General features: G+C 65.6%; 43 protein-coding genes, 1 tRNA gene and 1 rRNA gene (2 of these 45 cut by a window edge). 30 read left to right on the plus strand and 15 right to left on the minus strand.

All coding sequences use genetic code 11. From position 1 onward, the window contains the following. The 8 genes from GRI55_RS13340 to GRI55_RS13375 form a co-directional block, all read left to right on the plus strand. Nucleotides 1-428: the final stretch of a mannitol dehydrogenase family protein gene (locus tag GRI55_RS13340; protein ID WP_160767499.1), read on the plus strand. It extends 943 nt beyond the left edge of the window; the window shows 428 of its 1,371 coding nt (coding positions 944-1,371); its start codon lies beyond the left edge, outside the window; it ends in the stop codon at nucleotides 426-428. A 340-nt stretch (nucleotides 429-768) separates the two neighbouring features. Then, entirely contained in the window at nucleotides 769-1,959 is a 1,191-nt protein-coding gene (locus GRI55_RS13345; protein WP_160767500.1) for a two pore domain potassium channel family protein, read from the plus strand. Further along, nucleotides 1,956-3,299 (plus strand): DUF2254 domain-containing protein, encoded by a 1,344-nt coding sequence (locus GRI55_RS13350; protein WP_160767501.1) that lies wholly within the window; start codon nucleotides 1,956-1,958, stop codon nucleotides 3,297-3,299. The genes GRI55_RS13345 and GRI55_RS13350 overlap by 4 nt, the downstream gene beginning before the upstream one ends. Beyond that, on the plus strand, nucleotides 3,296-6,097 hold the full coding sequence (locus GRI55_RS13355; protein ID WP_160767502.1) for a UPF0182 family protein: 2,802 nt from the start codon (nucleotides 3,296-3,298) through the stop codon (nucleotides 6,095-6,097). The genes GRI55_RS13350 and GRI55_RS13355 overlap by 4 nt, the downstream gene beginning before the upstream one ends. Before the next feature lie 17 nt (nucleotides 6,098-6,114). Continuing rightward, nucleotides 6,115-6,633, plus strand: a complete 519-nt coding sequence (locus GRI55_RS13360) for a hypothetical protein (RefSeq protein ID WP_160767503.1) — start codon at nucleotides 6,115-6,117, stop codon at nucleotides 6,631-6,633. A gap of 4 nt (nucleotides 6,634-6,637) precedes the next feature. After that, nucleotides 6,638-7,249: a hypothetical protein gene (locus tag GRI55_RS13365; RefSeq protein ID WP_160767504.1), complete on the plus strand. Its 612-nt coding sequence runs from the start codon at nucleotides 6,638-6,640 to the stop codon at nucleotides 7,247-7,249. A gap of 37 nt (nucleotides 7,250-7,286) precedes the next feature. Further along, entirely contained in the window at nucleotides 7,287-9,329 is a 2,043-nt protein-coding gene (locus tag GRI55_RS13370; RefSeq protein WP_160767505.1) for a hypothetical protein, read from the plus strand. After that, nucleotides 9,319-9,624, plus strand: coding sequence for a hypothetical protein (locus GRI55_RS13375; RefSeq protein WP_160767506.1), 306 nt, complete (start codon nucleotides 9,319-9,321; stop codon nucleotides 9,622-9,624). Before GRI55_RS13370 ends, GRI55_RS13375 begins: the two co-directional genes overlap by 11 nt. On the opposite strand, the gene GRI55_RS13380 is transcribed toward GRI55_RS13375, so the two are convergent. Next, the gene (locus GRI55_RS13380; RefSeq protein ID WP_160767507.1) at nucleotides 9,621-10,541 is read right to left on the minus strand and encodes a hydrogen peroxide-inducible genes activator; all 921 of its coding nucleotides are present in this window, start codon (nucleotides 10,539-10,541) and stop codon (nucleotides 9,621-9,623) included. The genes GRI55_RS13375 and GRI55_RS13380 overlap by 4 nt on opposite strands. Nucleotides 10,542-10,642: 101 nt before the next feature. Between GRI55_RS13380 and GRI55_RS13385 the strand changes: the two genes are divergently transcribed. From GRI55_RS13385 to GRI55_RS13400, 4 genes are all read left to right on the plus strand, one after another. Beyond that, nucleotides 10,643-10,852: a YdcH family protein gene (locus GRI55_RS13385; RefSeq protein ID WP_160767508.1), complete on the plus strand. Its 210-nt coding sequence runs from the start codon at nucleotides 10,643-10,645 to the stop codon at nucleotides 10,850-10,852. Between the two features lie 67 nt (nucleotides 10,853-10,919). Next, the gene (nhaA, locus tag GRI55_RS13390; protein WP_160767509.1) at nucleotides 10,920-12,110 is read left to right on the plus strand and encodes a Na+/H+ antiporter NhaA; all 1,191 of its coding nucleotides are present in this window, start codon (nucleotides 10,920-10,922) and stop codon (nucleotides 12,108-12,110) included. Continuing rightward, nucleotides 12,107-13,087, plus strand: coding sequence for a calcium/sodium antiporter (locus GRI55_RS13395; protein WP_160767510.1), 981 nt, complete (start codon nucleotides 12,107-12,109; stop codon nucleotides 13,085-13,087). The genes nhaA and GRI55_RS13395 overlap by 4 nt, the downstream gene beginning before the upstream one ends. Nucleotides 13,088-13,106: 19 nt before the next feature. Continuing rightward, nucleotides 13,107-13,832: a carbonic anhydrase gene (locus GRI55_RS13400; RefSeq protein ID WP_082847502.1), complete on the plus strand. Its 726-nt coding sequence runs from the start codon at nucleotides 13,107-13,109 to the stop codon at nucleotides 13,830-13,832. 230 nt (nucleotides 13,833-14,062) lie between these two features. Here GRI55_RS13400 and GRI55_RS13405 read toward each other — a convergent pair. Further along, nucleotides 14,063-14,154, minus strand: a tRNA-Ser gene (locus GRI55_RS13405). A gap of 232 nt (nucleotides 14,155-14,386) precedes the next feature. On the opposite strand from GRI55_RS13405, the gene GRI55_RS13410 reads away from it, so the two are divergent. From GRI55_RS13410 to GRI55_RS13425, 4 genes are all read left to right on the plus strand, one after another. Next, complete coding sequence (locus tag GRI55_RS13410; RefSeq protein WP_160767511.1) at nucleotides 14,387-15,187, plus strand: DUF1134 domain-containing protein; 801 nt, start codon at nucleotides 14,387-14,389, stop codon at nucleotides 15,185-15,187. Nucleotides 15,188-15,298: 111 nt separating this feature from the next. Then, nucleotides 15,299-16,480 (plus strand): amino acid aminotransferase, encoded by a 1,182-nt coding sequence (locus GRI55_RS13415; RefSeq protein ID WP_063505942.1) that lies wholly within the window; start codon nucleotides 15,299-15,301, stop codon nucleotides 16,478-16,480. Between the two features lie 6 nt (nucleotides 16,481-16,486). Next, nucleotides 16,487-17,026 (plus strand): GNAT family N-acetyltransferase, encoded by a 540-nt coding sequence (locus tag GRI55_RS13420; protein WP_063512479.1) that lies wholly within the window; start codon nucleotides 16,487-16,489, stop codon nucleotides 17,024-17,026. 247 nt (nucleotides 17,027-17,273) lie between these two features. Beyond that, complete coding sequence (locus tag GRI55_RS13425; protein ID WP_063506529.1) at nucleotides 17,274-17,783, plus strand: type II secretion system protein GspK; 510 nt, start codon at nucleotides 17,274-17,276, stop codon at nucleotides 17,781-17,783. Here the strand turns inward: GRI55_RS13425 and GRI55_RS13430 are convergent. The 7 genes from GRI55_RS13430 to GRI55_RS13460 are packed head-to-tail and all read right to left on the minus strand — an operon-like array spanning nucleotide 17,768 to nucleotide 22,238. After that, complete coding sequence (locus tag GRI55_RS13430; RefSeq protein ID WP_160767512.1) at nucleotides 17,768-18,355, minus strand: protein-methionine-sulfoxide reductase heme-binding subunit MsrQ; 588 nt, start codon at nucleotides 18,353-18,355, stop codon at nucleotides 17,768-17,770. The genes GRI55_RS13425 and GRI55_RS13430 overlap by 16 nt on opposite strands. 19 nt (nucleotides 18,356-18,374) lie before the next feature. Beyond that, the gene (locus tag GRI55_RS13435) at nucleotides 18,375-18,992 is read right to left on the minus strand and encodes a riboflavin synthase (RefSeq protein WP_160767513.1); all 618 of its coding nucleotides are present in this window, start codon (nucleotides 18,990-18,992) and stop codon (nucleotides 18,375-18,377) included. 13 nt (nucleotides 18,993-19,005) lie between these two features. Beyond that, on the minus strand, nucleotides 19,006-19,977 hold the full coding sequence (gene ribD, locus GRI55_RS13440; RefSeq protein WP_160767514.1) for a bifunctional diaminohydroxyphosphoribosylaminopyrimidine deaminase/5-amino-6-(5-phosphoribosylamino)uracil reductase RibD: 972 nt from the start codon (nucleotides 19,975-19,977) through the stop codon (nucleotides 19,006-19,008). Next, on the minus strand, nucleotides 19,958-20,413 hold the full coding sequence (locus GRI55_RS13445; protein WP_063505448.1) for a hypothetical protein: 456 nt from the start codon (nucleotides 20,411-20,413) through the stop codon (nucleotides 19,958-19,960). Before GRI55_RS13445 ends, ribD begins: the two co-directional genes overlap by 20 nt. A 42-nt stretch (nucleotides 20,414-20,455) precedes the next feature. Beyond that, a complete protein-coding gene (locus tag GRI55_RS13450; protein WP_160767515.1) occupies nucleotides 20,456-21,178 on the minus strand; it encodes a M48 family metallopeptidase in 723 nt (240 codons plus the stop codon). Further along, nucleotides 21,175-21,651 carry a YcgN family cysteine cluster protein gene (locus GRI55_RS13455; protein ID WP_160767516.1) on the minus strand — a complete coding sequence of 159 codons (477 nt, stop codon included), beginning with the start codon at nucleotides 21,649-21,651 and terminating at the stop codon, nucleotides 21,175-21,177. The genes GRI55_RS13450 and GRI55_RS13455 overlap by 4 nt, the downstream gene beginning before the upstream one ends. Beyond that, nucleotides 21,639-22,238 (minus strand): SCO family protein, encoded by a 600-nt coding sequence (locus tag GRI55_RS13460; RefSeq protein ID WP_050599198.1) that lies wholly within the window; start codon nucleotides 22,236-22,238, stop codon nucleotides 21,639-21,641. Before GRI55_RS13460 ends, GRI55_RS13455 begins: the two co-directional genes overlap by 13 nt. A 68-nt stretch (nucleotides 22,239-22,306) precedes the next feature. Here GRI55_RS13460 and GRI55_RS13465 point away from each other — a divergent pair, with 68 nt between their 5' ends. The 8 genes from GRI55_RS13465 (at nucleotide 22,307) to GRI55_RS13500 (ending at nucleotide 29,964) form a co-directional block, all read left to right on the plus strand. Further along, a complete protein-coding gene (locus GRI55_RS13465; protein WP_307020109.1) occupies nucleotides 22,307-22,912 on the plus strand; it encodes an ankyrin repeat domain-containing protein in 606 nt (201 codons plus the stop codon). A 3-nt stretch (nucleotides 22,913-22,915) separates the two neighbouring features. Continuing rightward, nucleotides 22,916-23,575 (plus strand): COQ9 family protein, encoded by a 660-nt coding sequence (locus tag GRI55_RS13470; protein ID WP_160767518.1) that lies wholly within the window; start codon nucleotides 22,916-22,918, stop codon nucleotides 23,573-23,575. 68 nt (nucleotides 23,576-23,643) lie between these two features. Then, nucleotides 23,644-23,883: a FeoA family protein gene (locus GRI55_RS13475; protein WP_063505453.1), complete on the plus strand. Its 240-nt coding sequence runs from the start codon at nucleotides 23,644-23,646 to the stop codon at nucleotides 23,881-23,883. Further along, nucleotides 23,880-25,727: a ferrous iron transporter B gene (gene feoB / locus GRI55_RS13480; RefSeq protein WP_050599202.1), complete on the plus strand. Its 1,848-nt coding sequence runs from the start codon at nucleotides 23,880-23,882 to the stop codon at nucleotides 25,725-25,727. Before GRI55_RS13475 ends, feoB begins: the two co-directional genes overlap by 4 nt. Before the next feature lie 99 nt (nucleotides 25,728-25,826). Next, nucleotides 25,827-26,378, plus strand: coding sequence for a single-stranded DNA-binding protein (ssb, locus tag GRI55_RS13485; protein WP_050599203.1), 552 nt, complete (start codon nucleotides 25,827-25,829; stop codon nucleotides 26,376-26,378). 354 nt (nucleotides 26,379-26,732) lie between these two features. Beyond that, a complete protein-coding gene (locus GRI55_RS13490) occupies nucleotides 26,733-28,298 on the plus strand; it encodes an alkaline phosphatase family protein (protein ID WP_160767519.1) in 1,566 nt (521 codons plus the stop codon). A gap of 68 nt (nucleotides 28,299-28,366) precedes the next feature. Further along, nucleotides 28,367-28,576, plus strand: coding sequence for a hypothetical protein (locus tag GRI55_RS13495; protein ID WP_156488874.1), 210 nt, complete (start codon nucleotides 28,367-28,369; stop codon nucleotides 28,574-28,576). Between the two features lie 134 nt (nucleotides 28,577-28,710). After that, nucleotides 28,711-29,964: a class I SAM-dependent methyltransferase gene (locus GRI55_RS13500; protein ID WP_237452541.1), complete on the plus strand. Its 1,254-nt coding sequence runs from the start codon at nucleotides 28,711-28,713 to the stop codon at nucleotides 29,962-29,964. Nucleotides 29,965-30,052: 88 nt separating this feature from the next. Here GRI55_RS13500 and arsN2 read toward each other — a convergent pair whose 3' ends face one another. From arsN2 to GRI55_RS13515, 3 genes are read right to left on the minus strand one after another with little or no spacing between them, the layout of a single operon-like run. Continuing rightward, nucleotides 30,053-30,484: an arsenic resistance N-acetyltransferase ArsN2 gene (gene arsN2 / locus GRI55_RS13505; protein ID WP_160767521.1), complete on the minus strand. Its 432-nt coding sequence runs from the start codon at nucleotides 30,482-30,484 to the stop codon at nucleotides 30,053-30,055. Continuing rightward, the gene (locus GRI55_RS13510; protein ID WP_063505458.1) at nucleotides 30,481-31,017 is read right to left on the minus strand and encodes a YceD family protein; all 537 of its coding nucleotides are present in this window, start codon (nucleotides 31,015-31,017) and stop codon (nucleotides 30,481-30,483) included. The genes arsN2 and GRI55_RS13510 overlap by 4 nt, the downstream gene beginning before the upstream one ends. Next, nucleotides 31,014-31,541, minus strand: coding sequence for a ubiquinol-cytochrome C chaperone family protein (locus GRI55_RS13515; RefSeq protein ID WP_050599220.1), 528 nt, complete (start codon nucleotides 31,539-31,541; stop codon nucleotides 31,014-31,016). Before GRI55_RS13515 ends, GRI55_RS13510 begins: the two co-directional genes overlap by 4 nt. 161 nt (nucleotides 31,542-31,702) lie before the next feature. Here GRI55_RS13515 and GRI55_RS13520 point away from each other — a divergent pair, with 161 nt between their 5' ends. From GRI55_RS13520 to GRI55_RS13540, 5 genes are all read left to right on the plus strand, one after another. Continuing rightward, on the plus strand, nucleotides 31,703-32,161 hold the full coding sequence (locus GRI55_RS13520; protein ID WP_160767522.1) for an outer membrane protein assembly factor BamE: 459 nt from the start codon (nucleotides 31,703-31,705) through the stop codon (nucleotides 32,159-32,161). Between the two features lie 54 nt (nucleotides 32,162-32,215). Beyond that, entirely contained in the window at nucleotides 32,216-32,776 is a 561-nt protein-coding gene (gene hslV / locus GRI55_RS13525; RefSeq protein ID WP_063505459.1) for an ATP-dependent protease subunit HslV, read from the plus strand. Nucleotides 32,777-32,863: 87 nt separating this feature from the next. Further along, nucleotides 32,864-34,165, plus strand: a complete 1,302-nt coding sequence (gene hslU, locus GRI55_RS13530) for an ATP-dependent protease ATPase subunit HslU (protein ID WP_160767523.1) — start codon at nucleotides 32,864-32,866, stop codon at nucleotides 34,163-34,165. Continuing rightward, entirely contained in the window at nucleotides 34,165-34,566 is a 402-nt protein-coding gene (locus GRI55_RS13535; protein WP_160767524.1) for an ACT domain-containing protein, read from the plus strand. Before hslU ends, GRI55_RS13535 begins: the two co-directional genes overlap by 1 nt. Before the next feature lie 132 nt (nucleotides 34,567-34,698). Beyond that, nucleotides 34,699-35,382 (plus strand): type 1 glutamine amidotransferase domain-containing protein, encoded by a 684-nt coding sequence (locus GRI55_RS13540; RefSeq protein ID WP_160767525.1) that lies wholly within the window; start codon nucleotides 34,699-34,701, stop codon nucleotides 35,380-35,382. A gap of 120 nt (nucleotides 35,383-35,502) precedes the next feature. Here GRI55_RS13540 and GRI55_RS13545 read toward each other — a convergent pair whose 3' ends face one another. The 3 genes from GRI55_RS13545 to GRI55_RS13555 form a co-directional block, all read right to left on the minus strand. Beyond that, entirely contained in the window at nucleotides 35,503-37,008 is a 1,506-nt protein-coding gene (locus tag GRI55_RS13545; RefSeq protein ID WP_160767526.1) for a SulP family inorganic anion transporter, read from the minus strand. Between the two features lie 149 nt (nucleotides 37,009-37,157). After that, nucleotides 37,158-38,960 carry an ABCB family ABC transporter ATP-binding protein/permease gene (locus GRI55_RS13550; RefSeq protein WP_160767527.1) on the minus strand — a complete coding sequence of 601 codons (1,803 nt, stop codon included), beginning with the start codon at nucleotides 38,958-38,960 and terminating at the stop codon, nucleotides 37,158-37,160. Nucleotides 38,961-39,112: 152 nt separating this feature from the next. Beyond that, nucleotides 39,113-40,654 carry a lipopolysaccharide biosynthesis protein gene (locus tag GRI55_RS13555; RefSeq protein ID WP_237452542.1) on the minus strand — a complete coding sequence of 514 codons (1,542 nt, stop codon included), beginning with the start codon at nucleotides 40,652-40,654 and terminating at the stop codon, nucleotides 39,113-39,115. Nucleotides 40,655-41,284: 630 nt separating this feature from the next. Here GRI55_RS13555 and GRI55_RS13560 point away from each other — a divergent pair. After that, nucleotides 41,285-41,549: ribosomal RNA gene (locus GRI55_RS13560) — 16S ribosomal RNA — on the plus strand; it runs 1,224 nt beyond the window's last position.

Here is a 41,549-nt window from a genome sequence, read left to right on the forward strand (position 1 = left end):
CCGAGCGGCTGATGCGCGATGAAGCGCTCCCGACGATCCCCGCCGCACCCGGTCAGGATCTGGCGGCCTATGCCGGCCAATTGATGCAGCGCTTTGGCGACCCCGCGTTAATGCACCGGCTCGACCAGATCGCCATGGATGGTTCGCAGAAGATCCCGCAGCGCTGGCTCGACACGGCCGCCGTCCTGACACGCCGCAGCCTGCCCTGCGACGCGATCGCTGCAGGTTTTGCGGCCTGGGTGCGTCACCTTGCCGATGGCCGCTGCGTCGATGATCCTCACGGTGAAGAACTGCATGCGATTGCCATTACGGGAGGCGCACGCGGTATCGTCGACCGGTGCTTGGGGGCAGGAACCGGCATGACGGCGCTATGGTCCGGCTACCAGCATCTGGCACAGACCCTGTTATCAGCCGAACGGGAAGATTGAGATTTCAATTCCGCTCAGGCTTAAAAAAACCTTTCCGGATACTTACGGCTGCAAACCAGATATTATCCAAAACACGTTTACCGCGATAAGTATTCTGATATTGAGCAAGTACAGGCGATAGTTAATAAGCTAGTACTGATATAACTGCCTCTTAGATGCCGTATAGCGTCAACAATACCAGTCTATACTTCACAATATTGCCGTTTATCGCGATGGTTAAGTCATAACTTTTTCAATCAATATCTTGAGGTTGTTGTTTTACCGCATCTCGAAGGCAGGTTCGGAAGGGGTTCGGACATAACTTGCCCCCTAATCGGGCGTTGGAGGTCAAGGCCCGCCAATGCTCGTTTCTGTAATCGGCATATTGATACTGGCAGTGACAGTGCTCGATGCGCTGCTCACCGTGCTCGATGCGAACGGGCGCAGCCTGTTTTCGACGCGCGCCTACCGTTTGTTCTGGTGGATCGGCCGCCACTGCGCGAAACTGCTGCCCTATCCGGTCGCCCAGCGCGCGCTGAGCATGGCCGCACCACTGATGATCGCGTTGATGATCGTCCTGTGGGTCAGCGGTATCGTGACCGCCTTCGCGCTGATCTTCTTCGGCGGCCTGTCGGTTGGCGATTTCATCACCGGGGGCGGGTCGCAGCCGAGCCTCGCTGCTGCTTTCCGGCTCAGCTGGGTCACGCTTTCGACGATCGGTTTCGTCGAGATCAGCCCGTCGAACATGGCCTATTCGGTCGCAGTGGCGCTCGAGGCGCTGCTCGGCAGCGTGCTGCTCACTTTCTCGATCACCTACTTCCTCAGCGTGCACCGGCGGATACTCGATTACGACCGGGTGGTCGCCGATCTGCACCACCGAATGGACGGCCGCGACGATCCGCTGGAAATCGTCGCCGAGCGTTATGCCGCCGAGGATATCGACGGGCTCGAACGCTGGCTCGAGCGGTTGCATGACGGGCTGATCGGCATGCACCAGGGCCTGGCCCGGTATCCGATCGTCTATTTCTACCGGCCTCAGGAGCGCGGGCGCAGCCTGCAGAAGACCCTGCAGGCGCTGGGCCGGATCGCTGACGGGCTCACCCACTGCCTGCCATCGCCGTCGCGGTCCGACACCAGCCCGGCCTTGCGCGCGCTGACCGCGGGAATGAGCGACCTGGTGGGCGATTTGCGCGAAGCCTATGCGCCGATGCCCGTGGGGCCGACACCGCAGCCGGTATCGCGCGCCGAATTCGAAACCACGATGCGCAGCGACACACTGCAGGGCGCGCCATCGGTCATGCGTTACCGCGAAATATGCCACGCGCTGGGTGACGTCGCCGACACGGACAGTCGTCCCGGCGATGCTTATACCCGCTATCGCAACTGGTTCCTTGCCGATCGGCAGACCCGCGCGTTCGTCGCGGCGGTCAGCCACGATCTCGGCTATGACGAAGACCTGCGCCCGCGGCGATCGTCCTATCTGGCAGCCCTGCTCAACCGCGGGCCCAAGCAAGGTCCCCAGGCGCTGCACGCCCGGCGAGCGCAGCCATGAGAATACCGATCAACTATTCGGCCATTCTGGGACGGCTGCGGATGCGGGTCCATCGCGCGTTCTGGATCGCGCCCATGCTGGCGATTTTCGGGGCGATCGCCACGGCGGCATCGGTCGCGCGGCTGGACTTCACCACTTCCGCAAGCCTTGGCGGCGTGCTGACCACGGGCGGCCCGGTGGGAGCGCGCAATCTGGTCGAGATCGTGGCGACCACCTCGCTGACCGTGGTCACGATCGCCTTCTCGGTGACGATCGTGGCGCTGCAGGTCGCGGCAGCGCAATATTCCCCGCGCGTCCCGCGGCAATTCATCCGCGACCGCGCCACGCAGTTCGTGATGGCGGTGTTCATCTTCACCTTCGTCTACAGCCTCACGGTGCTCCGCTCGATCCACGAGAAGGAGGGGTTCGTTCCCCAATTCGCAGTGACGCTGGCGTTCCTCTTCGCGCTCGCGAGCGTCGTCGCCTTCGTTTATTTCATTCACCACATCGTCCACGCGGTCCGGATCGAGCAGGTGCTGCGGCAGGTCGAAGAGCACACCGTCGCGTCGATTTCCGCCAATTACGAAGCGCTCACCGACGACGACCCCAAACCCCAACTGCCCGACATACCGGCACATGCGGTGCCGGTCCTCGCGCCGGCTTCGGGCATCATCCAGCGGATAAATCCCAGGCTCATGCTGCGCTATGCGCAGAAAGAGGACCTCGTTATCGAATACACCTACCTGCTCGGCGACCAGGCGGTGATGGATACCGCGCTGGCGTGGGTGTGGACGCGAGATCCCGACCGGGAGCAGCCCGATCCCACGGGCGATTTGCGCAAGCGCGTGATCCGGTCGTTGCAACTCGGGCATGAGCGCAGCGTCCAGGCGGATGTCGCCTTCGGGCTGACCCAGCTGGTCGATATCGCCCTGCGCGCGGTTTCGAGCGCCATCAACGATCCCACCACCGCTCGTGCATCGATCCGCTCGGCGGAAATCGTGCTCGTCCAATTGTCCAAGCACCGGCTGGGCGACCGGCTGATCAAGGATGACGATGGGATCGTGCGGGTCGCAGTGCCACGGCGGTCTTTCGGCGACTATCTCGACATGGTCGTCACCCCGCTCAGGAACACCTGCCCGGCCGACATGGCGGTCATGCTGCGCCTGTGCGAAATGCTCGAGGATGTCGGCCGCGCCGCCGCGCATCGCGCCGAGCAGCGCGAACGGATCGCCGCGCAGATCGAACTGGTGAAGCGGGCTGCCATACGCGCCGTCGAAGAACAGGCCGACCTCGACAAGATCTTCCGCGCCGCGCATTCGGTCGAAGTCGCGCTGGCGGGAAAGCCGCCGCAGCTGTCATGACCCTGCGCCCGTCCACCAAGGTTCGCGTGGCGACGTTCTTCCTCCTCGGCGGTGTGACCAGCACGCTGTTCTACTGGATCGTGGGGCTGGCCGCTTTCCTGCTCGCGGTCATCTTCTCCGCCCGTTTCTACACCGAGGTCCTGTGGTTCGACGATATCGGCTATCTCGATGTCTATCTGACCATCGTGAAGACCAAGATCTGGATGGGGGTGGTGCCGTTCCTGTTCATGGCGGCAATGGTCGCGGGCAACATGCTGCTGGCGCACAAGCTGGCCCGGGTCGACCGGATCATTTCCGCGGACGAGCGGCGCGTGGACAGCTGGCGGCGCACGGCCGAACCCTATTTCCGGCCTATCGTGATTACCATCGCGCTGATCTGCGGCCTGCTGCTCGCGCTGCAGACCTATCCGCATTGGCAGGACTACATCCTGTGGGCGAATGGCGAGCAGTGGGGGCGTAACGATCCGCAGTTCGGGCGCGATCTCAGCTACTTCATGTTCGAGCTCTCGCTGCATGTCGCGATCAATCACTGGCTTTTCGTCTGCGTGCTGGTGGTGCTGCTGCTGACCGCGCTGACCAGCTATGTGTTCGGCGGCATAAGGCCGCAGGCCCCCAACTCGATGCTGCCGTTCCAGGTCAATCTGCATCTGTCGGCGCTCGTCTTCGCATTGATGGCGCTGCTGGGGTGGGGGATGCTGCTGCAATTGCACTTGCTCAGCTATTCCGAGCGCGGTGTGGTGACCGGGCTGGGGTTCACCGATGCCAATGCCAGCCTGCTCGCCTACAAATTCGTCGCCGCGGCAGTGGTTGCCGGCTTCGTGATGTTCCAGGTCAACATCCGCCGACCCGGCTACATCATCCCGACCGCGATCATCGTGTATCTGATCCTCGTGGGCCTCTCGATCGTGCGGTTCTATCCCAACCTGTTCCAGCTGATCATCGTCGAACCGCAGGAGCTCGAACGCGAGCGGCCCTATATCGAGGACCATCTCCAATTCACCCGCTACGGTTTCGCGCTCGACCAGGTCGAACGCCGCACCGCGTCGATTGCCGACACGGGCGATCTGCAGGCGATCGCAGGCGACCGGCGCCTACTTGAATCGCTTCGGCTGTGGGACCCTGCAACGCTGCTGATCAATTTCCGCGAATTGCAGGCGTTCCGGGCCTATTTTGATTTCACCGACATCGATGTCGATCGTTACCGCATCGACGGTGAATTGCAGCCGGTCATGATCGCGGCGCGCGAGGTCAATACCGAGAACCTGCCCGAGCATTCGCGGCGCTGGCAATCCGAACGGATGATCTACACGCATGGTTACGGCCTCGTGTCGGCATCGGCGGTCGAATCGACTCCGGCAGGCCTGCCGAAATTCCTCTCGGGCGACGCGCCCAGCGCCGGGATGGGGCCGCTGTTCGTACGCTATCCGCAGGTCTATTTCGGCGAAAATTCGCCCGAGTTCTCGATCGTCGGGACCAAGACGATCGAACTCGACCGGCCGCAGGAAGGGCGCAGCTTCGCCAAGCACGATTACGCTGGCGGGCGCGGGGTTTCGATCGACGGGCTTGTCCCCCGGCTGCTGTTCGCCACCCGGTTCTGGGACCTGCGGCTGGCGGTGACGACGCTGCTGGGGGACGACAGCCGCATTCTGTTCCACCGCAATGTACGCGACCGGGTCAAGCGCGTGGCACCGTTCCTCGAAGTGGATTCCGACCCCTATCCGGTCGCCGCCGACGGACGGATCAAATGGGTCATCGATTGTTACACGACCAGCGACATGATGCCCTATTCCAAGCGGGTGAACCTGGGCGATCTGTCGCAGGTCTTCCAGGGCAAGCAGGAAGATTCCGGGATCATCCCGGCCGAGTTCATCCGGCTGCTGGAACGGCGCACGCAGCGCGCGAACTACGTGCGCGGCAGCGTCAAGGCGATCGTCGATGCCTATGATGGCAGTGTGACGCTGTACGTCACCGACCCGGACGACAAACTGCTCCAGGCCTGGCGCCGCGCCTTTCCCGACGCCTTCACACCGGTCGAAGAAGCCAGCGCGGAGATCAGGGCGCATTTCCGCTATCCGCAGGACCAGTTCCAGATCCAGTCGGTGATCTGGGCGGATTATCACATGCGCGCGCCCGACGCCTATTATGCGCGCGAGGGTGCCTGGCAGATCCCGCAGGACGCCAATTTCATCTCGCTGCGCCGCGAACGCGCGCGGCTCGGCCACGAACAGCGCAATGCCGACCTGCGGCCCTATTGGCTGAAGACCCGCTTTCCCGGCGAGGAAGACGCCGAATTCGCGATCGTCCAGCCGTTCAGTCCCGAAAGCCGCAACGTCCTGTCGGGCTATCTGGTCGGGGGCAGCGACGGCGACCGGCTGGGGCGGCTGACCTCCTACGAATTCGCTCCGGACACGACGGTTGTCGGGCCCTCGCAGGCGCAGGCGCGGATCGATCAGGATCCGCGGATCTCGGCATGGATGACGCTGCGAATGCAGTCCGGTTCGCGCGTCTCGCGTGGCAAGCTGCTGACCGTGCCGCTCGACAATGCAGTGCTCTATGTCCAGCCGCTGTTCGTCCAGGCAGACAAGTCGAGCGTGTCCGAACTGCTCGGCGCCCAATTGTCCAGCGTTCCCGAACTCAAGCAGGTCGTCATCGTCTTTGGTGACCGGGTGCTCATGCGCCCCACGCTGAAAGGGGCGGTCGCCGCCCTGTTTGAAGACGAGGGCGAAGGCGCCGCGCCCGATCAGGCAACTGCGGATACCGAAACACCCGCTTCCCCCCAACCGACGCGCAGCAACTAGGCGAGAAAGGCCCAGCCATGCTTACGATCATCCTCATCCTGGTCATCGTGGTCATCCTGGCCAGCCTGATCGTCGCCGCCCTGCGGCGCCACGACAGCAACAACTATTTCGATCAGGATCGCCAGCCGTTTTACGCCGAGCCCGACGAACTGGTCGATTGCGGCCTGCTGTATTCGCAGAAGGACTACGAAGGCAAAGAGTCGCACACCTATACGGTAACCCCGGCGGGGGAGGCCGGGCTGCGAGCGTGGCTGCGCGAGCCGACCAACGATCCCGGCTTCCTGATGCGCAATTACGCCGGGATCGTCGAACGGCACGACCCGCTCGAGGTGGCACGCAGCCGGCGCCCCATCCATGCCGCCCGCAAGGCCGAATACGAACGCCTGGAGCAGTTGCTCGTGAACCGGCCCGAGTGGCGCTACGCGCTCGCCGCCAGCCGGCTGGGCATACGCTTCGAACGTGCCTGCCTGACCTTCTGGAACGATGTCGCGAACGAGCATTCGGCCGAGCGCCGCGACCAGAGCGAAGCGGAGTAACCCCATGCTGCTCATCATCCTGATCATCGCCTGCATCCTCGTCCTGCTTGCCTATCTGGTGGTCACCGTCAGGCGGCACGACCGGAACGCCTATGCCGATCGCGAGCGCGACCCCTTCTACAGCGAAATGGCGCGGCTCGCGGCGGCCGGGCTGCTTTACGAGGAAGAGGAACGCAGCATCGGGCGGCAGCGCCACTCGTTTATCGTAACCCCGGCGGGCGAAGCCGTGCTGCGCAACTGGATGCGCGAGCCGATGAACGAGCCGGGCCTGCTGCGGCTGTATTTCGCAGGCATTGTCGGCCCGGCGGATGTGGTCGCCCTGGCGCGCGAACAGGCGGCCAAATGCACCGAGCGGCTCGCGAAATTCGACCGCGTCGACGAGCTGTTCGGCCGCAAGCAGGGCTGGGAGGACGAGCGCGCGCATCTCGAGCTGGGCCGACGCTTCGAAACCTTCTGCCTCGAATTCTGGGAGCGGCAGGTCGACCAGCCATTCAACGCTCATCTGTTCGCCGATGACGGCGGCGAGAACGAGGATCCGGGGATGAGCGACAAGGCACCGGGCACTGGGTCACAGCACGACGACACGGCCTCAGCCGACCGATCCGGCAAGGATTAGGGCCCCGCCCGCGATCCCCACTGCAAAGGAGGAAACCATGAAGAAGCTCAACACCCTGGCCGCGGCGACAGCCGTATCGGCGTTAAGCGCAGGATATGCGGCCTGTGCACCATCAGCCGCAGCTGCGCAGGATGGCGGCGCAAGCGGCTCCGGGTCGCTGGTCGAACAGGCCGACGCCGTGACCCGGGAGACCAGCACCGCCGAAATCGTCCAGCGCTCCGACCAGTCGGGTACGTTGGGCGAAGTGACGGCGATCGAGCTGTTCACCGGCCGGCAACTACAGCCCGACCCGGCCCGCGGCATCTTCCAGAAGGCGCGCGGGGCGACGGCGCGGATCACCTATCTCGGGGTCGATAATGCCGCGGCCATCTACCAGAGCGACGACGCGGGTGATGGAGCCGACGGTTCGTCCGCGACGATCCGCCTTGGCAATGACAGCGCTGCGGGCACCGACAGCACGGCCTATATCGACCAGCGCGGCGACAAGGGCGTGGTCGATATCCGCCAGCAGGGCGATGCCAATTTCTCGGTCGGCATCCAGCACGCCAATCCCGCGGGCAGCGCCAGCGGTGCGGAACAGACGCATACGCTTGCGGGTCACGACCATCGCAGCGAAATCGTCCAGGAAGCGAGCGGTACGCTGGCCGACGTCACGCTGTCGCAGGGCGGGGGCAGCACGGGCCAGGTGCGCCAGACCCAAATCGGCGCCAAGGCGTCGATCGCGATCAAGAATGGCCCCTCAAGCCGCGCGCGACTGGTGCAGACCGGTTCGGGCCGGGGTAACGTGGCCGACGTCGATGTGGATGGCGGCGAGAACACCACCGATATCTCGCAGCGCGGCGAGGATGGAGCGCACGAAGCCAGCGTGGCGCAGGCGGGCGAGAAATCGGAAGTTGCCATCGTGCAGGAGGGCCGGAAGGGCAATGTCACCACGATCGACCAGAACGGGACCGATGGCAGCGCGGTGGTGCGGCAGGAAAATTCGCCGAACAACAAGGCGCAGATCGATCAGGCGGGCGCGGGTTCGGTAAGCCTGGAAGGGCTGATCGAGCAGAGCGGCGCGGGCGGCAACAATTCGGCCGATATCGACCAGACCGGCAGCACGCATACCGCGGTCGTCCGCCAGCGTGGCGCGGGTGGCGGCAGCGTCGCGGGGATCGACCAGTCGACCGACAACACCGACGAGAACGAGGCGACGGTCGACCAGGTCGTAGATGCCGCTTCGGGTACCGACACGGTCGACATCGATCAGGGCGGCAGCGCGAACCGCGCGACGATCGAGCAGAGACGCGGGGGCGGCGACACGGGCAGCAATGCGAGCGTCACCCAGCCGGGTGGCCGCGGCCGCGCAACCGTGGCCCAGGAAGGGCCCGCGCTGAAAGCCCAGATCGACCAGAACGGCAACGCCAACGAGGGCGAGATCAGCCAGAAGGGCACGGGCACCGCCGGCGAAGCGTCGATCAAGGCAGGCAGTGGGACCGACAACAACATGGCCCGCATTTTCCAGGAAACGGGCGGGACGATCGCTTCCATCGACCAGACTTCTCCCAACAACGAGGCGACGATCGAACAGGCCAATGCGCAGCCTGAGGCGGGGACGGTCGAAGCCGATATCGACCAGAGCGCGGATGTGCAGAATATCGCTTCGATCGTGCAAACGGGTGGGGGCACCGTCCGCAGCGCTTCGCTGGCGCAGTCGGGCCGCGAAAATGATGGCGCGATCGACCAGTCGGGCGCGGCGAACGGCATGACCGCGAACGTCCAGATGGCGGGAGATCTCAATACGGTGCAGCTAACCCAGGACGCCCAGGGCAATGGCAACCTCCAGGCCGAACTCAAGCAGCAGGGCGACGGGAACTCGATCACCTGGGACCAGCGCGGCAGCGAACTGGGGGCCACCGTCACGCAGCAAGGTTCGGGGAACGCGGTCGAAGTGACTCAGTCGGGCAGCGGTTACGATGTCAGCATCACGCAGAACGGCGACAACAACAGTCTGCGGATCACCTATGCCGGTCCGTCCGAGGGCGGGGGCGGATTCACCGTGGTGCAGAACGGCGGAGAAACCCGTCATGCAGACTAGCCTCTGGCTCGCTTTCGCAGGATTGGTTGCGGCCGGGCCAGCTGCGGGGGGTGCCGGCTGCGAAAGCTGCGCGGAAAGCTATTGCAGCGATGCCGGTGCAGCGCCGCAGGGAACGCTGGTGACGAGCAGCGCGACGATCGGCTTCGCGATTGCTGAGGACGGTTTGCGGCTGACCGTGCGCCATCGCGGATCGCGCGCCGAAACCGTCCTCGACCTGCCCTATCCTGCCCCCAAGCGCGCCCACCACGCGGACGAGGGCGGGGCGGGCGACGCCTGCGATCCGCCGGCCGGTTAGCCCCTGGGGCCGGCACCCGACAGGCGGATTCGCGCTTCTTCGGCGATGGTTTCACCGATTTCGGTATAGAGTTCGGCAAAGGCCGCGGAGGACCGCCAGGCGACGCCCACGCTGCGATATTCCTGCCATCCTTCCGGTTCGGCGATGCGGACGACATCGAGCCCGCCTGCATCGGAGCGGATGTAGAGTTCGGGCAGTATCGCCAGCCCGACGCCCGAGCCGACCATCTGCTGCACGGCGTCGAGGCTGGTGCCTTCGTAATCGGCCAGCACGGTGGCATCCAGATGTCCGCAGATAGTCTCGAGCTGGCGGTGGTAGTGGTGACGGTGGTCGAGCGTGAGGAATGTCCGGCCAGCGAAGTCGGCAGCGGCCAGTCGCGGTCGTTCGTTCAGCGGATCGTCGGGCGGGACCACGATGCGCAGCGGCTCGCGGAACAGCGGTTCGATGGCGAGACCCCGGCCCGCTATGGGCAAGGGGGAAAGCACCATGTCGAGTTCGCCGGCCGCCAGTTCCGCGTGCTGCTGGTCGGGGATGCCTTCGCGGATGTACAGCCGCAGCCCCGGATAGCGCCGATGCAGCGTCTTGATCACGCTGGGCATGAGGTAGGGGCCGAGCGTTGGCGTCACTCCGAAACGGATCGATCCCACGAAGCGTTCGGCCGCGCGGTCGGCGGCATCATCGAAGTCGCGCACCGCATTCTGTACATTGCGCGCCGCGCTCAACAGGTCGCGTCCTGCCGGGGTCAATTGCATGCCCTTGGGGACGCGTTCGAACAGCTTGAGCCCCAGGCTGGTCTCGAGCGTCCGCAACTGCTGGCTCAAAGCCGGCTGGGTCAGCGCAAGGGCGTTCGCCGCCTCGCTCATATTGCCGGTGTCGGCGAGCTTCGCGAAGATCGCGATCTGCTTGAGAGTAGCCATGCTCTCCCATTAGCTTTTCTTATGAGCTCGGCGCAAGAATTCGAATTGGATTATAGTGCGGGCACCGCGCATATCGGCTCGACACAACGATGGAGAGCGACATGACCAAGAGGTCACCCGATGAAAAGATCATGAAGCCCTATCTGCGCCGCATGCTGCGCGAACATCGCGCGCTCAATCGGCTGATCGATACCACCAAGGCGATCGGCGCGACCGAGGACGTCAAGGCAATGAAGCGCCTCAGGCTGCGTCTCAAGGACAAGATCGCCTCGCTCCAGAACCACTATTACGGGCGCAGCTTCCCAAGCTGACCCGCAGGCGGCGGCCGAACTTCCCCTCCCCAACCAAGCTCAGGAGCCGGCCGTCGCCTTCTCTCCCATGACCCTACTCACTTCCACCGAGCGCTTGCGCGCCTTCATCGCCAGCGAGAGCGCGGGCGGCATCGTTCTGATCGTCGCTGCCGCGGTGGCGCTGGCCATCGCCAATTCCGCGCTGCTGCCCGCCTATGAGGCCTTCCTCGCCACCCCGGTGGTATTCAGCGCGGGCAGTCTGGTCGCGATCGACAAGCCGCTGTTGCTGTGGATCAACGACGGGCTGATGGCGCTGTTCTTCTTCCTGATCGGCCTCGAGGTGAAGCGCGAGATCGTGACCGGCCAGTTGCGCAGCTGGAAACAGGCGTCGCTCCCGGTCTACGCCGCGATCGGCGGCATGGTCGTGCCGGCGCTGGTCTTCGTGGGCCTCAATCTCGGTTCACCGGAAAACCTGCGGGGCTGGGCAATCCCCGCGGCGACCGATATCGCCTTCGCGCTGGGCTTGCTCGCGCTGCTCGGATCGCGCGTTCCCGTCGCGCTGAAGGCGCTGCTGCTGGCGATTGCAATCATCGACGATATCGGCGCGATCGCGATCATCGCGCTGTTCTACACCGAGAACATGAACCTTGGCGCGCTCGCCCTTGCCTTGGTGCCGGCTGCAGGGTTGCTGCTGCTCAACCGCGCGGGTGTTGCCCGGTCGATTCCTTATTTCCTGCTCGCTGCATTCCTGTGGATCTGCGTTCTCAAGTCCGGCGTGCACGCCACGCTGGCCGGTGTGGCCACCGCGATGTTCGTGCCCATCGCGGTCGGCGACGAACGTCCGCTCGAGCGGCTCGAACATGCGTTGCACCCCTGGGTGGCCTTCCTGATCCTGCCGATCTTCGCCTTTGCCAATGCCGGCGTGTCGTTCGCCGGGGCCGGGATCGACGCGTTGCTCGCACCGCTGTCGCTCGGCATCGCCGCAGGGCTGGTCGTCGGTAAGCAACTCGGGATATTCGGGGCCTGCTGGCTGGCGGTGAAAAGCGGGTTGGCGACGCTGCCCGCGGGTGTGGGCCTGCGCCACGTCTATGGCCTGTCCTGCCTTGCCGGCATCGGTTTCACGATGAGCCTGTTCATCGGCAATCTCGCCTTCGTCGATCCCGGACAGATCGCCGCGGTCAAGTTCGGCGTGCTGGGCGGATCGCTGGTCTCGGCGCTGGCAGGCATCCTGGTCCTCCGGTTTGCTGTGCGCCGGGCCGATGGTACCGTTACTATATGATATCTGCTCTTTTATTCACCGTCTTCGGTCTGGTCGCGCTTGTTTTCGGCGGCGAATTGCTGGTGCGCGGCGCGGTCGCGCTGGCTGAGAAGGCGGGCGTCAGCGCTTTGGTCATCGGGGTGGTGATCGTCGGTCTCGGCACGTCCATGCCCGAACTGGTGACCAGTATCGAAGCTGCCCTTATGGGATCGCCCGCGATCGCCTGGGGCAACATCGTCGGCTCCAATATCGCCAACAGCCTGTTGATACTGGGCGCTGCCGCGCTGGTGGCCCCGATGGCGATTGCCTCGACCAACCGCTGGCGCGATCCGGTAGTGGCGCTTGCCGGCAGCGTGGTACTGTTCCTGCTCGCGCTGACCGGAGTGGGCAGCCTGGTCATCGGAGTGCTGCTGCTGGCGGCCCTCGCCGGCTATATCGCCTGGTGCTACCGCGAGGAACGCCTTGCCGACCCTGCAGTGGTTCATAATGCGCCTTACGATCGGGCGCAGGCCCTCGAATTGACCGATACAGGTCTGCACGGCGCCCGCAATGGCTGGACGCGGCCGGTGATGTTGACGCTTATCGGGCTGGCGGTGCTGGTCGGTGGCGGCCGCCTGCTGGTCGACGGGGCGATCAATCTCGCGCGGATCGCGGGGCTGAGCGAGACCCTCATCGGTCTGACCATCGTCGCGATCGGCACATCGCTGCCCGAACTGGTCACTTCGGTTGTCGCTGCGCGCAAGGGGCAGCCCGAAGTCGCGTTCGGCAATGTCGTCGGCTCGAACATCTACAACCTTCTGGGGATCGGCGGCGCCACGATGCTGATGGCTCCCGGTGCGGTCCCGGCAGGGCTGCTGCCGCTCGATATCGGCCTTGTCGTAGCCAGCGCGGTGGTCATCCTTTTCCTCACCGCAGCCCGCGGAGTGTCGCGCCTGCCCGCTTTCGCGCTGCTGGCGGCGTATGCCGGCTATCTCGGTTTCCTCGTCCTCACCGCATGAACCAAAGGAGCATAACATGATGTCTCGACGCAATGTACTCGCCGGTGCCGCAGTGGCCGGCGGCGCGATGGCTGCCGGTACCGGCATGGCCGCGGCCCAGGCCCCGCAGCCCGCCCGGCTGGCCCCCGTGGTCGACGGCAAGACCGCGCTCTCTCCCGATCAGGCGCTCGAACTGCTGATCGAGGGCAATCGCAACTTCCTTAACGACGTGCCGACGGCCGCTCCTGTCGGACGCGAGCGCCGCCTCGAGATCGCACAGGGACAGGCGCCGTTCGCGGCCTATGTCACCTGTTCCGACAGCCGTGTCTCGCCCGAAATCCTGTTCGGCCGCGGGCTGGGCGAACTGTTCATCATCCGCAATGCGGGCAACACCGTCGATACGGTGGCGCTGGGCTCGATCGAATATGCCGTGGCAGAGCTGGGCGTGCCCCTGATCGTGGTCATGGGCCACGAATCCTGCGGCGCGGTCAAGGCGGCCAAGGCAGTCGTCGACGACAACGCCACCTTCCCGGGCAGCATCGGCCGCATGATCGAACCGATCATTCCCGCGGTTCTCGAAGTCCGGGGCAGCGAGGGCGACATGCTGGACAACGCCATCCGCGCGAATGTGTCGCGCGTGGTCAAGCAATTGCGCACCACGACCGACCCGCTGCTGCTCGACCCGCAGGCGGCGGGCAAGCTCAAGGTCGTCGGCGCGCATTACGACCTCGACACCGGCAAGGTCGACTTCTTCGACCAGCCGTAGGCGCCAAGGCGTGTCCCGGTCCCCGGCCCGCCGCCGCGCGGGAGGGGCACCGGGGCGCGATTGCCAGACAGTATTGCTGAACGAAGGCGGCGCGATACCAGTGCCTGCGCACCGCATCCCTCGTGCCCCACAGCCGTATCCTCGCCGGTTGACCGACCGGCTCGGAGTTCGCGCCGGACGGACGTTCGCCTTTCTCAAGAGGGGATTCGGATATCGGCCCGAGAAGCCAGTGGCGGAGACGGAGGGATTCGAACCCTCGATACCCGTTACCAGGTATGGCTCCTTAGCAGGGAGCTGGTTTCAGCCACTCACCCACGTCTCCGCATGTCGCATGGTCCGGCGCTGCCGGTTGCGAGGGGCGCGCTATAGCCACGGTATCCCGGCCCATCAAGGGGAGTTTTGCGGCAAGGCTGCGGACACCGCCCGACCCCCGAAACGACTCGCTTCGCCGCATTTCCGATTCGGTTCATCGCCGTTTCATTGCCGGGGCGCTCAAAGGGGATTCTTCTCACGGCGCAGCTGTCTGCGCCAGCGCCGCCGACACGGAGGGATCGATGACCACATTCACACGCAACTGGCCGCGCCTTGGCCTTGCGCTCGCCGCATTCGGGCTCGCCGCCGCCCCGCTGGCCGCACAGGTCGAGACGATCGATCCGAACAATGCGATCGATGGCGACCTGGTCGAACAGCCGGGCGACCAGCCAGTCTATGGCGATCCGGCGCCGACGCCGAGCTACACCCCCGCGCCGCAGGCGGCCGCGCCCGCCGAGGGCCCGGCGGAAACCTATGCCGACCAGCCGCAATGGTCCGAGCAATCGGCCGAACAGGCCGCGGGCGAAGCGGTTAACGGCGCCGGTGTCGACGATCCCGCGACCACTTACCGCGAGGACGATTTGATCGGCGCGGCGGAGGGCGTGTTCGGCAAGGGCGCCGAAGGGGTCGCCAAGATGATCCGCAACCTGCTGGCCGACCAGGGCGAGCCCAATGCCTATATCGTCGGTCGCGAGGCGGGCGGGGCGTTCATCGTCGGTGCGCGGTACGGATCGGGCACGCTCTACCACAAGGTCGAGGGCGAACAGCCGGTCTACTGGACGGGCCCGTCGATCGGTTTCGACGCCGGGGCGAATGCCGGCAGCACCTTCGTGCTGGTCTACAACCTCTACGACAGCGAGGAGCTGTACGAGCGCTATCCCGCGGGCGAGGGGCAGGCCTACGTCATCGGCGGGCTCACCGCCAGCTATCTGCGCAAGGGCGACATCGTGCTGATCCCGATCCGGATGGGCGCCGGGCTGCGGCTCGGGGTCAATGCGGGTTACATGAAGTTCTCCAAGAAGCATCGCTGGCTGCCCTTCTGAACCACGGCGCACAAGACGCCCTTCGGACCGCCCAACCATAATTCGCACGGGCACGGGGCCGCAGCGGGATTTCCTGTTGCGGCCCTTGGCATATCGGGCGATGAGGCGGGCATGCTTGACCAACTCGACGCCCAGTCTCCCGACGCGCTGCTCGCGCTCATCAAGATGCACGCACAGGACCCGCGCGAGGACAAGATCGACCTCGGCGTCGGCGTCTATCGCACCAATGACGGCGCGACGCCGGTCTTCCGCGCGATCAAGGCGGCCGAGCAGAAGCTGGTCGATACGCAGGATTCCAAGAGCTATCTCGGGCCCGAAGGCGACACCGGCTTCGTCGATGCGCTCAAGCCTTACATCTTCGGCAAAGACGCCGCGATGGGTGGCCGCCTGGAAGGGATGCAGACGCCGGGCGGCACCGGCGCGGTGCGGCTCGCAGTCGCGCTGTCGAAGGCGGCGGGCGTGCAGCGCGTCTATCTCGGCACGCCGAGCTGGCCCAATCACGCGCAGATCCTCGAGGACGTGGGCGTCGAAACCGGCACCTTCCGCCATGCAGCCCCGGACGGCACGGCCGATATCGACGCGCTGCTCGACGTGATCGCCAATGCGCGCGCCAGCGATGCGGTGCTGCTGCACGGTTGCTGCCACAATCCGACCGGGGTCGATTACACTCCCGAGCAATGGGACCGGATCGCGGACGCTCTGGCCGATAGCGGCGTGCTGCCGATCCTCGATGTCGCCTATCACGGCCTCGGCCTGGGGCTGGAAGAGGATGTCGCGGGCGTCCGCAAGGTGCTGGCCAAGGTGCCCGAAGCGCTGGTGGCCTACAGCTGCGACAAGAACTTCGGTCTCTACCGCGACCGCGTGGGTGCCTTCTACATGATCGCGAAGAGCGCGGACGATTTGCCCGCGATCACCTCGAACGCCAATGCGCTGGCGCGGGCCAACTGGTCGATGCCGCCCGATCACGGCGGCGCGGCGGTGCGCACCGTGCTGCGCGATGACGCGCTGACCGCGACCTGGCTCGACGAGCTGGCCGAGATGCGCGAACGCATGCGCCGCGTGCGCGAGCGGCTGGCCGCGGCGGACAACGACGTGCCCGGGCTCAATCTCGCGACGCTGGCTCACCAGAACGGCCTGTTTGCAGTGCTGCCGCTGTCGAAGGACCAGATCGTCAGCCTGCGCGAGGACCACGGCATCTACATGGCCGGGTCGGGCCGGATCAACGTGGCTGGCCTGCATGAGGGCAACACCGCCAAGTTCATCGCCGCGCTGGCAGACGTCACCGGGAACTGAACGGCGATGGATCGCCAGCCGATCCTCGAGACCGAGCGGCTGGTCCTGCGCCCGCTGACCGAGACCGATCGCGAAGCGCTTCATGCCATCGCGTCGGACCCGGCGGTGTGGGAACAGCACCCGATCCACGACCGCTGGCGGCGCGAGGTGTTCGACGCCTTTTTCGACACCTGTCTGGCCAGCGGGGGCGCGCTGGCCGTGCTCGACCGGCGCGACGAGCGCATGCTCGGCATGACGCGTTTCGACCGGTTCGATCCCGACGAGGGCGGGGTGGTCGAGATCGGCTGGACCTTCCTGGCGCCGCGCTGCTGGGGCAAGGGCTACAACCCCGAGATGAAGCGCGCCATGCTGGCTCATGCGTTCGCAAGCGTCGCACTGGTCGAATTCCGCGTCGGCGACACCAACTACCGCTCGCGCAATGCGCTGGAGGCGATCGGCGCGCAGCGCACCACCCGCTACGAACTGGAGAAGTACCAGGGCAAGCGGGTGATCCATCTGGTGTACGAGATCGACCGCGAAGCTTTCACTGGCGGGCCGCTGGGCTGATGTAGGACGAATGTAGGACTGCCGCCCCCAAGTCCTGTCACATGGACCGCATGTTACACGGTCCAGACGGAAAAAACGGCGGCAGGTGACCGCATCTGCCGAACGGGAGGATCGCAAGGGGCGAGAGGGCTGCGGCATCCTCCAGCGTTGAGCAGATTTTGCGGGCGTAGGAAAATCGCCACGCTTCGCTTTCCATTCGCCGCCAGTGTGTTTATTGCGAGCGCTTCTCAAAAGGAGGAATCAATTTATGCGTAAACTCGTTCTCGCTTCCGCCCTCTCGGGTGCGATGCTCTCGCTGGCCGCCTGCTCGGGCGCTGCCGACGAAACGGCCGAGACGACCGACACCGCCGAAGTCGAAACCATCGATGACGCCGCGGCCGCCGAAACCGCCGCCGTGCTCGACGCGAACACGGCCACTGCCGAACAGCTCGCCGCGCTCGACGGCGTCAGCGACGAACTGGCTGCCGCGATCGTTGCCGGCCAGCCCTATGCCAGCGTGACCGATCTCAACGCCGCGCTGCTCGAGACGCTGGGCGAGGATGAAGCCGCACAGGTGCTGGTCGATGTCTTCGTGCCGGTCAATCTGAACAGCGGCACCGAGGAAGAAATCCGCCTCATCCCCGGCATGACCGACAAGATGGTCCACGAATTCGAGGAATACCGTCCGTATGCCGACATGGGCGTGTTCGATCGCGAAATCGGCAAGTATGTCGACGAAGCCGAAGTCGAACGGTTCAAGAACTACGTCACTCTCTGACGGCGCTGCAGCGCAACCCTGACGATCTCGATCGCGGCCAGGATCCCCACGTGGATCCAGGCCGTGGTCGGATCGAAGGCCGACCAGACCCAGTGCAGGAAGGTCAGGATCGCGGCGGGATAGACCAGCCGATGCAGCCGTTTCCATGCCCGCTTCATGCGCCGCACCGACAGGTCGTTGGACGTCAGCGCCAGCGGCAGGAACAAGGCGAAGGCGGCCCAGCCCGCGACGATATAGCCGCTCGACAATTCGGCCAGCACGAATTCGGGCGAACCCTTGCGCACCAGGTAGATCGCCGTGTGCAGCGCGGCATAGGCAAAGCTGGCCACGCCGATATCGCGGCGCCGGCGCATCAGCCAGAGCGTCCAGCTCTGCCGCCGCAGCAGCAACCGCAGCGGGGTGACCGCCAGCGTCGCCATCAGCAGCCAGGCCGCCCAGTCGCCGCTGTCGCCGATCGCGTGGCCATAGCCGTAGAGATCGGGCGTGAAGGTCCAGCGTCCGGCGATCCACAGGCCGGGCAGGGCAAGCACCAGCCACAGCAGCGGGCGCGAACCGGCGAAAGCTTTCAGCATTGTCTTGTCGGTACCCGTATCAGCCGGCGAGGCTCTGCATCCGCTTGAGATAGCGTGCGAGCACGTCGATCTCGAGATTGACCGTATCGCCTTCGGACAGGTCGCCCAGCGTGGTCACTTCGCCCGTATGGGGGATGATGTTGAGCGCGAAGCGTACTTCGCCGCCGGGTTCGTCCTCGACCTCGTTCACGGTCAGCGAAACGCCGTCGATGGTGATCGACCCCTTTTCCGCGACGAACGGGGCAATGTCCGCACCAGCGAGGATTTCGAGCCGGGTGGACCCGCCGATATCCTCGGCCAGCACCACGCTGCCCACCGCATCGACATGACCGGTGACCAGATGGCCGCCCAGTTCATCGCCCAGCCGCAGCGCCGGTTCGAGATTGAGCCGGCGGTCCGCATGCCACTGGTCCTGCGCCGTGCGGCTGACGGTCTCGCCCGAGACGTCGACCGCGAACCAGGCATCGCCTTCCTCGCCGCCCTTTTCGACAACGGTCAGGCAGACGCCCGAACAGGCGATCGAGGCGCCGATATCGATGCCCGCCGGGTCCCACGGACAGGCCACAGTGACCCGCAGGTCGCCCTTGTCCTCTGCCGTGGTGATGGTGCCGATGGCGGTGACGATCCCGGTGAACATGCGTACTCCCTGATTACCGCAGGCGGCTGTAGGCGGCGAAGCTGTCGCTGCCAAGCTGGCGTCGTTCGGCCAGCGCCCAGCGCCCGTGTGCGTCGTCCAGCCGTTCGAGCCCGATATCGGCGACCGCGCCGCGCCCGGCCCCGACGATGATCGGCGCGCGGTAGATTTCCAGCCGGTCGACGAGATCGGCGGCGAGGAAGCTGGCCGCGACATTCGCCCCTGCTTCGACATAGAGATACAGCGCTTCGAGCTGGGCGACCTGCTCCGGCCGGTTGATGATCGTGACGCCGTCGGGCGCGACGCCCCGCGACAGCACCACCCGCTGCGGGCTGCGCTCGCCCAGTCCGGGCAGCCGCACGTCGAGGCTGGGCCGGTCGGCGCGCCAGGTGCCCCCGCCGACCAGGATCGCATCGGCCATCGCGCGCCGCGCGTGGACATGCGCGCGCGCCTGCGGCCCCGTGATCCACTGGCTTTCGCCGCCGGCCATGGCGATGCAGCCATCGAGCGACATGGCGATCTTCATCGTGACATGCGGCCGGTCATGGCGGGTGCGGGTGAGATAGCCCGCAAGGCTGGCCTCGGCTGCAGGGGAGCGCAGCAGCCCGGCCTCGATCCCGGCATGGCGCAGGCGCGCCAGCCCGTCGCCCGCAGTGCGCGGGTCGGGATCCTCGACCCCGGCGACGACGCGGGCCACTCCTGCTTCGACCAGCAGGTCGCTGCAGGCCGGACCGCGCGGCGAGCGGTGGGCGCAGGGTTCCAGCGTGACATAGGCGGTGGCCCCGCGCGCTTCCTTGCCCGCCTGCGCCAGCGCGGCGGCTTCGGCATGGGGGCGTCCGCCCGCAGCAGTCCAGCCGCGCCCGACCACGCGGTCGCCCTGCAGCAGAATGCATCCCACGCCCGGATTGGGATAGCTGGCGGGGCGGGCGCGCGTGCTCAGCCGCGCGGCCGCATCAAGCCAGCGCGTGTCACTCGCCGCTGTCGTCAACCGCCGTGCCCGCTGGGTAGAGTTCGCGCCGCCGCGCTTCGGCTTCCGCTTCTTCGCGGGCGCGTTCGATGGCCGCTTCGCGTTCCATCGCCTCGACGTCGAGCCCGGTTGCGCGGCCGAGTGCCTTGTAGGCTTCGATCCTGCGCGCCTCCAGTTCGGCCAGCTCGGCCTCGCGCGCTTCCTTGCGCTGCTGGTTGGCGATGTTCGACTGGCGGATTTCCTCGTCGGTGCGCCCTTCGGCGAAGGTCGAGATATAGGTGACCTTGGGCGCGTCGGGCGGGCGAAAATGCGATTCCTTCGTCAGCATGGCCAGCCCGGTCAGCGGGATGGCGAGGGACAACGCGAGAAACGGCCAGCGATAGGGCCGCGGTTCGCGAATATAGTCCCACAGGTCGGCGAACCCGGCCTTGGCATCGAAGCGAGATTTGAAGCGCATGCGGCGCAAGATAGGCACTTTCGCGGGCCCGCGCCAGTGGGGCTAGTCGAAGGCGGCGTAGAGCTCGCGCCCATGCGCTGAGAGCCAGCGATTGGCCTGCGCGATATGGCCTTCGTACAGCCGGGCGAGCAAGGCGTGGAACGCGGGCGAATGGTCGAAATGAACCAGATGCGCGACCTCGTGCGCGACCACCGAACGGCGAATCGCATCGGGCGCCTGCACCAGCCGCCAGTTGAGCCGCAGCACGCCTTCGGACGAGCAGCTGCCCCAACGCTTGCGCGCCCGGCTCAGCCTGACCGGCGCGGGAGCGAGCTGGCCGCGCGCGCAATAGTCCGCCGCATCTTCGGCGAACAGGCGCAGCGATTCCTGTTCGAGCCAGCGCTGGAGCCGCCTGGCAAGCGTGTCGTGCGGTCCGCCCAGCGTCAGCCTGCCGCCATCCAGCCGCGGGCTGCGCGGTGCATCGCCGCGCCAGTCGACGGCGAGCTCGCGACCGCGGTACAGCAGCCGCCCCTCACCCGCCGGATCGCGCTTGGGCGGGATCTTGGCGAGCTGCGCGGCGAGCCAGTCGCGCCGCGCATGGGCGAAGGCAGTCGCTTCGGCGCTGCGCGCCCAGTGCGGCAGGGTGATCCGCACCGCGCTGCCATCCGCTGCCAGCCGCAGCGTCAGCCGCCGCGCCCGCCGGTGGCGGGTTATCTCGATCGGAAGCGTGCGATCGCCGAGCTCGATCACCGGCTCCAGCGCGTCGCGGCGGAGCCAGTCGATCACGTGGCACCGCCTTCGTCGTCGTCCGGCCCGTCACCGTCGCCCCAGTCGACCACATGGTGTTCCAGCGGACCCGCCTCGTCTTCGCGCACGACGCGCCCGGCCACCGATACGCCGGCCCGGACCACGCCCTTGCGGTCGCCGCTCAGCAGGTAGTGCCAGCGCGGTAGCGGCTGCCCGTCTGCGCGGCGGCGATAGGCGCAGGTCGCCGGCAGCCAGGTGACATCCTCGACGATGCGCAGCGTCAGCCGCAGGCAATCGGGGACGAAGGACTTGCGATGCTTGTAATCGGTACACTGCGCGGTCTGCGGATCGAGCAGCGTGCACGCCACATTGGTGTGCTCGATCTCGCCCGTGTCCTCATATTCGACCTTATGCAGGCAGCAGCGCCCGCAGCCGTCGCACAGCGCTTCCCATTCCTCGGTGGTGAGATCGGCCAGCGGCCGTTCCCAGAACCGGTCCCTCAGCGCACCCATTTGTCCAGTTCCGCGGCAACCGCTTCGGGGCCCTGGTCGGTCGGCAGCATGGCCAGCGGCTCGCCATCGGGGCCGAACAGGTAGGTGATGTTGGTATGCCCGACCAGATAGCCGCCCGCCTCGTTGGGTTCCTCGATCGAATAGACCGCGGCGAAGGCTTCGGTCACCGCGTCGATCTGTTCCTTGGTGCCGGTCATGCCGACCAGGCGGGGGTGGAAGCTGTCGGTGAATTCGGCGAGCACCGCGGGGGTGTCGCGGGCGGGGTCGACGCTGACGAACAGCGGCTGGATCTGCGCGCCCAGCTCGGGATTGGCCTGTTCGAAGGCCTTGAGGCCGGCCATCGCGCGCTGCGTATCGACCGGGCAGACGTCGGGGCAATAGGTGTAGCCGAAGTAGAGCGTGCGGTACTGGCCGTCGAAGTCGCTCCAGCTGACGGGATCGCCGTCCTCGCCGGTCAGCGTGAATTCGGCGCCGATCGCGGCACCGGCCAGCGGCGGCTGTTCGGGCGGGGCATCCTGGCAGGCGGCGAGGGCGAGCAGGGCGGCGACAAGCGGGGCGGAGTTGCGTAGCATGGTGTCACGGTTCATGGTCTGCTAACCCGCGCTCGGCAAGGGCGAGTCAGCCAATGAACTGCGAAAAAATAGGGGCTCCGACGGTGAAACGGTTCGCGAAATACACTCTTCTGGCAGCGCTGGCGGGATCGCTGGTCGCCGGGCCGGTCCATGCCCAGGCGCAGCGCGACGGGTACAAGTTCCTCGATGCTGTTAAGGAACGCAACGGGACCGAAGCCACGCAGCTCCTGTCCGAACCCGGCAACGTGCTGGTCAATTCGCGCGACATCACCAGCGGCGAGACCGCGCTGCACATCGTCACCCAGCGGCGCGATCCCGTCTGGCTGCGGTTCTTGCTGGCCAAGGGCGCCAATCCCAATATCGCTGACCGCAAGGGCGCCACGCCGCTGCAGCTTGCCGCGCAGCTCGGCTTTGTCGAAGGCGTCGAGATCCTCGCCGAACGCGGGGCCGCGGTCGATGTCCCCAACAGCACCGGCGAAACGCCGCTGATCGCCGCCGTGCACCGCCGCGACGGACCGCTGGTGCGGCTGTTGATCGCCGAGGGAGCCGATGCCGACCGGGCCGACAATTCGGGCCGCACCGCGCGCGACTATGCGCGGCTGATGGGCGCGCGTTCCGGTCTGCTCCAGGAAATCGAACGCGCCGAAGCCGATCGCGGCGAACAGACCGAAACCTACGGACCGAATTGAACCATGGACGTTGCCGACCTCACGCTCGACGAATTGCGGCTCGCGCTGGCGCCCGGCATTGCCGATGCGGCGGTGTTCGACGGCTGGAGCGATGCCGCGCTGGAAATGGCCGCCGACCAGCTCGGCGCAGACCGAGATGTCGCGCGGCTCGCGTTCAAGGACGAAGGCGCGATGGGCATGATCTGCGCCTGGATCGAAACGATCGACCGGCAGATGGTGCTCGACCTGCCGCCCGAGAAACTTGCGGGCATGAAGATCCGCGAACGCATCCGCGCGCTGGTGCAATACCGGCTCGATGCGGTGGCCGGGCAGGAAGAATCCCTGCGCCGCGCGCTGGCGATCATGGCCATGCCGCAGAACGCACCGCGCGCGCTCAAGACCGGTTGGAACAGCGCCGATGTGATGTGGCGGCTCGCGGGCGATACGGCGACCGATTACAACCACTACACCAAGCGCGCGATCCTTGCCTCGATCTACGGCGCGACGCTGACGGTGTTCATCGCCGACGAAAGCGACGGCAAGGCCGACACCGCGGCATTTCTCGAGCGGCGGATCGACGGGGTGATGAAGTTCGAGAAGGCCAAGGCCAAATGGTTCGGTCCCGAGCGCGAGACCTTCAGCGTAACGCGCTTTCTCGGCCGGTTGCGCTACCCCGCCAGATAGGCCCGCGCAAACAGCGCGCTATTGATAACCGGTTGCAACAAGCGCGCAGTTCTGACAGTGCGGCGCGCATGACGCTGGACGGGTTTGAAAACGGCAGGACCGCGCGAATCGTGGCGGTTGACTGGGCCTCCTTGGACGAGAGCGAAGGCAAGCGCCTGAAGGCGTTGGGCATCGACGAAGGCGTCGAGGTCGCGGTGACGCGGCGCGGCGTTTTCGGGACCCGCGACCCGCTGGCGGTGCGCGTCGGCCGGATGACCATCGCACTGCGCCGCAGCCACGCGCTGGCGATCGAGGTGGAACCCGTATGACCCGCAAACGTATCGCCGCGCTGGTCGGCAACCCCAATGCGGGCAAGTCGGCCCTGTTCAACGCGCTGACCGGCGCGCGGCAGAAGATCGCCAATTATCCCGGCGTCACGGTGGAGCGCAAGGCCGGCCGCCTGACGCTGCCGAGCGGAGAACCGCTCGAGCTGATCGACCTGCCGGGTTCCTACAGTTTCGATGCCGCGAGCCCCGACGAGGAAGTGACGCGCAAGGTCGTCCACGGCGAATTCGAAGGCGAGGCCACGCCCGAGGTCATCGTGCTCGTCGTCGACGCCGCCAATCTCGAACAGCATCTCGTCTTCGCGCAGGAAGTACTCGAGCTCGGCCGGCCGACGGTGGTCGCGCTGAACATGATCGACCTCGCCGAACGCGACGGGCTCACGCTCGATCCGGCGGCCTTGTCCGCCGCGCTCGGCGTACCGGTGATCCCGACCGTCGCCGTGCGGGGCAGGGGGCTGCAGGAACTGACCGCCGCCATCGCCGAGGCGGAAACCCATGCCGCCGAAGACGCGCAGTGGCGCGGCCATGTCACGCTGCCCGAACGGCGGCTGGTCGCCAAGCACATGGCCCGCGGGGCCACGCTCTCGGCATCGGCACGGCACACGATCGAGAACGGCATCGACCGCGTCCTGCTCAATCCGTGGGTCGGCCCGGTCATCCTGTTCGGCCTGCTGTTCGTGATCTTCCAGGCAGTGTTCGCCTGGGCGACCCCGTTCGCCGATGCGCTGGACGGCGCAGTCGGGGCGATTTCCGGCTGGGTGAGCGGCATCATGCCCGAAGGCTTCATCCGCGATTTCATCACCGAAGGCGTGCTTGCCGGCGTGGGGTCGGTGGTGGTCTTCCTGCCGCAGATCGTGATCCTGTTCTTCTTCATCCTGTTGATGGAGGCAAGCGGCTACATGGCGCGCGCGGCCTTCCTGATGGACCGTCTGATGGCCGGGGTCGGCCTGTCGGGCAAAAGCTTCATTCCGCTGCTGTCCAGTTTCGCCTGTGCGATCCCCGGGATCATGGCCGCGCGCTCGATCCCCGATCCCAAGGACCGGCTGACCACGATCCTCGTCGCGCCGCTGATGACCTGTTCGGCGCGGCTGCCGGTCTATGCCGTCATCATCGCGGCGGTCATCCCGGAGACGAGCGTCGGGCCGGGTATCGGACTGCAGGGGCTGGTGCTGTTCGCGCTTTATCTTGCCGGGATCGTAGGTGCGCTGGTGGTTGCGCTGGTGCTGCGCAACACGCTGGCGAAGGGCGCGGCGAGCGGGTTCATCATGGAAATGCCGCGCTATCAATTGCCGCGGATCAAGGACCTTGCGATCGGCCTGTGGCAACGCGCCTATGTCTTCCTGCGCCGCGCGGGCACGATCATCTTCATGGTCACCATCGCGCTGTGGCTGCTGCTCAGCTTCCCCAAGGCCGAGCCGGGCGAAAGCCAGCTCGATGCCAGCGTTGCGGGCATGGTGGCCGACGGCCTGCACCCGGTGCTCGAACCGATCGGTTTCAACCGCGAGATGAGCCTCGCGCTGATCCCCGCCATGGCGGCGCGCGAAGTGGCAGTGTCGGCGCTGGCAACGACCTATGCCGTCGATGCCGAGGATGAGGATCTCGCCGCCGAAGGCGTGACCGACCGGATCGCCGCGCTGTGGAGCCTGCCGACCGCGCTGGCCTTCCTCGCCTGGTTCGTCTTCGCGCCGCAATGTATCTCGACCATCGCCGTCGCCCGGCGCGAGACCAATGGCTGGAAATGGCCGACCTTCATGGTCGTCTACCTGTTCGTGCTGGCCTATGTCTTTGCCGGGCTGACCTTCTGGATCGCGACCGCGCTGGGACTGTAGAAACCGGGTCCGGTCCGGTGGAAACGCAGCCGCGCCCGTCTAGCCCCCGCTGGCGGGCTGGGTTAGGCCGTGGGTCAACAGTTACGAAGGAATGATTCGATGGCCGGAAGCCTCAACAAAGTCATGCTCATCGGCAATCTCGGTGCCGATCCGGAAATCCGCAGCTTCCAGAATGGCGGCAAGGTCGCCAATCTGCGGATCGCCACCAGCGAAACCTGGAAAGACCGCAACACCGGCGAGCGCCAGGAACGCACCGAATGGCACACGGTCGCGATCTTTTCCGAAGGTCTGGTCGGCGTTGTCGAACGCTTCCTGCGCAAGGGCAGCAAGGTCTATATCGAAGGCCAGCTGCAGACGCGCAAATGGCAGGACCAGTCGGGTAACGACCGCTATTCGACCGAAGTCGTGCTGCGCGGCCTCAACGGCACGTTGACCATGCTTGACGGTGCCCAGGGCGGTGCGGGTGGCGGCGGCAATCGCGGCGGCGGCGGCGGGTCGTGGGACCAGGGAGGCGGTTCGGGCGGTGGCGGCCAGAGCGGCGGCTGGAACCAGGGCGGCGGCGCTGCGGGTGGCGGCGCTGCCGGCGGCGGCATGGGCGGAACCGGCGGCGGCTCGAACTACGACGACCTCGACGACGATATTCCGTTCTGATCGACTTGCGCCCGGGGCGCGCCAAACTGCCTATCGCAATCGTGATAGCCACGGCCTCCTTCCTTCGCGGGTAGGGGGCCGAGGTGCTTGTGATGCTGGCGTATTGCCACGAGGCGTGCAGCGGTGGGGTGGCAGGGAACCGGAGGAGCTTGCCTCTTCGGAGCGAGCGACATTCTTGCCAGCTGCGCTCGATGAGCCAACGCCGCTCGCGCCGACCACAAGCGCCCATAGGCAGGTAACCCCTGCCGCGCAGCGATCCGAAGCCGTTCCTGCCGGATCAGCCCGCCCCCCGCGCCTTTAGGGCATCTTAACCAAGATGCACCTACCCCGACCCGGTTCAGGGGGTACGTGAGGATGAGCATTCAGGACGAGACATCGAGCGATCGCTGGCTCTCGCATTGCGTGTGGATTGTCGCGCTGTGGGCCAGCTTCTTCAATCTGCTCAACTTCAACGGCTATCCGCTTTTCCGGCCCGAGGTAGCGATAACCATGCTGGCGCTTGCGCTGGTCGGGGGGGTGATGGCTCTCATCCAGCAAGCAGCCAAACCGCGCCTGTGGTTCCTCGTCGTGGCACTCTTCGCAGCGGTGCTGGTCGACTTGAACGCATCGATCTCTGCTATCTGGTTCCTAGGCTGCTGGGCCATTTTCGCAGTGATCGCTTTCTATGTCCGCGAGGTCTTCGTGAAGATCCTCTTCGCGGCGGCCGCAGCGGTCCTCTTCTTTCAAGGTGCCGAACTGGTTCTCGATGACGGCAGCCCGCGCGAAGCCGGGAACGAGGCGCAGAACCTGCAGGACCCCGATCGCGATCGCGCGGACCGCCCGGCGATCGTTCACCTGGTGCTCGATTCCTATCTCGGGCTGGACGGCATGGCACTGGGTCCGGACATCTACCGGGACTTGCGGTCCGAGCAGGTCCGCTTCTTCACCAGCCATGATTTCCAGGTCTATCCGCGCGCCTACAGCCCGTATGCGAAGACCTTGAACTCGCTTCCGGCACTGTTTTCCTACGGGCAGGACGAACCCGTGGTCCACTCGATCACCTCGGAATATTCGATACCCGAACAACTGCCATATTTCGCGGATCTCGATTTGATGGGTTATCGCATCGACGCCTTGCTCCCCGCGTATTTCGATCTGTGCGTGAAACAGAAACTGACACGGTGCAGAACGTTCGAAAGTTCCGGGCTGTCTTCCATGCTCGACACCGAAATGAGCGCGACCGACCGTGCGAAAGTGTTCGGCTTCACGATGCTTAACCTGACCAGGACGATCCGCTCCGCCACGGGCAGGATTCGCCCGGACCCCGGGGCTCGGCTGGCCCATAATCGCAGCGAGCTGTTTCCGCTGACCTCGCTAGGGCAGTTCGACAGTTTCATCGCTGACGTCGCCGGTTTGCGCGAGGGGGAAGTGAAGTTCGCACATATTCTGCTGCCGCATGATCCCTATATGCTAGCCGCCGATTGCACGGTGAAACCCGAATCCCGGTGGCTCGATGAACACGGGCCGGGCACTGCCGCTGCGCGCGAACAAGGCTATGCCGACCAGGTGCGCTGTCTCCAGCAGCGGCTCGACCGGCTGCTCGATGCGCTCGATCGCACTCCCGCAGGCCGCGAGGCGATCGTCCTGATCCACGGCGATCACGGATCGCGGATTGCTCCTACGCAGCCATTTGTTGACGGGCCACAGCTTTCGCCGCGCGAGTTGCTGATGTCCTATTCGACCTTTTTCGCGATCCGCGTTCCCGGTGAAAGCCCGGGCGAGGTGCCCGGAACGCATTCTCTCGGCCGGTTGATGGCCGATTTCCGCGCGCGCGAGTTCGCTGCAGCTCCGCGGCCCGCGCCCGCGGTGGACCAGGTAGCGGTGACAGATGCGGCTGGCACCCCGCGCGAGTGGCGGCCGCTGCCGGGTTTTACCCGGTAGATTAATAAGATTTTAGCCAAACCGCTTCACGTTTGACCACAGCCCAGACCCCTTGCGAAGGAATCTCGATGTATCACAGAACCATGGTTTCGCTCGTTGGCCTTGCCGCCATGCTCAGTCTATCTGCGCCGGCCCACGCGTATATCGATCCCGCGACGGGCAGCATTGTCCTGCAGGCGGCGATCGGTGCAGTTGCCGGTGCGACGCTGTTCTTCCGCACTTCGCTGTACAAGGTGAAAGCGCTGTTTAGCCGCCAGAAACCCAGCGGCGAAGAATGAGCGCCAGCGCAGTCCTGGACCCCGGTTCGTTTCGCGATCCGGGCGGTCGAATATTCCGCGTCGGCGAGAAGGTGTTCCGCTCGATAACGGGTAACGCGGCGAGCAATTTTGCACGAGCGGATGAATCCGGCGTCATGCGAAAACTGGTCGAGAGGGGCCGGCTAGTCGATTTCACCGATGTGACCGAACAGGCATCGCAAGTAGGGATCGAACAGGCCGATGTGCTCCTTTCCCATCCGCAGATCCCGTTCATCTCATATCCGTATGAATGGAGCTTCAGCCTGCACAAGGTGGCGGCGCTGGCGCATCTCGACCTGCATCTCGAGCTTCTGGCCCAGGACTTCACGCTCAGCGATGCGACTGCTTACAACATGCAATTCGACGGGACTCGACCGGTCCATATCGACCATCTGTCGATCCGCCCGTACGAGGAAGGCGAGATCTGGGCCGCGCATCGCCAGTTCTGCATGCAGTTCCTCAATCCGCTGCTGATGTGGTCGATGCTCGATCTCCAGCCGAACCATTGGTTCCGCGGATCGCTCGAAGGCATTGCGCCGGAAGACCTGGCCAAACTCGTTCCGCTGAGGAAGCGGCTCAACTGGACCGTGCTGACCCACGTTATCGCCCAGGCGACATTGCAGAACCGGTCGGTGCAGACGACGACGGGGTCGTCGCGGTACCGCGAGGCGCGCCTGCCGCGCTCGAGCTTCGAAGGCATGCTTCGCGGGCTGCGCGGGGCCATCGCGAAAATGGAAGTCCCGTCGCACGAGACGGTGTGGGGCGACTACGCGAACAACACCAGTTACGCCGCTCCCGAAGCCGAGGCCAAGCACGATCTGGTCAAGGAGGTGGTCGCCGCCATCGAGCCGGGCCTGCTCTACGATCTCGGCTGCAATACGGGCGATTATTCGAAGTCGGCGCTAGAGGCCGGGGCCGGGAAGGTCATCGGTTTCGATTTCGACCACGGCGCACTGGAAATTGCCTTCAAGCGCGCGCAATTGGAACAGCTCGATCTGCTGCCGCTGTGGCTCGATGCAGCCAATCCAAGTCCCTCGCAGGGCTGGGGGGAGGCGGAGCGGATGGGCCTTGCCGGGCGCGCCCAGCCCGATGCGCTTCTGGCACTCGCGTTCATTCACCACATTGCCATCGGGCGCAACGTACCGCTCGACATGGCAGTCGACTGGCTCGTGTCCCTTGCGCCTGCCGGAGTGATCGAATTCCCCCACAAGGAAGACCCGATGGTGCAGCTGTTGCTGTCCCAGCGGCCGGATATCTTCCCGGACTATCGCAACGAAACCTTCGCCAACCTGCTGTCGCAGCGCGCGCGGATCGTGAAGGCAGTGGATGTGCTGCCAACGCGAACGTTGTACTGGTTCGAGCGGAACTGACGACCCACGCGGCCAGAGCGGCGCGGCATCGGGCCCGGCGGCGGTTCGAACTACGACGGCCTCGCCGACGATCTTCCGTTCTGATGGGTTACAGCGGCTTGACCAGATATTCGGCGCTGGCGGGGCACAGCGCGGCGAATTCGCGCGAGGATGCGACCGCTGCGGGCGCATCCTCGCGGTCGTGATCGCGGTAACCCAGCTTGCGGAAAAAGTCCGCTGCGGTGGTGGTCAGCAAATGCAGCCGGGCGACACCCTGACGGCGCGCCTCGCTTTCCAGTAGCGCGACGGCCTCGCGCCCTGTGCCCTGACCGCGCGCCGCGCCGAGGATGACGACCGAGCGCAGAATGCGGTCCGGGCCATCGCCCTCGATCCCCCCGAAACCGATACAGCGACCCGCGTGATGGAAGGCGAAAAACGCGCGCCCGTCGTCTTCGATATCATCCACCGGCAGCCCCTCCGCCGCGAGCGCCGGAACAAGCTCCTCGAGCGAGGCCATGGGGGTGATTGTCAGCGCCGTCATGCCTGGTCCTTTTTCAGTGCTGCCAGCGCCTCGGCCAACGGGCCGCTGGGGGCCTGTTCCTCGTCGCTTACGATGCCGGCCCTGCGGCGCGCTTCCTCGGCGCCCGGACCTTCGCGATAGGGATCGATCGCCAGCGCGAGCGTCTGCGCGATCGCTTCGCCCAGATCGAACGCATCGCCTTCGTATTCGATCTGGTCGAGATCCTCGGCGTCGAGCTCGATTTCCTCGTCGGGCGCATAGTCGGGCACCGATCCGGCGGGCACGAAGCGCAGCATGAGCGGCTCGCTCACGTCATAGCTCAGTTCCTCGCGCGTGACCGCGCAGGGCTGGGTGATGGTCGCGGCCAATGTGCCTTCTGCCAGCACGGCATCATCCTTGGTGCCGAAATCCACGGTGGCGGTAAGCGCCGGGATAGCGGTGACGCCGAACCGCGCAGCCAGCGCTGCGCGTTCGGTCTCGCCGGCGTCAACGGTCAATGGCCCTGCAGGCAGGGCGCGCGGTTTGATCGGACGGCTGAGTTCGGGTGCGCTCATGCGGCAAACTCGCCCGCCCGCAGCTGATCCATGCTCGTCCGCTCGAGCCGGGCATGCAGCGCGGCCATGCGCTGGACCAGCGCCTCGGCCTCGTCGGGCTGCGCCATGGTGACATTGCGGCGCACGGCTTCGACCAGCACCTTCGGATCGCTGCGCAATCCTTCGCGATAGGCGCCGATGCGGCCGTTCATGCTTTCCATCAGCGCGTTGATCTTCTTGCCTACGGTGGGATCGCCGATTCCGGCTTCGCGCAGCTGCCCCTCCATGTCCTCGACGAACAGTTCGGTAAGCCGCGCGGTGCTGGCGGCCATCCCGCCTTCGTCTTCCAGCCGCAGCATGACCAGCGTGAGCACCAGCGTGATCATGTCGTAGCGACCCTCGACGCTGTCGGCGACGCCGCACATGCGATACCAGTCGGGATCGCGGGCTTCGGCAACGGTGCGCTGCCACAGGGGGCGCCACTCTTCGCGCGGGTCGGGGCCAAGGGAAAAGACGTTGCCGAAAAGGCGGGCTAGGAAGGACACAAACAACTCCGTTCAGCGGCAATACAGGCCGCGATCCCCAAGCGCCCCCCAATGCCGAGTTGCATGGGCTGGCGCTTTCGGATTAAGGCGTGGGCCAAGCATATAGGGAGGTGGCCGCCTGCGGCCAAGCGCCTGCCGAAAGACGGAGATTTGCTGTTCCCATGAACAGGTCGAAAATTCTGGGCCTTGCCGCGATCGGCGCTGCCGCCATCGCCGCGACGAGCTGCACCGCGATCCGCGAGCCGCGTGGCTACATCGTCGATGCCACGCTGGTGCAATCGGTCCAGCCCGGGATCGACAATGAGCGCAGCGTCACCGGTACGCTGGGGCGTCCGACGTTCGAAAGCCAGTATGGCGAGAAGACCTGGTACTACGTGTCGAGCACGACGGGCCGCAAACCCTTCGTTCGCCCGCGGATTCGCGAGCATTCGGTGCTGGCAGTGAAATTCGATGCCGCGGGCAATGTCGTTTCGGCCGAGCGGACGGGCATGGACCAGGTGGTCTACCTGCGCCCCGATGGCGACGAGACGCCCACGCTGGGCCGCGAACGCAGCTTCCTCGAAGACCTGTTCGGCAATATCGGTGCAGTCGGCCAGCCGGGCCTGGGCCAGGGGCAGTAAGCCTGCGGGCCTGCTCCGGCTTGACCCCCGCCGCGCGCGCCCCATATCGCGCGCATGGATGATAGAGACAATCGCCACGGGCTGACCCAGTGGCATTCCACCACCATTATCGGCGTGAAGCGCGGCGGTGCCACGGTCATCGCCGGCGACGGGCAGGTTTCCATGGGTAACACCGTGATGAAGCCCAATGCGCGCAAGGTGCGCCGGATCGGCGAAGGCGAGAAGGTCGTGGCCGGTTTCGCCGGCGCGACTGCCGATGCCTTCACGCTGTTCGAACGGCTCGAGAAGAAGCTCGAGCAGTACAATGGCCAGCTCCTGCGCGCCGCGGTCGAGCTGACCAAGGACTGGCGCATGGACAAGTACCTGCGCAATCTCGAAGCGTTGATGATCGTGGCGGACGAGGAAAACCTGCTGGTCCTCACCGGCAATGGCGATGTGCTGGAACCCGAAGGCGGTATCGCGGCCATCGGGTCGGGCGGCAATTACGCGCTCAGCGCGGCCAAGGCGCTGGTCGATTACGAGGACGACGCCGAAACCATCGCGCGCAAGGCCATGGCGGTTGCCGCCGATGTCTGCGTGTTCACCAACGGCAATGTGACCGTCGAAACGGTTTGATCTGCGGCATCCCGGCGAAAGCCGGGATGCCGCAGAGCGCCAAATCGAGACAGGTCCCGGCTTTCGCCGGGATGACGATAGGAAGACATGACACAAGCACTGACCCCCAAGGCGATCGTCGCCGCGCTGGACGAACACATCATCGGCCAGAAGGATGCCAAGCGCGCGGTCGCCGTGGCGCTGCGCAATCGCTGGCGCCGCCAGCAGCTCGGCCCCGAGCTGCGCGACGAGGTGACCCCCAAGAACATCCTGATGATCGGCCCCACCGGCTGCGGCAAGACCGAGATCAGCCGGCGGCTGGCCAAGCTGGCCGAGGCCCCCTTCATCAAGATCGAGGCGACCAAGTTCACCGAGGTCGGCTATGTCGGCCGCGATGTCGACCAGATCGCGCGCGACCTGGTCGATGAAGCCATCCGGCTGGAAAAGGAACGCCGCCGCGACGCGGTGCGCGAGGCCGCGAGCAAGGCCGCGATGGAACGGCTGCTGACCGCGCTGGTCGGCGACAATGCCAGCGAAGCGACGCGCGAGGCGTTCCGCCAGCGGATCGTCGACAATTCGATGAACGATACCGAAGTCGAGATCGAAGTGCGCGAGGCCCCCAGCTCGCCGATGGATATCCCCGGCATGCCCGGCGGGGTCGGGATGATCGACCTGTCCGACATGTTCGGCAAGGCCATGGGCAAGAGCCCGCTCAAGCGCCGCAAGCTGAAGGTGCCCGATGCATGGGACCGGCTGGTCGATGAAGAGGCCGAAAACCGCATGGACCAGGACGACGTCAACCGCGTCGCGGTGGAGAATGCGGAAACCAACGGCATCGTCTTCCTCGACGAGATCGACAAAATCGCAGTCAGCGACGTGCGCGGCGGATCGGTCAGCCGCGAAGGGGTGCAGCGCGACCTGCTGCCGCTGATCGAAGGCACCACGGTGGCGACCAAATACGGCCCGATGAAGACCGACCACGTGTTGTTCATCGCGTCGGGCGCGTTCCACGTTTCAAAGCCCAGCGACATGCTGCCCGAACTGCAGGGCCGCCTGCCGATCCGCGTCGAACTGCGCGCGCTGACCGAAGAGGACTTCGTCCGCATCCTCAAGGAAACGCGCGCCAATCTGGTCGAACAGTACCGCGCGCTGATCGGCACGGAGGACGTCACGCTCGACTTCACCGAGGACGCGATCGCCGAAGTCGCCAAGCTGGCGGCGCGGGTCAACGAGACGGTCGAGAACATCGGCGCCCGGCGCTTGCAGACGATGATGGAACGCCTGCTCGAGGATATCAGCTTCGAGGCCGAAGACCGGACCGGCGAGACGATCACGATCGATGCAGCCTATGTACGCGAACGGCTCGAAACGCTGGCGGGCGACGCCGACCTCAGCAAATACATCCTGTAATGGACGGGCTGGGGCGCGGTGGCCGGACGATGATCGCCGCCATGGCGCCCCGGCTCGACCCGCGCCGCTGGCGCTTCGTGCTCGTGCAACCGGACACGGCGCCGCAATTGCTCGGCGCGGCGATCGGTACCTTCCGCGAGGACGAGGGCGTAACGGCGATCGTTCCTGCCGATGTAGCAGGTGAACTGGGCATCGAGGGCCCCGACTTCGCGAGGATCACGCTGACGGTGCATTCCGACCTTGAAGGTGTCGGACTGACCTCCGCCGTGTCGGGCGCGCTGGCCAATGCCGGGATCGCCTGCAATATGATCGCGGCATTCCACCATGATCACGCCTTCGTACCTTGCGCCCGCGCTGCGGAGGCACTCGACGTGCTGCGCGCCCTGGTGGCCGGGGCCTGACGATCGGCGCCAGCTTCCGGGCCGGGATCGGCCACTCGAATAGAGCGAAACCGAAGCGCGCGACGTGTGTTCCTTTGGTGAAGCGCCGGAACACTCCGGCCACGCCCAAACCCCCCCGAAAGGACGAACGCTATGAAAATTCTTATGGTTCTGACGAGCCACGACGAGCTCGGCGACACAGGCGACAAGACGGGCTTCTGGCTCGAGGAATTCGCTGCCCCCTATTACGTCCTCAAGGATGCCGGGCATGACATTACGCTGGCCAGCCCGGCCGGCGGCAAGCCGCCGCTGGATCCGAAATCCGACGAGCCCGATGCGCAGACCGCGGCGACCGAACGGTACAAGAAGGACAGCGAGGCGCAGGCGCAGCTGGCCTCGACCGAGAAACTCGCGGATGTCGATGTCGCATCGTTCGACGGCGTCTTCTACCCGGGCGGTCACGGGCCGCTCTGGGACCTTGCCGAGAGCGCGGTTTCGAAAGCCGTGATCGAAGACACGCTGGCCGCCGGCAAGCCGGTAGCGCTGGTCTGCCATGCGCCTGCCGTGCTGAAGAACGTCACCGCGCCGAATGGCGACCCGATCGTCAAGGGACGCAAGGTCACCGGCTTCACCAACCAGGAAGAAGACGCGGTCGGCCTGACCGATGTCGTGCCCTTCCTGCTCGAAGACGTGTTGATCGAGCAGGGCGGGACCTTCTCCAAGCAGGGCGTCTTCGAACCCTATGTCGTTCAGGACGGCCTGCTCATCACTGGCCAGAACCCGCCGTCGAGCGAGCCTGCGGCCGAGAAGCTGCTGGAAGCGCTGAAAGCGGACTAGGCTTCGGCGAATGCACTAAAAAGGGCGGGCGCGGATTGACCGTGCCCGCCCTTTTTCATGCCTGCAGCTGCGTATCAGCAACGGCCCGCAAAGGGGCGACCAGTGCCCCCGACATGCGGCTTACGGATGCGGGGCCAGCCCGATTTCGACACCGGTCTTGTCGGTCAGCGCGAACTTGTCGACCAGATCGCTGCTCGCGCGGTTGAGCCCGACGACCTGCACGCTGCGGCCATTGCGGCGCATGCGTTCGACCACCTTGTCGAGCGCGCCGACCGCGCTGATGTCCCAGAAATGCGCTTTCGACACGTCGATGATCACGTGGTCGGCCGGATCGGGCATGATGCTCTCGGGCCCGAGCGCGGCTTCGAAGCGTTCGACGCTGGCGTAGAAGATCTGCCCCTTGGCGCGGTAGGTCGCGGTTTCCCCGTCGCGTTCGCGGACGACCTCGAACATGGTCATCACCTTGTGGGTGAAGAACACGCCCGACAGGATCACGCCTGCCAACACGCCCAGCGCGAGGTTGTGCGTGGCCACTACGACGGCGACCGTGGTCAGCATGACCACCGAGCTCTGCCACGGGTGCTTGCCGATATTGGGAATGGAGTTCCACGAGAAGGTGCCGATCGACACCATGATCATGATCGCCACCAGCGCGGGCATCGGCACTTGGCCGACGAGGTCGCCGAGCAGCGCGAGCAGGATCAGCAGCGACAGGCCGGCGGTAAAGGTCGACAGCCGGCCGCGGCCGCCGCTGGTCACGTTGATGACCGACTGGCCGATCATCGCGCAGCCGCCCATCCCGCCGAAGAAGGCCGCGACGATATTGGCGATCCCCTGGCCGCCGCTTTCGCGGCGCTTGTTGCTGCCGGTATGCGTCATGTCGTCGACGATCTGCGCGGTGAGCAGCGATTCGAGCAGGCCGACCGCGGCCATGGTCGCCGAATAGGGAGCGATGATGGCCAGCGTTTCCCAGTTCAGCGGCACATCGGGCAGCGCGAAATAGGGCAGGCCTTCGGGCAATTCGCCCATGTCGGTGACCGTATTGACCGGCGCATCGAGGTATATCGTCAGCGCGGTGAGCACGATGATCGCGATCAGCGGGCTGGGCACGGCGGTGGTGACCTTCGGGATCAGGTAGATCATCGCCAGCGCGGCCGCGACCATGGCATAGGTCACCCAGCCGATCCCTGCATTGCTCGGGTCGAGCTGCGGCAACTGCGCCATGAAGATGAGGATTGCCAGCGCATTGACGAAGCCGGTGATGACCGAACGGCTGACGAACTGCATCAGCAGGTCGAGCCGCAGCAGCGCGGCAATGCCTTGGAATACCCCCATCAATATGGTCGCGGCGAAGAGATATTCGACCCCGTGATCGCGCACCAGCGGCACCACCACCACGGCCACCGCCGCAGTCGCTGCGGAGATCATGCCCGGGCGTCCGCCGGTAAAGGCAATCACCATCGCGATCGCGACCGAGGCATAGAGCCCGACGCGCGGATCGACCCCGGCGATGATCGAGAAGCCGATCGCCTCGGGTATCAGCGCCAGCGCGACGACGAGCCCGGCGAGCACGTCGGCGCGGATGTTGGAGAACCAGTCGCGGTGGATCGCGGCACGGTCGAGCATGGGAAATGTCCTGTCAGGTTCGGAAAATGGCGCACGCAGACCGGCGCGCAGAATTCGCATCGCCCTATGAACGATGTTGCATTGCAGCACAAGATGCGCGCGGATTGGCGGCCCGGGCCGTGCCGCTCGGTTGCGGCCCGGGACGGTGCCTAGTCGCTGCGTTCCGCCTGCTGGCGCGCCCACATTTCGGCATACAGTCCGCGCGCCTGCAGCAGCTCGGCATGGGTGCCGCTTTCGGCCAGTCGGCCCTGGTCGAGCACCAGGATGCGGTCGGCATCGGCGATCGTCGACAGGCGGTGGGCAATGGCCAGCGTGGTGCGGTCTTCGGACACGCGGTGCAGCGTGGCGAGGATCTCCTGCTCGGTCCGGCTGTCCAACGCGCTCGTCGCTTCGTCCAGCAGCAGGATCGGGGGGTTCTTGACCAGCGTGCGCGCGATCGCGACCCGTTGTTTCTCACCGCCCGACAGTTTCAGCCCGCGTTCGCCCACTTCGGTATCGAGCCCGTCGGGAAGGCGTTCGATGAAGGGCATGATCGACGCATCGGCCGCTGCTGCGACCACCGCTTCGCGCGACGCACCCCCGCGGCCATAGGCGATGTTGTAGCCGATGGTGTCGTTGAACAGCACGCTGTCCTGGGGAACGATGCCGATGCTCTCGCGCAGGCTGGCCTGCGTCACTTGCGCGATGTCCTGCCCGTCGATCAGGATGCGCCCCTGCCACGGATCGTAGAACCGGAACAGCAGCCGCCCGATCGTGCTCTTGCCCGCGCCCGACGGGCCGACGATCGCCACATGCTTGCCCGCGGGGACTTCGAAACTGAGCCCGTGGAGGATCTCGCGGTCCGGTTCATATCCGAAATGGACATCGTCGAAGACCACAGTCGGCTGGCGGACCACGAGCGCGGGCGCAGCGGGTGCGTCCTTCACTTCGGTCTCGGTATCGATCAGGCGAAACATCTCCGCCATGTCGATCAGCCCCTGCCGGACCGTCCGGTACACCATGCCGAGCATGTCGAGCGGGCGGAACAGCTGGATCAGATAGGTGTTCACCAGCACCAGATCGCCGGTGGTCAGCACGCCCTTGCTCCATTGCCACACGGTGAACCCCATCGCGCCGCCCATCAGCAGGTTCATGATGACTGCCTGGCCGATGTTGAGCAGGCCGAGCGAGTTCTGGCTGCGCACCGCTGCATCGGCATAGGACCGCGCGGATTCGGCATAGCGCGCGTGCTCGCGCGTCTCGGCGCCGAAATATTTGACCGTCTCGTAATTGAGCAGGCTGTCGACCGAGCGGGCGAGCGCGGTGCCGTCTAGTTCGTTCATCCGCCGGCGCAGTTCGTTGCGCCATTCGGTGACCTTGCGCGTCAGCGTGATATAGGCAGCCACGGTCAGCGCGGTGGCGGCGACCAGTTCCCACCCGAAATTGAGATAGAAGATCACTCCGACCGCCACCAGCTCGACGGCGGTGGGCGCAATGTTGAACAACAGGAAGTACAGCATCGTGTCGATGCTCTTGGTCCCGCGATCGATCGTCTTGGTCACTTCGCCCGTGCGGCGCGCAAGGTGGAAGCGCAGCGACAGCTGGTGCAGCCGCCGGAAGGTGTCCTCGGCGAGCTGGCGCGTGGCATCCTGCCCGACGCGTTCGAAGGTGATGTTGCGCAGATTGTCGAACACCACGGCGGCGAGGCGCCCGGCGGCATAGGCGATGACAAAGGCCAGCGCGACCATCGCGGTTTCGTTCGCGGGTGTGGTCATGGCATCGACCGCACCCTTGTAGGCGAAGGGCAGTGCCAGCATCGTGCCCTTGGCCAGCAGCACGAACACCATCGCACCGGCGATCCGACGCCTGAGCGAGGGATTGTCGGCGGGCCATAGATAGGGAAGGAAGCGCCGGATCGTCACCCAGCCTTCGGGATCGTCGGGCCGGGCGGGTGAAGCGTAGTCGGGTGGCATGCCCGGCTATGTGGGAGGGATGCGTGTGCGGGGCAAGGCGGCGCTCCGCCATAACCCCCGCGCGGTGGACATGGCGATTGGCGACCGCGCGCAGGGGTACTGGCCGAGCGCGGGCGCCATTTCTCCCGCGTGCCGCAGTTCGGGCCCGCAGTTCACTCGGCGGCGTCGCGGGTCCGCCCGGCGGGGGCCGGCGTGGCAGCGGCGGTGGGCAGGGGATCTGCCGGGGTCCGCCTGATCATGGCGATGCTCTGACGCACGATATCGGGCCATACGAGGTAGAGCATGCCCGCATAGGTCGCGGCGCCTGCAGTGCCGAGCAGTGCGAGCGTGGCGACCGGGCCGATTTCCGCCGGCAGGGCCAGCCGCAGGCCACCGACCACACCGACCATGGCGAGGCAGGCGAGCACCGGCGGCGCGGCGGCCACCACGAGGCGGCGCAGCGGGAGGTCGATCTGCGGCAGGGTGAGCGCGAGCGTGAAGATCAACAGCAGCGGCGCGGCCACCCACCACGCCCGCACCAGCCCCTGCGCGCCGAACTGGACGCCGATGAAGAAGGAGCCGGCAAACAGGATCGCGCCCGCGATGCTGGTGGCAAGATAGAAGCCTTCCTTCCCCGTCGCCGTGCAGGTCGGCGAACAGATGATCTGCACCGCCATCAGTGGCATGACGATAGCGAGCCCCGATACGATGGGCGCCATCCCGGTCCATTTCTCGCCGAACACCACCAGGATCGCTTCGGGGGCGGTCAGCGCCAGCCCGATATAGATCGGCGTGACGACCAGCAGCACGCTTTGCATGGTGCGTTCGAAATAGGGGCCCAGGCTGCGACCCGCCTTGTGCAGTTCTGCATAGGCAGGGAAGGCCACGTCGTTGAGCGGCGGGATGAAGCGTCCGGTCACGATCAGCGTCAGGAACAGCGCCTCGGAATAGAGCCCCAGCTCATAGACCGAGAAAACGCGCCCCGCGATGAAGATGTCGCTCTGGCTCTGGATGATCCAGAACAGCTGGCACAGTGTCAGCGCACCGCCGAACCCGATCATTCGCCGGGCGCCCCTGAGATCGAACACCGGGCGCACCCACAACCGCGCCGCTATGCTCATGATCACTGCCCGGACCGCGATTCCCGCGATCGGTGCATAGATCAGCGCCCAGACGCCGAAGCCGTACCATGCCAGCGCGAGCGCCGTTGTTGCAGCGACCGCGGCCGACACCAGATTGGCGATCCCCTGGCTGCGAAACTCGAGCCGCCGCGCGAGCAGCGCGGTGGGCAGGGCAGTGAAGGGGATGGCGAGGAAGATCAGCGCCTGCACGCGCAGCAGCCGGGCGACCTCGGGCTGACCGTAGTAATCGGCCACGATCGGGGCCAGCGCCAGCTGCGCGGCCGCGAGCAGGCCGTTGGTCAGCAGGAGCAGCGCGAACACCTGCCCGATCTCGCGGTCGCCGACCCGGTCGGCCTGGATCAGCGAGCTGGCAAAGCTCCAGCCATTCAGGAAGTGGAGCGCAGTCACGATCACCTGGCTCATGGCGAACAGGCCGTAGTCGGAGGGCTCGAGCAGCCGCACGACCATGATCGTCGATCCCCAGGTGATGAACTGCGCGACCAGCTGGCTGCCCCAGCGCCAGGCCAGCGCCTTGCGCACGCGCGCGCCAAAACCTTCGGGGGCATCGTGCTCGGCAGCGTCGCGCATCGTCATGCCTGCAGTGCTAGGCGCGATTCGTCGCGATTGCGAGGCGCGAGGCGGCCCGGCGTCCGGGTAATTTGCCCCGAATCCGGCCGTGCAGCGCCATCGGTCGGAGAATTTCGGGCGGGGCGCGGTTGATCATTACCGCACGCTCCCTATATCGGAATGGCAGCGGGGACGCTGCAAGCCGCACGATTGAGCGGTTTTGCAAAAAACCCGAAACAAAACTGCAAAAAGGTTATTGACCGAATCCTTGGTGGGACCTAGATGGCCCTCACCGACGCGGTGCTGACGGCTTCCACTGTCCGCTGCAACGGTCGCCAACATTGTCGGATAGCCGGTCCCCCGGTTTAAGGTCGGGGCAGGATCAGCTGTCCGTTGTTAGTGTCTGGCGGTTCTTTGACATTGTTGTTTATTGATGAAGGGACATGTGGGCGACGGCGCCCGGTCCGGGGGTTTTAAGGCTCCGGATACCGGTTAATTCAAGCCGATTGCCACATCCTCTGGTGAACTCCACGTTTGCCATTGGGTGATGCATGTTCATTCGTATCCATTACGTTTGACAGTGCAGGTATCGGCTCCTTGAAGCTCATGCCAAGCAGGTTAGCGGGGTTTTCCCCGTGCTTGATTGGTGTGTGACACAAACTTGAGAGTTTGATCCTGGCTCAGAACGAACGCTGGCGGCATGCCTAACACATGCAAGTCGAACGAACCCTTCGGGGTGAGTGGCGCACGGGTGCGTAACGCGTGGGAACCTGCCTTTAGGTTCGGAATAACAGTTAGAAATGACTGCTAATACCGGATAATGTCTTCGGACCAAAGATTTATCGCCTTTAGATGGGCCCGCGTTAGATTAGATAGTTGGTGGGGTAATGGCCTACCAAGTCGACGATCTATAGCTGGTCTG

This window comes from Qipengyuania citrea (assembly GCF_009828015.1).
Lineage (GTDB): Bacteria > Pseudomonadota > Alphaproteobacteria > Sphingomonadales > Sphingomonadaceae > Qipengyuania > Qipengyuania citrea.

Excerpts from the sequence above, each read along its gene's own strand:
- GRI55_RS13535 (WP_160767524.1), top strand. The coding sequence starts at position 34,165 with ATGGACGGGCTGGGGCGCGGTGGCCGGACGATGATCGCCGCCATGGCG.
- GRI55_RS13455 (WP_160767516.1), bottom strand. The coding sequence starts at position 21,651 with ATGGGTGCGCTGAGGGACCGGTTCTGGGAACGGCCGCTGGCCGATCTC.
- ssb (WP_050599203.1), top strand. The coding sequence starts at position 25,827 with ATGGCCGGAAGCCTCAACAAAGTCATGCTCATCGGCAATCTCGGTGCC.
- GRI55_RS13415 (WP_063505942.1), top strand. The coding sequence starts at position 15,299 with ATGCTTGACCAACTCGACGCCCAGTCTCCCGACGCGCTGCTCGCGCTC.
- GRI55_RS13490 (WP_160767519.1), top strand. The coding sequence starts at position 26,733 with ATGAGCATTCAGGACGAGACATCGAGCGATCGCTGGCTCTCGCATTGC.
- GRI55_RS13475 (WP_063505453.1), top strand. The coding sequence starts at position 23,644 with ATGACGCTGGACGGGTTTGAAAACGGCAGGACCGCGCGAATCGTGGCG.
- GRI55_RS13345 (WP_160767500.1), top strand. The coding sequence starts at position 769 with ATGCTCGTTTCTGTAATCGGCATATTGATACTGGCAGTGACAGTGCTC.
- GRI55_RS13355 (WP_160767502.1), top strand. The coding sequence starts at position 3,296 with ATGACCCTGCGCCCGTCCACCAAGGTTCGCGTGGCGACGTTCTTCCTC.
- GRI55_RS13400 (WP_082847502.1), top strand. The coding sequence starts at position 13,107 with ATGTCTCGACGCAATGTACTCGCCGGTGCCGCAGTGGCCGGCGGCGCG.
- GRI55_RS13510 (WP_063505458.1), bottom strand. The coding sequence starts at position 31,017 with ATGAGCGCACCCGAACTCAGCCGTCCGATCAAACCGCGCGCCCTGCCT.
- GRI55_RS13375 (WP_160767506.1), top strand. The coding sequence starts at position 9,319 with ATGCAGACTAGCCTCTGGCTCGCTTTCGCAGGATTGGTTGCGGCCGGG.
- GRI55_RS13380 (WP_160767507.1), bottom strand. The coding sequence starts at position 10,541 with ATGGCTACTCTCAAGCAGATCGCGATCTTCGCGAAGCTCGCCGACACC.
- arsN2 (WP_160767521.1), bottom strand. The coding sequence starts at position 30,484 with ATGACGGCGCTGACAATCACCCCCATGGCCTCGCTCGAGGAGCTTGTT.
- GRI55_RS13545 (WP_160767526.1), bottom strand. The coding sequence starts at position 37,008 with ATGCTCGACCGTGCCGCGATCCACCGCGACTGGTTCTCCAACATCCGC.
- GRI55_RS13350 (WP_160767501.1), top strand. The coding sequence starts at position 1,956 with ATGAGAATACCGATCAACTATTCGGCCATTCTGGGACGGCTGCGGATG.
- GRI55_RS13460 (WP_050599198.1), bottom strand. The coding sequence starts at position 22,238 with ATGAACCGTGACACCATGCTACGCAACTCCGCCCCGCTTGTCGCCGCC.
- GRI55_RS13520 (WP_160767522.1), top strand. The coding sequence starts at position 31,703 with ATGAACAGGTCGAAAATTCTGGGCCTTGCCGCGATCGGCGCTGCCGCC.
- hslU (WP_160767523.1), top strand. The coding sequence starts at position 32,864 with ATGACACAAGCACTGACCCCCAAGGCGATCGTCGCCGCGCTGGACGAA.
- GRI55_RS13550 (WP_160767527.1), bottom strand. The coding sequence starts at position 38,960 with ATGCCACCCGACTACGCTTCACCCGCCCGGCCCGACGATCCCGAAGGC.
- GRI55_RS13425 (WP_063506529.1), top strand. The coding sequence starts at position 17,274 with ATGCGTAAACTCGTTCTCGCTTCCGCCCTCTCGGGTGCGATGCTCTCG.
- GRI55_RS13410 (WP_160767511.1), top strand. The coding sequence starts at position 14,387 with ATGACCACATTCACACGCAACTGGCCGCGCCTTGGCCTTGCGCTCGCC.
- GRI55_RS13470 (WP_160767518.1), top strand. The coding sequence starts at position 22,916 with ATGGACGTTGCCGACCTCACGCTCGACGAATTGCGGCTCGCGCTGGCG.
- GRI55_RS13370 (WP_160767505.1), top strand. The coding sequence starts at position 7,287 with ATGAAGAAGCTCAACACCCTGGCCGCGGCGACAGCCGTATCGGCGTTA.
- GRI55_RS13555 (WP_237452542.1), bottom strand. The coding sequence starts at position 40,654 with ATGACGATGCGCGACGCTGCCGAGCACGATGCCCCCGAAGGTTTTGGC.
- GRI55_RS13420 (WP_063512479.1), top strand. The coding sequence starts at position 16,487 with ATGGATCGCCAGCCGATCCTCGAGACCGAGCGGCTGGTCCTGCGCCCG.
- GRI55_RS13395 (WP_160767510.1), top strand. The coding sequence starts at position 12,107 with ATGATATCTGCTCTTTTATTCACCGTCTTCGGTCTGGTCGCGCTTGTT.
- GRI55_RS13495 (WP_156488874.1), top strand. The coding sequence starts at position 28,367 with ATGTATCACAGAACCATGGTTTCGCTCGTTGGCCTTGCCGCCATGCTC.
- GRI55_RS13435 (WP_160767513.1), bottom strand. The coding sequence starts at position 18,992 with ATGTTCACCGGGATCGTCACCGCCATCGGCACCATCACCACGGCAGAG.
- GRI55_RS13445 (WP_063505448.1), bottom strand. The coding sequence starts at position 20,413 with ATGCGCTTCAAATCTCGCTTCGATGCCAAGGCCGGGTTCGCCGACCTG.
- feoB (WP_050599202.1), top strand. The coding sequence starts at position 23,880 with ATGACCCGCAAACGTATCGCCGCGCTGGTCGGCAACCCCAATGCGGGC.
- nhaA (WP_160767509.1), top strand. The coding sequence starts at position 10,920 with ATGACCCTACTCACTTCCACCGAGCGCTTGCGCGCCTTCATCGCCAGC.
- GRI55_RS13385 (WP_160767508.1), top strand. The coding sequence starts at position 10,643 with ATGACCAAGAGGTCACCCGATGAAAAGATCATGAAGCCCTATCTGCGC.
- GRI55_RS13360 (WP_160767503.1), top strand. The coding sequence starts at position 6,115 with ATGCTTACGATCATCCTCATCCTGGTCATCGTGGTCATCCTGGCCAGC.
- hslV (WP_063505459.1), top strand. The coding sequence starts at position 32,216 with ATGGATGATAGAGACAATCGCCACGGGCTGACCCAGTGGCATTCCACC.
- GRI55_RS13365 (WP_160767504.1), top strand. The coding sequence starts at position 6,638 with ATGCTGCTCATCATCCTGATCATCGCCTGCATCCTCGTCCTGCTTGCC.
- GRI55_RS13540 (WP_160767525.1), top strand. The coding sequence starts at position 34,699 with ATGAAAATTCTTATGGTTCTGACGAGCCACGACGAGCTCGGCGACACA.
- GRI55_RS13430 (WP_160767512.1), bottom strand. The coding sequence starts at position 18,355 with ATGCTGAAAGCTTTCGCCGGTTCGCGCCCGCTGCTGTGGCTGGTGCTT.
- GRI55_RS13500 (WP_237452541.1), top strand. The coding sequence starts at position 28,711 with ATGCGAAAACTGGTCGAGAGGGGCCGGCTAGTCGATTTCACCGATGTG.